This window comes from Dyadobacter frigoris, from assembly GCF_005280585.1.
Classification (GTDB): domain Bacteria; phylum Bacteroidota; class Bacteroidia; order Cytophagales; family Spirosomataceae; genus Dyadobacter; species Dyadobacter frigoris.
This window is the reverse complement of the sequence record NZ_SZVO01000008.1, coordinates 288,357-346,027: the sequence shown is the minus strand read 5'-3', so window position 1 is coordinate 346,027 and position 57,671 is coordinate 288,357. Positions and strand designations below refer to the sequence as shown.

45 protein-coding genes and 1 CRISPR repeat array (2 of these 46 cut by a window edge) are annotated in these 57,671 nt (G+C 39.3%); of the genes, 22 read left to right on the top strand and 23 right to left on the bottom strand.

Going from position 1 to position 57,671, the window contains the following annotated elements:
* The 4 genes from FDK13_RS18665 to FDK13_RS18650 all read right to left on the bottom strand — a co-directional run.
* Positions 1-280, bottom strand: partial view of an efflux RND transporter periplasmic adaptor subunit gene (locus FDK13_RS18665; protein WP_137341526.1) — the start only. It extends 917 nt beyond the left edge of the window; the window shows 280 of its 1,197 coding nt (coding positions 1-280); its start codon is at positions 278-280; its stop codon lies off the left edge, out of view.
* A gap of 60 nt (positions 281-340) precedes the next feature.
* Positions 341-4,675, bottom strand: a complete 4,335-nt coding sequence (locus FDK13_RS18660; protein ID WP_137341525.1) for a CusA/CzcA family heavy metal efflux RND transporter — start codon at positions 4,673-4,675, stop codon at positions 341-343.
* Between the two features lie 230 nt (positions 4,676-4,905).
* Positions 4,906-5,316, bottom strand: coding sequence for a hypothetical protein (locus FDK13_RS18655; RefSeq protein ID WP_137341524.1), 411 nt, complete (start codon positions 5,314-5,316; stop codon positions 4,906-4,908).
* A 159-nt stretch (positions 5,317-5,475) separates the two neighbouring features.
* Positions 5,476-6,141: an NAD(P)-dependent oxidoreductase gene (locus tag FDK13_RS18650; protein ID WP_137341523.1), complete on the bottom strand. Its 666-nt coding sequence runs from the start codon at positions 6,139-6,141 to the stop codon at positions 5,476-5,478.
* A 1,834-nt stretch (positions 6,142-7,975) separates the two neighbouring features.
* On the opposite strand from FDK13_RS18650, the gene FDK13_RS18645 reads away from it, so the two are divergent.
* The 7 genes from FDK13_RS18645 to FDK13_RS18615 all read left to right on the top strand — a co-directional run bounded on the left by FDK13_RS18645 (position 7,976) and on the right by FDK13_RS18615 (position 13,111).
* Positions 7,976-8,491, top strand: coding sequence for a hypothetical protein (locus FDK13_RS18645; protein WP_137341522.1), 516 nt, complete (start codon positions 7,976-7,978; stop codon positions 8,489-8,491).
* A gap of 105 nt (positions 8,492-8,596) precedes the next feature.
* Complete coding sequence (locus FDK13_RS18640; RefSeq protein WP_137341521.1) at positions 8,597-9,175, top strand: Crp/Fnr family transcriptional regulator; 579 nt, start codon at positions 8,597-8,599, stop codon at positions 9,173-9,175.
* Between the two features lie 228 nt (positions 9,176-9,403).
* A complete protein-coding gene (locus FDK13_RS18635; RefSeq protein WP_137341520.1) occupies positions 9,404-10,279 on the top strand; it encodes a pirin family protein in 876 nt (291 codons plus the stop codon).
* Between the two features lie 182 nt (positions 10,280-10,461).
* Complete coding sequence (locus FDK13_RS18630; protein ID WP_137341519.1) at positions 10,462-11,040, top strand: nitroreductase family protein; 579 nt, start codon at positions 10,462-10,464, stop codon at positions 11,038-11,040.
* Positions 11,041-11,047: 7 nt separating this feature from the next.
* Positions 11,048-11,383 (top strand): hypothetical protein, encoded by a 336-nt coding sequence (locus FDK13_RS18625; RefSeq protein WP_137341518.1) that lies wholly within the window; start codon positions 11,048-11,050, stop codon positions 11,381-11,383.
* Positions 11,384-11,455: 72 nt separating this feature from the next.
* Positions 11,456-12,391: a ring-cleaving dioxygenase gene (locus FDK13_RS18620; RefSeq protein WP_137341517.1), complete on the top strand. Its 936-nt coding sequence runs from the start codon at positions 11,456-11,458 to the stop codon at positions 12,389-12,391.
* A 99-nt stretch (positions 12,392-12,490) separates the two neighbouring features.
* Positions 12,491-13,111: an alpha/beta hydrolase gene (locus tag FDK13_RS18615; RefSeq protein WP_137341516.1), complete on the top strand. Its 621-nt coding sequence runs from the start codon at positions 12,491-12,493 to the stop codon at positions 13,109-13,111.
* Between the two features lie 93 nt (positions 13,112-13,204).
* On the opposite strand, the gene FDK13_RS18610 is transcribed toward FDK13_RS18615, so the two are convergent.
* From FDK13_RS18610 to FDK13_RS18600, 3 genes are all read right to left on the bottom strand, one after another.
* The gene (locus tag FDK13_RS18610) at positions 13,205-14,098 is read right to left on the bottom strand and encodes a hypothetical protein (RefSeq protein ID WP_137341515.1); all 894 of its coding nucleotides are present in this window, start codon (positions 14,096-14,098) and stop codon (positions 13,205-13,207) included.
* Between the two features lie 80 nt (positions 14,099-14,178).
* Positions 14,179-16,236: a beta-L-arabinofuranosidase domain-containing protein gene (locus FDK13_RS18605; protein WP_137341514.1), complete on the bottom strand. Its 2,058-nt coding sequence runs from the start codon at positions 16,234-16,236 to the stop codon at positions 14,179-14,181.
* Positions 16,237-16,347: 111 nt separating this feature from the next.
* The gene (locus FDK13_RS18600) at positions 16,348-17,265 is read right to left on the bottom strand and encodes a cation diffusion facilitator family transporter (RefSeq protein ID WP_137341513.1); all 918 of its coding nucleotides are present in this window, start codon (positions 17,263-17,265) and stop codon (positions 16,348-16,350) included.
* Positions 17,266-17,833: 568 nt separating this feature from the next.
* Between FDK13_RS18600 and FDK13_RS18595 the strand changes: the two genes are divergently transcribed.
* Entirely contained in the window at positions 17,834-18,163 is a 330-nt protein-coding gene (locus FDK13_RS18595) for a hypothetical protein (protein ID WP_137341512.1), read from the top strand.
* A 92-nt stretch (positions 18,164-18,255) separates the two neighbouring features.
* On the opposite strand, the gene FDK13_RS18590 is transcribed toward FDK13_RS18595, so the two are convergent.
* From FDK13_RS18590 to FDK13_RS18575, 4 genes are all read right to left on the bottom strand, one after another.
* Positions 18,256-18,939, bottom strand: coding sequence for an SIP domain-containing protein (locus FDK13_RS18590; protein ID WP_137341511.1), 684 nt, complete (start codon positions 18,937-18,939; stop codon positions 18,256-18,258).
* A 192-nt stretch (positions 18,940-19,131) separates the two neighbouring features.
* Positions 19,132-19,992 (bottom strand): helix-turn-helix domain-containing protein, encoded by an 861-nt coding sequence (locus FDK13_RS18585; protein WP_137341510.1) that lies wholly within the window; start codon positions 19,990-19,992, stop codon positions 19,132-19,134.
* Positions 19,993-20,022: 30 nt separating this feature from the next.
* Complete coding sequence (locus tag FDK13_RS18580; protein ID WP_229216099.1) at positions 20,023-22,590, bottom strand: M1 family aminopeptidase; 2,568 nt, start codon at positions 22,588-22,590, stop codon at positions 20,023-20,025.
* A gap of 42 nt (positions 22,591-22,632) precedes the next feature.
* Positions 22,633-23,586: an esterase-like activity of phytase family protein gene (locus tag FDK13_RS18575; protein WP_170982836.1), complete on the bottom strand. Its 954-nt coding sequence runs from the start codon at positions 23,584-23,586 to the stop codon at positions 22,633-22,635.
* 131 nt (positions 23,587-23,717) lie between these two features.
* Here FDK13_RS18575 and FDK13_RS18570 point away from each other — a divergent pair, with 131 nt between their 5' ends.
* The 7 genes from FDK13_RS18570 to FDK13_RS18540 all read left to right on the top strand — a co-directional run bounded on the left by FDK13_RS18570 (position 23,718) and on the right by FDK13_RS18540 (position 32,516).
* Positions 23,718-26,081, top strand: a complete 2,364-nt coding sequence (locus tag FDK13_RS18570) for a S9 family peptidase (RefSeq protein ID WP_137341508.1) — start codon at positions 23,718-23,720, stop codon at positions 26,079-26,081.
* A gap of 94 nt (positions 26,082-26,175) precedes the next feature.
* Complete coding sequence (locus FDK13_RS18565) at positions 26,176-26,937, top strand: NYN domain-containing protein (RefSeq protein WP_137341507.1); 762 nt, start codon at positions 26,176-26,178, stop codon at positions 26,935-26,937.
* 301 nt (positions 26,938-27,238) lie between these two features.
* The gene (locus FDK13_RS18560) at positions 27,239-28,027 is read left to right on the top strand and encodes a 3-keto-disaccharide hydrolase (RefSeq protein ID WP_137341506.1); all 789 of its coding nucleotides are present in this window, start codon (positions 27,239-27,241) and stop codon (positions 28,025-28,027) included.
* Positions 28,028-28,165: 138 nt separating this feature from the next.
* Positions 28,166-29,428, top strand: a complete 1,263-nt coding sequence (locus FDK13_RS18555) for a metal-dependent hydrolase family protein (RefSeq protein ID WP_137341505.1) — start codon at positions 28,166-28,168, stop codon at positions 29,426-29,428.
* A 63-nt stretch (positions 29,429-29,491) separates the two neighbouring features.
* The gene (locus FDK13_RS18550; RefSeq protein ID WP_137341504.1) at positions 29,492-30,373 is read left to right on the top strand and encodes a cyclase family protein; all 882 of its coding nucleotides are present in this window, start codon (positions 29,492-29,494) and stop codon (positions 30,371-30,373) included.
* A 407-nt stretch (positions 30,374-30,780) separates the two neighbouring features.
* Positions 30,781-31,179, top strand: coding sequence for a helix-turn-helix domain-containing protein (locus FDK13_RS18545; RefSeq protein WP_310588145.1), 399 nt, complete (start codon positions 30,781-30,783; stop codon positions 31,177-31,179).
* A 146-nt stretch (positions 31,180-31,325) separates the two neighbouring features.
* Entirely contained in the window at positions 31,326-32,516 is a 1,191-nt protein-coding gene (locus FDK13_RS18540) for an ice-binding family protein (RefSeq protein ID WP_170982835.1), read from the top strand.
* A 122-nt stretch (positions 32,517-32,638) separates the two neighbouring features.
* On the opposite strand, the gene FDK13_RS18535 is transcribed toward FDK13_RS18540, so the two are convergent.
* The gene (locus FDK13_RS18535; protein WP_137341501.1) at positions 32,639-33,922 is read right to left on the bottom strand and encodes a PQQ-dependent sugar dehydrogenase; all 1,284 of its coding nucleotides are present in this window, start codon (positions 33,920-33,922) and stop codon (positions 32,639-32,641) included.
* Between the two features lie 246 nt (positions 33,923-34,168).
* Here FDK13_RS18535 and FDK13_RS18530 point away from each other — a divergent pair, with 246 nt between their 5' ends.
* The 4 genes from FDK13_RS18530 (at position 34,169) to FDK13_RS18515 (ending at position 39,156) form a co-directional block, all read left to right on the top strand.
* A complete protein-coding gene (locus FDK13_RS18530) occupies positions 34,169-34,504 on the top strand; it encodes a hypothetical protein (protein WP_137341500.1) in 336 nt (111 codons plus the stop codon).
* Positions 34,505-34,759: 255 nt separating this feature from the next.
* Entirely contained in the window at positions 34,760-37,393 is a 2,634-nt protein-coding gene (locus FDK13_RS18525; RefSeq protein ID WP_137341499.1) for a glycoside hydrolase family 2 protein, read from the top strand.
* 108 nt (positions 37,394-37,501) lie between these two features.
* Positions 37,502-38,686 (top strand): AGE family epimerase/isomerase, encoded by a 1,185-nt coding sequence (locus FDK13_RS18520; RefSeq protein ID WP_137341498.1) that lies wholly within the window; start codon positions 37,502-37,504, stop codon positions 38,684-38,686.
* Positions 38,687-38,949: 263 nt separating this feature from the next.
* The gene (locus FDK13_RS18515) at positions 38,950-39,156 is read left to right on the top strand and encodes a hypothetical protein (protein WP_137341497.1); all 207 of its coding nucleotides are present in this window, start codon (positions 38,950-38,952) and stop codon (positions 39,154-39,156) included.
* Between the two features lie 235 nt (positions 39,157-39,391).
* Here FDK13_RS18515 and FDK13_RS18510 read toward each other — a convergent pair whose 3' ends face one another.
* From FDK13_RS18510 to FDK13_RS18465, 10 genes are all read right to left on the bottom strand, one after another.
* Positions 39,392-41,170, bottom strand: coding sequence for a DUF885 domain-containing protein (locus tag FDK13_RS18510; RefSeq protein ID WP_137341496.1), 1,779 nt, complete (start codon positions 41,168-41,170; stop codon positions 39,392-39,394).
* Positions 41,171-41,389: 219 nt separating this feature from the next.
* Positions 41,390-42,160 carry a dienelactone hydrolase family protein gene (locus tag FDK13_RS18505; RefSeq protein ID WP_137341495.1) on the bottom strand — a complete coding sequence of 257 codons (771 nt, stop codon included), beginning with the start codon at positions 42,158-42,160 and terminating at the stop codon, positions 41,390-41,392.
* Between the two features lie 34 nt (positions 42,161-42,194).
* Positions 42,195-43,427, bottom strand: coding sequence for a multidrug effflux MFS transporter (locus FDK13_RS18500; protein ID WP_137341494.1), 1,233 nt, complete (start codon positions 43,425-43,427; stop codon positions 42,195-42,197).
* A 137-nt stretch (positions 43,428-43,564) separates the two neighbouring features.
* The gene (locus FDK13_RS18495) at positions 43,565-44,722 is read right to left on the bottom strand and encodes a lycopene cyclase family protein (RefSeq protein WP_137341493.1); all 1,158 of its coding nucleotides are present in this window, start codon (positions 44,720-44,722) and stop codon (positions 43,565-43,567) included.
* 111 nt (positions 44,723-44,833) lie between these two features.
* Positions 44,834-45,319, bottom strand: coding sequence for a hypothetical protein (locus FDK13_RS18490; protein ID WP_137341492.1), 486 nt, complete (start codon positions 45,317-45,319; stop codon positions 44,834-44,836).
* The gene (locus tag FDK13_RS18485) at positions 45,320-45,856 is read right to left on the bottom strand and encodes a hypothetical protein (RefSeq protein WP_137341491.1); all 537 of its coding nucleotides are present in this window, start codon (positions 45,854-45,856) and stop codon (positions 45,320-45,322) included.
* Positions 45,853-48,534 carry a hypothetical protein gene (locus FDK13_RS18480; protein ID WP_229216098.1) on the bottom strand — a complete coding sequence of 894 codons (2,682 nt, stop codon included), beginning with the start codon at positions 48,532-48,534 and terminating at the stop codon, positions 45,853-45,855. The genes FDK13_RS18485 and FDK13_RS18480 overlap by 4 nt, the downstream gene beginning before the upstream one ends.
* Before the next feature lie 103 nt (positions 48,535-48,637).
* Complete coding sequence (locus tag FDK13_RS18475) at positions 48,638-49,423, bottom strand: hypothetical protein (RefSeq protein WP_137341490.1); 786 nt, start codon at positions 49,421-49,423, stop codon at positions 48,638-48,640.
* 95 nt (positions 49,424-49,518) lie between these two features.
* Positions 49,519-50,094 (bottom strand): hypothetical protein, encoded by a 576-nt coding sequence (locus tag FDK13_RS18470; RefSeq protein WP_170982834.1) that lies wholly within the window; start codon positions 50,092-50,094, stop codon positions 49,519-49,521.
* Positions 50,095-50,476: 382 nt separating this feature from the next.
* Positions 50,477-51,844: a Gfo/Idh/MocA family protein gene (locus FDK13_RS18465; RefSeq protein WP_137341489.1), complete on the bottom strand. Its 1,368-nt coding sequence runs from the start codon at positions 51,842-51,844 to the stop codon at positions 50,477-50,479.
* Between the two features lie 153 nt (positions 51,845-51,997).
* Here FDK13_RS18465 and FDK13_RS18460 point away from each other — a divergent pair, with 153 nt between their 5' ends.
* Together FDK13_RS18460 and FDK13_RS18455 are read left to right on the top strand one after the other, a co-directional pair.
* Positions 51,998-52,693 carry a hypothetical protein gene (locus FDK13_RS18460; RefSeq protein ID WP_229216097.1) on the top strand — a complete coding sequence of 232 codons (696 nt, stop codon included), beginning with the start codon at positions 51,998-52,000 and terminating at the stop codon, positions 52,691-52,693.
* Between the two features lie 131 nt (positions 52,694-52,824).
* Positions 52,825-53,451, top strand: a complete 627-nt coding sequence (locus tag FDK13_RS18455; protein WP_137341488.1) for a class I SAM-dependent methyltransferase — start codon at positions 52,825-52,827, stop codon at positions 53,449-53,451.
* 42 nt (positions 53,452-53,493) lie between these two features.
* Here the strand turns inward: FDK13_RS18455 and FDK13_RS18450 are convergent, their stop codons facing one another.
* The gene (locus tag FDK13_RS18450; protein ID WP_137341487.1) at positions 53,494-54,807 is read right to left on the bottom strand and encodes an OmpA family protein; all 1,314 of its coding nucleotides are present in this window, start codon (positions 54,805-54,807) and stop codon (positions 53,494-53,496) included.
* A gap of 95 nt (positions 54,808-54,902) precedes the next feature.
* Here FDK13_RS18450 and FDK13_RS18445 point away from each other — a divergent pair, with 95 nt between their 5' ends.
* A complete protein-coding gene (locus tag FDK13_RS18445; RefSeq protein ID WP_137341486.1) occupies positions 54,903-55,712 on the top strand; it encodes a LuxR C-terminal-related transcriptional regulator in 810 nt (269 codons plus the stop codon).
* A 15-nt stretch (positions 55,713-55,727) separates the two neighbouring features.
* Positions 55,728-57,671: direct repeats of the CRISPR family, unit length 47 nt; unit sequence GTTGTGATTTGCTTTCAAAATTCGATCTTTGATATATCGACAACAAC; it runs 2,548 nt beyond the window's last position.

Below are 57,671 nucleotides of genomic sequence, written 5' to 3'. Positions count from 1 at the left end.
AAGTAGCCTGATTTTCCGGAGGAAGTTCTACAATTCCGTTAGCCTTTACTTCGTCACTAACTGTTTCAGTTTTTACTTGTCCAAGCCGAATTCCAATAGACGAATATTGCTGTTGGTTTAAGGTAATCTGGTCTATTTGAGAAGTATCTACGACTGTTTTCTTCTTTTCAACTTCCGCCTCTTCGGTTTTAGTTTCACAGGAAATTCCTGCAAAACAGATAGAAGAAATTAATCCTGTATACAGAAGTCCTTTACGGGTAATATTTTTTAATGTTTTCATTTTACGCGTGAATAACTGTGGTTTATTTATTGACCAACAATGCCTTATATTAATTTATAATTATTTCCCCTCTCCGGTTATTTCTTCAATTCTGATCAGATTGAAATCATAATCCAGCACATTGATCAGATATTCTTCCTGTAATTGATAAGCTTGCTGAATGGCTGCGAAAAATTCGAGATAGCCTATTTCTCCACCTTTAAAAGTAGACAAAGCTGTCTGTCTTATCAAATCGGCTTGCGGAAGTGCGTGCTCTTCATAATATTTTAAAGTTGCCGCCAGGTTTCGCTGCCGGGTTTCCATCATGTCCAGTTCTGTGCTAAGCTGTTCCTTGGCAGAAGCAAGCTGCGTCTCATTAACCTGCTCCTGAATTTTCGCAGATTGAATTTTCGCTCTTTGTGCTTTGGTGAAAATATGGAAGGACAACCCCGCATGAAGTATATTGTAATTGTACGTTTTTTCAATCGACTGATTAGCAAAACCAATGCGCCAGTCGGGTAAAGTATTGCGCTGTTCCAACCGTGTCTGAATCTGACTGTTGGTAATGTTTTGCTGCAAAATGTTCAGAAACGGATTGAGATCCGTATTTAAATCCGGCGTAATCAAACGAGCTGAAATATTTTTAAAAACCGTATTGGTATCAATAGAAATGGTATCGCGTGTATGAAGCAAAAGCCGCAGCGAAGCATAGTGAATCTGCTGTTCCCGCTGAGAACTTCTCATGCGCTGCAAAAGATTCTGATATCTGCTTTCGGCAGTAACCTGTTCAAGACGATTGGTTTCTCCGGTTTTAAAGCGGACATCCGCAGCATGGGCTGACTGCTGGTAAAGTTCACTTTGCTCACGAAGAAAATTTAGTAACTTCTGATCATAAACCAATTGATAGTAAGCACGTTTCACTTCATTAGCCAGTCGCCATTTATCCGCTCCTAACTGATTTCTTGCACTTTGAACATTTCCTTCTGCAAGCTTTTTCTGAGTTTTGTAAACACTGACCGGCGCAAAGGACTGAATTGCAGTAGCTGTATAATCAATCGGCCTCGCCTGTGTTTGTCCATATTGAACATCGACATCCGTTTTGGCGGGGTTAAAAGAAGCACCAACCAGAGCCTGTTGCCTGTTGATAATCAGTTCGCCGGATTTCACCAATAAGTTCTGGCTTGTGGCTTCCTGAACCGCCTGATCCATAGAAATAATTCGCTGAGCCTGTGTTGGAGTTTTGATAAAAAAGAAACAAACTGCAAGCATTCCAGTGATAATAACGGGACTCAATTTCCTTCTTTTTGCAACCCTTTCTTTTACCAAACTGTACAAAACAGGAAGTACAATTAACGTTAGTAAAGTTGCTGTAATCAAACCGCCTATAACAACGGTTGCCAAAGGCCGCTGCACCTCCGCTCCTGCCGAAGTTGATAATGCCATTGGCAAAAATCCTAATGAAGCAACGCCCGCTGTCATAATCACAGGACGGAAACGTGCTTTTACACCGGCAATAATCCGTTCACGAAGAGAGCCAATTCCTTCTTTTTCAAGCTGATCAAAATAACTGATCAGTACAATTCCATTTAAAACTGCCACTCCAAAAAGGGCGATAAAACCAACACCCGCAGAAATACTGAACGGCATATCCCGAACCCACAAAGCCCAGATTCCACCGATAGCAGAAAGTGGAACGGCCGTGAAAATAATCAGTGCTTCGGTTAACCTTTTGAAGGTAAAATAGAGCAGCACAAAAATCAGCAGCAGAGAAATCGGGACTGCAATTGAAAGTCGCTGACGTGCCTGCTGAAGATTTTCGAACTGACCTCCGTAGGAATAATAATAACCCGGCGTCAGTACTACGCCTTTTTCAATTTTTGCTCTGATATCATTTACAACACTTTCAACATCACGGTTTAAAACATTGATTCCTATTGTAATTCTACGTTTAGTATTGTCACGGGAAATCTGTGCAGGTGCTTCTTCGTAGGTGATATCAGCAAGTTCGCCAAGCGGAACGGAAGCGCCGTTTGGAACCGTAACATATAAATTTCTGATATCTTTCAAATCCGTCCGATGCAAAGTATCGAGACGAATAACGAGATCAAATCGCCGTTCTCCTTCAAAAACAACACCGGCAGTTTCTCCCGCAAAAGAAGTTTTTATAAGCTGATTAATAGACGAAACATCCAAACCATATTGGGCAAGGCGATCCCGATGATAAGACGCTTTAATTTGAGGCAAACCAACAATCGGTTCAACACGGCAACTGGCAACACCAGCAATTGGCTGAATTAATGCGGCACAATCATTAGCATGTTCAAATAACTTGTTCAGATCATCACCATAAATTTTTACAACAACATCGGAACGCGCGCCGGTAATCATTTCATTGGAACGCATCTGGATCGGCTGGGTAAATTCTGCCATTACTCCCGGTACTTCTCTTTCCAGAACCTTATTCATTTTCTCAGAAAGTTCCTCGCGGGTATGCGCAGAAGTCCATTCCGAACGATCTTTCAGATTGATCATTTGATCCGTCATTTCTACCGGCATTGGATCTGTTGGCACTTCTGACGCGCCAATCCGGCCAACAATCTGACGGATTTCAGGAAAATTTTTCAATAAAGCACGTTCAGCTTTTAGCGATGCCTGAATAGTTTCTGTTAATGAAGTCCCGGTTGGCATCCGCAAATCGATGGCAATATCACCTTCATCAAGCTGCGGAATAAATTCGCCTCCCAAAGCACCAAAAAGTATCACACTTCCTACTAGTAAAGCCAGCGAAGCACCAACGATGGCTTTTCTATAAGACAAAGCGCCCTGAATCAATGGCTGGTAAAAGCTATATAATTTGTTGACAAGACGATCCGAGAAATTCTTTTCATTATTGATTTTTGAAGAAAGAAATAATGAAGAAGCCATCGGAACATAGGTGAATGAAAGAATCAGCGCACCCAAAATCGCGAAACTTACCGCCAGTGCCATTGGTTGAAACATTTTCCCTTCAATACCGGAAAGTGAGAGAATCGGAAGATAAACGATGAGGATAATGACTTGTCCGAAAACCGCAGAAGTAAGAATTTTTGAAGCATTAACCTGAACGGTATCATCCATTTGCTTTTGAGAAAGCTTATCTCCCGTTTTGAAATGCGTTTGTAAATAATGCATTACACCTTCCACAACGATCACGGAACCATCCACCAAAAGCCCAAAATCAATTGCACCCAGACTCATTAAATTCGCCGAAACACCAAAAGTGTGCATCATTCCAAACGTAAAGAGCATAGAAAGCGGAATTACGGAAGCCACGATAAGGCCAGCTCTTAAACTTCCGAGAAGAAGTACTAAAACGAAAACAACGATAAGTCCGCCTTCAAGCAGGTTGTTGCGAACGGTTTTGATCGCCTTATCAATTAGTTTTGCCCTGTCAATAAACGATTCGATTTTGACACCTTCCGGCAAAGATGTCTGTATCCTCGTCATTCTTTCCTTGATCGCTTTTACAGTCCGGTCGGCATCCGCGCCCTTCAGCATCAACACCACAGCACCAACCGCCTCACTTTTCCCGTCACGCGTCATGGCACCATAACGTACCGCATGACCAAACTGGACAGTCGCCACATTGCTGACTTTTAAGGGAACGCCATTGATAGTTTTGATAACAATATTACCGATATCATCCAGACTTTTAACTGTTCCTTCACCTCGAATAAAGTAAGACTGGCTATCTTTTTCAAGATAACTCCCACCTGTATTGCTGTTATTTTTTTCTACCGCTGTAAATACATCTCCAATGGCAACACCCGCAGCCCGGAGTTTTTCAGGATTGATACTCACCTCATATTCTTTAACATAACCACCAAAACTGCTAACTTCAACTACGCCCGGAATTCCGGTAAGTTGTCGTTTTACAATCCAGTCCTGCATGGTCCGGAGCTCGGAAAGATCGTAGCGATTTTCGTAACCTGGCTGAGGGACAAGTGTATATTGGTAGATCTCACCAAGTCCTGTTGTTATCGGTGCCAAATAAGGAGATCCAAATTCCTTGGGAATATCCTGAGCGGCCAGAGAAATTTGCTCGCCCACGAGCTGCCGGGCTTTGAGAATATCCATTTTGTCATTAAAAACAACCGTGATGACAGATAATCCCAACCTGGAAACAGAACGAATTTCCTGCACGCCCTGCACATTCGTAAGACTGAGCTCTATCGGCGCCGTAATATATTGCTCCACTTCCTGTGCGGCAAGTGCGGGCGTTTGTGTCAAAACCACAACCTGGTTGGTGGTAATATCGGGAACGGCATCAATCGGAAGTTTTGAAAGCGCGTAAATTCCCCAACTGATGAGGCCCAAAATCATCAGGCCAACAATCAATTTGTTCCGTATACTAAAACGGATTATTGAATCAAACATAAAAATTGGTATTAATCACTGATGGTGACAAATAATGAATACCAACGGAACCGCGCTTCAAATTGAGCGGTTTCAATAATTTACTATCTTGAAGATTAGTCATCTTACTGACCTTTCTCTTTTGATATAAACTATTTCAACAACTTATTAAAAGCTGATTTCTATGGCAGCCAGTGGCCGTCAGCAAACAGTAAAATAAAAAATCAGGAAATACAAGAATGGAAGTTGGATCAGCCGAAGTTGGGCGGGTTTAATAGTGAAGAATGGTGTTGAAATGAATAAAGATTATTCCACCAAAAGGCATTTTTTTCCTGAAATTCAGTAATCAACGGTTCTGAAAAGGCAATAAAATGAAAATCAGTAATAACGTAGGAATGAAGCGAATGTCCGCTTAAAGAAGGAAGTGATTCATGCTGGTGTTTTTCAGAATCAGGTGCGTTTTGCGCATGTTGTGAAGCTGTTGCATAATGCATTTGCATAAAACCCCAAAAAGAAATCTGTCCCCGACTCTCCTGTTTGTGTTTTTCATAATGCTTCATAAGCTGCGGAAGGCGGCTCAATTCCTCCCAGCATTCCATTGAAGGTAGAAAGCTGCCAAGCAAAATGTGAAAACTTAATAAACAGGCGAAGATACGTATCAAGGTAACTATGAGATTATACTTGTCTTACGAATATTCAAAGATATATTTTTTTGTCCCAAGTCAATTCTCAGCCCAAATAAATACAACAAGTACTTCTTATATTCAAAAAAAACGGGATTATTTATTGCATTAAAACAATCCCGTTCTCGCTTTCAATTATTAAATATTGTATAAAAATGGTGCTTTCCTGACATAGGTTTTATCAGAAAGCTGCTCTTCCAGAAAAACAGCGATATTCTTTGTACTGATTTTAGAACCAAGACAATCCTCAGAATTTACTCCCACAGGAAAACTTTGATCAGTATATTCAATCATTGGGAGACGAACCAAAGTCCAGTCAACATCGCTTTTAATCAACATATCATATGATTTGGCTCTATCCTTATGAATTGTCGGAAAAGTGCTCTTCATCCATTCTGTCGCCGCTTTTGTCTGATCACTTTTTTTGTCAAAAGGTGTATCAATATTGATTCCGGCTACGAGAATGTAACGACGAATGCCGTATTCTCTCATTGCTTTCAGGATATTTCCGGTGGCTATACTGGCCACCATTGGCTCGCCAGGCCGTTGCCCTATCGTACTTATTACTACCTGACATCCAGAAAGTAGTGCGTGAATATCTTCAAAATTCACAGCGTCCCCTTTAACTATTTCAACAAACGAATTGGTTAAATTTAATGAGAATTGATCAGAAGGTTCATCAGGTACGGGAAGATTTCTTAAAAGGATTTTTAAACCATATCCTTTTTCTATTAAATGGTTGACAAGATATTTTCCTGTTTTCCCACCACCGCCAAGCACGGCTATTTTTATATTTTGATTCATTTCGTTTTTGTAAAATATGAAATACAATATCTTTCCTGTGATTTTCGAATTGAAAAACACAGGGTTTTTGAAGAAGTCTTAGGACTTACTTCTATTGGTTTCGATATTTTACAAAGACATTAGAATGAGACAAAAGTAATGGTTTTTGTTATTTAAAAAATTATTATGATTGGGTTATTTGCCGTCAAATTTTTGTCGTCAATTATTGCGGTGCTCCGCACCTTAGTACCTGGTTATTTCTTATCAATTTTCTACAAATATTTCGGTGCTCTGCACCTGTGTCAGTACCATAAACATGACCGACATTGTAGCCACGGATTTCAATCCACGGAAAAATTAGCCAGCACAAATTGCAATAAAAATGCCGTAGGCACGGCCGACATTGTAGCCGTGGATTTCAATCCACGGAAAAATTAGCCAGCACAAATTGGAAAAAAATGCCGTAGGCATGACCGACATTGTAACCGTGGATTTCAATCCACGGAAAAATTAGCCAGCACCAATTGGAAAAAAATGCCGTAGGTATGACCGACATTGTAACCGTGGATTTCAATCCACGGAAAAATTAGCCAGCACAAATTGGAAAAAAATGCCGTAGGCACGGCCGACATTGTAGCCGTGGATTTCAATCCACGGAAAAATTAGCCAGCACCAATTGAAAAAAAATGCCGTAGGCATGACCGACATTGTAACCGTGGATTTCAATCCACGGAAAAATTAGCCAGCACCAATTGGAAAAAAATGCCGTACGCACGGCCGACATTGTAACCGTGGATTTCAATCCACGGAAAAATTAGCCAGCACCAATTGAAAAAAAATGCCGTAGGCATGACCGACATTGTAACCGTGGATTTCAATCCACGGAAAAATTAGCCAGCACCAATTGAAAAAAAATGCCGTAGGCATGGCCGACATTGTAGCCACGGATTTCAATCCACGGAAAAATTAGCCAGCACAAATTGCAAWAAAAATGCCGTAGGCATGGCCGACATTGTAGCCGTGGATTTCAATCCACGGAAAAATTAGCCAGCACAAATTGGAAAAAAATGCCGTAGGCACGGCCGACATTGTAGCCACGGATTTCAATCCACGGAAAAATTAGCCAGCACCAATTGGAAAAAAAATGCCGTAGGCATGACCGACATTGTAGCCGTGGATTTCAATCCACGGAAAAATTAGCCAGCACCAATTGAAAAAAAATGCCGTAGGCATGGCCGACATTGTAGCCGTGGATTTCAATCCACGGAAAAATTAGCCAGCACGTATTGGAAAAAAATGCCGTAGGCATGACCGACATTGTAACCGTGGATTTCAATCCACGGAAAAATTAGCCAGCACCAATTGAAAAAAAATGCCGTAGGCATGACCGACATTGTAACCGTGGATTTCAATCCACGGAAAAATTAGCCAGCACCAATTGAAAAAAAATGCCGTAGGCATGGCCGACATTGTAGCCACGGATTTCAATCCACGGAAAAATTAGTCAGCACCAATTGGAAAAAAATGCCGTAGGCATGACCGATATATTATTCAAATAAAAGCAGGAGGAGAAGGATATAAATCAGTCGCCACATTATTTCTCATCAATTGACTAAAATATTCTGACGTTCTTCACCTCTTGGTTTATTAAATTATCATTAGCATTTTAAATTTAGTTCTTTTAATCCATGGATAACAGGAACCCAAAGCCCACCATTGGAAGTTACCAATTCAACTTGTTTGTCTTTGTAAAAACTTCCAAATAAAGCATCAGGGTTGCACAATAGTGATAGGCCAGTTACTTTTGAATCGTAAACTGGAAGAAAGAAATTGTTATAGAAAAAATATATAGATTATGAGTCGCTATTTAAAAGGTTTTGAAAGTAATGCAACAAATGCAGAACTTATTGAAGTGTTAGATCAGGCAGTTGGCATTTTGTATAATAAAAGTGCAGGTGCTGAGTCAAACGGGAAAATTTCGAATGGCCCGGTTGGATACGAATTATATGAAATGCCTGATGGTGTTGTAACCAAAACATTTGAAATTTTAACCTGCAAAGCAGCAGTCGGTAATCCGGCGGAAGATCTGGCTGAAAAATTATATGATGCTTTTTATGCCTGGCTAGTTGAAAAACAGGATGGTGAGGCATTAATCGAAGATTTCGAAGGGCCGAAAGACAAAGTTCCGGTTTCCTATATTGTTACTAACGAACCTTATTTCGTTGAACCTTTTAAAAATCTAGGGGTCAATTTTGATTTGAAAGCAGACATTGATCACAGGACTCCAGAATTGTTTGGTGAAGAATTTGCTAAGGAAATTGTCTGGACTTACACTTTTGAGGTGAGGATTTGCGCGCCAAGAAAAGGTTAAGCAAGCTCTTGATATTATTCCCTCAGAGAAGTCAGGACAAATTCCTTTTGACTTCTCTGTTTTTCTTCTTAAAATCAGTTTTTAAGCCATTTTCAAAATTCCGCAATGTTCGACCGCATCAATACATACATGATTAACCATGCAAACCTGACGGCCGAAGAATTATCCTATTTCAATTCAATCCTTCAATTTAAAACCTTTCCCAAAAAAACGATTTTACTCCATGAAGGAGAAATCTGCAATTTCGAAGCGTTCATTAATAAAGGCTGCATCAGGATGTACTATATTGATGAAAACGGTTTTGAAGTAACGTTGCAATTTGCTATTGAAGATTGGTGGGTTAGTGATATTGCCAGCTTTCATGATCAGAAACCAAGTAATATGTTCATCGAAACCCTGGAAGAATGTGAGCTTTTGATACTTTCACCGCAGTCTAAAGAATCCCTACTTTCCCACGTTCCGCAGCTGGAAAGAATGTTCCGGATTTTGGTACAGAGAAACCTTTCCAGTTTACAGGGACGACTTTTCAAAACCATCGCCACCAGCGCACAAGATAAATATCTGGATTTCATTAAACGCTATCCAACTATTCCGCAGCGCGTTCCCCAACATTATATTGCTTCCTACCTGGGTATTTCCGCCGAATTTCTGAGTAAGGTCAGAACCAAACTTGCCAAAAAATAAATTTCATTTTTTCTTTCTTCTTGTCCCAGTTCAATGTTTCCGCATTCCGGCAGCTGTTTCTTTGTATTGTTAATTTATTAAAGCAAAACAAAATAACCGGACTTGCAGAGAGTGACAATTTAACAAATCAAAAATATTTCAGATTTTGATTTTCTTGTCCTAGTTCAATGCCGGCCGCTCGCAAAATAGCGAAATTTGTATCATTAAATCGGTAAACGACTATAAATCATGGAAAGAAAAGATTTTATCCGTAAGGGCCTGATGGGAACTGGAATGTTCGTTGCGTCGGCTTCTGTTGGAAATGTTATCAAAAACGATATTGACGAATTGAAAGAACTGGACGTGATTGGTTTCAATCATTTGCCAAATACAGAATCAAAAGTGAAAGCGAACACAGTACTTCATAAAGCAGATACCCGCGGACATGCAAACCACGGCTGGCTTGACAGTCACCACAGTTTCAGTTTTGCGAATTATTACAATCCTGACCGTATGCATTTTGGTGTGCTGCGTGTTTTGAACGACGATCGTGTTGATGGCGGAAAAGGTTTTGGAAGACATCCGCATGATAATATGGAAATTATTTCAATCCCTTTGGAAGGCGATTTGGAACATAAAGACAGCATGGATAATGTGGCTGTGATCAAACATGGCGACATACAGGCAATGAGTGCCGGAACAGGGATTTTCCATAGCGAATACAACAAAAATGAAGATCAGGACGCCCGGTTCTTACAGATATGGTTGTTCCCAAAAACTAAAAATGTTACGCCTAGATACGATCAGTTAACACTGAATGTGGAAGACAGACATAACAATTTACAACAGGTTTTGTCGCCAAATGCAGACGATGCAGGTGTATCAATTAACCAGGACGCATGGTTTCACATGGGAAAATTTGATAAAGATTTCACCACAGAATATAAACTAAAAAATCCTGCCAACGGAGTTTATGCATTTGTATTAAAAGGCGATATCACCATCGAAGACAACGACTTAAATCAACGCGACGGACTTGGAATCTGGGACACAACCAGCATCTCAATCAAAGCAAATTCGCAGGATGCCGAAGTGCTTTTAATGGAAGTACCAATGTCTGTTTAGCGATTAGCTGTTAGCGTTTGGCTATTAGCTAAAAGGATCGATCCTGAGACCTTGTTAGTTCAAGAAGCCAAGTAAGTAAAGCGCTAACAACTGACAATCAACATAATAAAATTAATTCAATCCAGCCTAAAAACCGGAAGTACCGAACTAACTACTAACGCCTAACAGCCAATAGCTAAAAAATGAGTCATATTAAAATTGCAAACACTGAGCACGATGTGCTTGATTTGATTAAAAACAGATGGAGTCCGCGTTCTTTTTCCGATAAAGTAATTCCGGAGAACGATTTACATACAATTCTGGAAGCTGCCGGATGGGCGGCAAGTGCCAATAACGAACAGCCATGGCAGTATTACTATGCTTCAAAAGGTAACGACGGATTTGTACAAATCACAGAAAGTTTATTTGGTGGAAACAAACCATGGGCTCAACATGCTGATGTTTTGATCGTAGCTGTTGCCAGAAAAACATTTGAAGCAAACCAAACTGAAAATGGTGCAGCTATGCATGATCTGGGAATGGCCAATGCACATTTGCTTTTGCAGGCATCGGCATTGAATATTTACAGTCACATGATGGGTGGTTTTGACAGAGTGAAAATTTCAGAAACCCTGAATTTGACTGAAAATCAATTACCTGTTGCGATTATCGCATTGGGTTATCTGGACGAAGCTGAGAAACTGGAAGAACCATTTAAAACCAGAGAACTTACGCCACGTGTTCGTAAACCTTTAAGTGAATTTGTTTTTTCTAAAAACTGATAAGATCATGGAACCTGTGAAAGTAAATATTCTGGCAGTTGGACGACATGAAGAAATTCTTGAAACAGTCTTGCGTATCATTAATAAAAGTGAAAACTGGACAGCTCATGGCGCTTTGACAGATGAAAAAGCAATAGCATTATTTGAAGAACAAAAATTTGATATCGTTCTTTTATGCGGCGGTATTGAAGAGGAATGCGAAGCGGTGCTTCGTGTCACTTTCACAGAAAAAGATCCTGAAATTATTATCATTCAGCATTACGGTGGCGGAAGCGGATTATTGAGTAACGAAATTATTCATGCGCTTTCAAAACGTAATTCATTACCAAATTCAATTTCCTGATTTTTCTTGTCCCAGTTCAATGTCCAGGGCTTTAAATCTTCGGAAATTTGTATAACAAAAAACAAAACAATCATGGAAAATCAAATCTTAGGTCTGCACCATATCACTGCCATAGCAGGAAACGCAAAACGTAATCACGACTTTTATACCAAAGTTCTTGGCCTGAGATTAGTAAAAAAAACCGTCAATTTTGACGATCCCGGAACTTATCATTTTTATTACGGTGACGAAGTTGGATCAGCCGGTACAATTCTGACATTTTTCCCTTGGGAAGGTACAGCACAAGGTCGTACCGGAACAGGTTTGGCAACAGATATTGGTTATTCCGTACCAAAAGGAAGTCTGGATTTTTGGGCTGATCGTTTTACCGAATTCAAGGTAAAACAAGGAAATAAAGATGAGAAATTCGGCGAATTATATCTTCCTTTCCAGGATCCCGACGGATTGAAAATCAACCTGATTGAATCAAAAATTGAGGATACAAGAAAACCATGGGAAACTGCCGATGTAAAAGCGGATGTTGCTACCAAAGGATTTCATAGCATCGTTTTGACGCTAAAAAATATAAAGCCAACCGCTGAAATTTTGACCGATATTTTCGGATATAAACTTTTGGAACAGGAAGGAAATCGTTACCGGTTTATCACGGATGCTGTTGAAAATGCAGCGATTGTTGATCTGATAGAATCACCAAATGAAGAACGTGGTTATAATGCCGGTGGTACTAATCACCACGTTGCCTTTCGTGTGAAAAATGATCAGGTTTTGATGGAATTCCGTGAAAAAATTGCGAGCAAAGGTTTGAATATCACACCAAAAATTGACCGTGATTACTTCTTTTCTCTTTATTTCAGAGAACCAGGTGGGGTTTTATTTGAACTTGCATCTGAAAATCCAGGCTTTGCAATTGACGAAACGATTGAAAACCTGGGCAGTAGTTTAAGGTTGCCAAAACAGTACGAAAGTTCACGTGCTGAAATTGAAAAAATATTGCCAAAACTGGTTTAAGTTCTTTGGAAGGGATATGATTTATAGTCATTTATCTCATATCCCTTCCTCTTTAAAACTTGCAATATTTTCAAAAATCAATTTAGATTTAAAATTATTATGCATACCAAAAAAGTAATAACAGCCGGAAAAGTTATTGATAAAACGGACAAAGTTTTGATCATGATTCATGGCCGGGGAGGAAGCGCACAGGATATTCTATCGCTGGCTGCACATCTGAATACTAATGATTACGCGCTTCTTGCTCCCCAGGCCACCAACAATACCTGGTATCCAACTTCATTTTTGGCAGCACCCGCAATTAATGAGCCCTGGCTTTCTTCCGCTGTTGACGTGATCGATGATGTTGTTGCTGACGTTATTGCCAAAGGAATTTTGAAAGAGAATATTTTCTTTCTTGGATTTTCACAAGGTGCTTGTTTGACGCTTGAATATGTTGCCCGAAATGCAACTAAATACGGTGGAGTTGTTGCCTTTACAGGCGGACTTATCGGTGATAAAATTTATACGGAAAACTACTCCGGAGATTTTGGAGGAACACCCATTTTTATAGGAACCAGCAATCCAGATCCACATGTCCCGGTTTCAAGAGTTCAAGAAACCACCGCTGTTTTGGAATCCATGCATGCTGAGGTTTATGAAAAAATATATCCGAATATGGGACATACCATCAGTCACGATGAAATAGAAAAAGCTAATACATTGATTTTCAATAAGTAACATTCCGTTTATTCCGACCAACGACCACTATATACTTTGTATATTGGTCGCTGGCTTTTTTCTGCAAAATGTATCCCCAATTACTTTGCGGTTTTATTCCAGATCATGCTTACCACCTTCATCATGACCTACAAAAAGCATGTAGCGAAGAGAAATCCCGAATGCCCATCCGCTTCCATCTGCTTTAATCGTCGCCGTTTGGGTTTGTACTTTGTTTACGTAGTAGTCAAGATTTGTTGATAGCGAGTTTCCCAGTCCCCAACGTTTTCTTGCATAAAAACTAAGATCAAACGCTTTGGCAACTTTGATAACGTATTCAGCAGTAGCATCTGCAAAACCGGTTATTTTTGTGTTCGTCCTGGTATCACTGCTCAAATATAATGTATCATTGGTTAACCTTGTACGTCTTATATAACCTTCAAACTCCATAAAATCCTTCTGTTTTCCGGAATTAGGCACGATACCTGCGCCAGCGCCAATCCAGAATGCAGAACGGCGGACAGAAGAATTTGATTTCCCAAACAAAATCCTCCGTTTTGCCCGGATGGCAATGTTATTTTTATCATTATCCATCTTATATTCCAATGGATTGGCATTGTTGATAATGAGCGTGTTATGGATAGGCGACCGTGCATATTCCAATTCAAGTCCCCACTTTTCCTGATTCACCCAGCCAATGGAAGCACTATATCCGGAGCGGCTGGCGGATTTTGTATCAACCAATCCCTGAAGAGTATTTGTCAGCGTACTTTTATCTGTACCAATAAATCCATCAAAGCCTATATACCAGCGGTTACGGATTTTTTCTGTTGAATATTTGGCAAAAATTGCTTTCTCTCTGTTTGTCTTAAACGTATTGATCTGAGGAGTTACCAGATCATAAAAGGGTTTTACCGGAGCTGTTACCGGATTATAATAATCTTCATTTTGTGCAAAAACAGCGTTGGCACAAAGCGCTAAAACAAGAAGGGTATAAATTGACTTCATAAAAAAACAAGTTCTGACTTCAATTAGCTTTACGCTAAGTAAGTCAGAACCGTTGCAGTGTACAAAAATATGATATTAAGTTATTTAACAACAGGAAAAGCTACAATTCTAACTTTGGTAAATCCATAAGGAACCAGTGTAATCTTCTCCGTTTTTTCATCAACCTCTCCGCGGTAAATCCCGGTTCTGTCCGTTACCGGTTGTCTCGCCAAGCCATCTACCACTTTCCAATTCGGAATTTTCTTCCCGGAAGCAGTAATTTCAATCGGTGCGTGAGCCAGATTCCAGACAAATTTTTCTGATATCGGTTTTACCACAACCGTCAGATTACTTTTTGGATCTTTTACAATGCTTTCCAAAAGTCCATAGTTCCAATCTGATTTTGGATAAACGCTGAAATAATCGCCTTCATTTTTCTCATTTCCCTTTTCCCATTTTTCTTCCAGTTTGAGCGCATAAACTAACGGGCCGCGTTCGATCGTTCTCGAATTTTTGCCCCAGTTTGAAGTCGTCATTTCCATCGGGAATTCCAGCGTCAGCTTATCATCGTTTTTCCAGATACGGTTTAAGGTAATAACCTGACCACCTTTTTCTCTTTTTAATTCCTTACCATTGAGTGTCAAAACAGCTTCTTTGCACCAGGTTGGGATTCTTAACTGTAACGGAAAACTAACGTCCTCTTTCGTGGTAAATTCAAAATTAATTTTGTCATCAAAAGGGAAATTGGTTATTTCTTTGATACTGATTTCCGTATTTGTTTTACCGACTTTCGAAGTAATTTCATTAGGACTGTATTCCAAAGCGGCCAATCCGTTTGCGGAAGTACCATACCAGAGATGACTTGCGAACTTCGTCCAGCCCTGATGCATATTGGCCAGACAGCATGTGTAACCACTTTTCATCCCAAGCACATTGTTCATTTCCCTCTCAAAAGGCAAAGAAAAATCAAAAACACCTCTGCTGATCTGCACCTGATTGGCAACCTGAAAATATTGTTTGGCGTTATAATCGTCCGTCGTCTGGGTTGGTAATGCGTTAAAAGTCATCCGTTCCAGTGCATCCATGTATTGGATATCCCCTGTTATCCCGATTATCTCTTCGAGTGAAAACATAGCTTCGGTTATCGCACATAGTTCAACACCCTGTGTTGGTGCATTTCCGTGAATATCCTCGTCGCCTGAAAAAACACCCATTGGCAAACCATGAAGTGTCATTAAATCATTAAATCCGGTTTTTAACTGATTCAGATACTTAGGATTTTTTGTCCGCTGATAATTCATCGAAGGCGATTTCAAACCCATCGCTACATTCACCGCGTGGCGGCGCATCCAATGTTCATCATTTTGCTGGGTTGCAGCATTGATCGCCCAGGTTCTTCCGCCAAACCATTCACTCCATTGATAGGATTGGGATTCGATCAGGTTTGCAAGCTCAATTAACGATTTGTCATGATTGATGCTGTAAAGCCACTGTGCAATCATGATATTGTCAGCGCCCCTGGATTCCGCCCATTCTGACCATTTATTGATTGGACAGGTTTTAAGTGATTGAAGCTGATATTTAAAAAAACGGTTCATAAAAGGAATTACACGCGGATCATTTGACGCCAGATAATATTGACGTATTACTTTCAGCATCACCATTTTCGGCCACCAGTCCTCTCCTGCCGAGCAATTTCCGGGTGTTATCACTGTTTTATTTTCACGCTCTTCTTTTGTTATCGGCCCAAAATAACCTGATGGTCGCTGACGATCAATCGTCCAGTTGATGTATTGTAAAACTTTATCCTTTACAACTTTATCGTCCAAAAGATACGCCAACGGAACTGCACCGTCTAGCCAGTACGGCGTTTCCTCCCAGCCATCTCCCTTTCCGCCAAGCCAGCCATTGTCATTTTTCACTTTGGCATAAACTTCATCCAGATGTCCGGTTGTACCATCACGCATAATTTCCAATTGATCACGCAGCCAACCTTTTGGTTTTATGGCATTTAACGGAAGTTGATGATAAGGTTGGGATTCTAAAAAAGAAGTGGCAGACTTAACTTTCTGAGCACTAACCTGTGTAGAAGTGAAATATAAAGAGGCGATTAACAAAGAGAATTTAGCAGCCTTTTGAGCCGAAATATATAGTGACATGAATTTAGACTTTTCAATATTTATCAAAATCCGGATTTTTCAATTTGATTAAACCTGATTTAGATTAAAGGATCAAAAGTCTGTTTTTTACTACGCAAAAGTTAAATCAGATTACAGAATCCATTTTCTTTCCGTTGTAAAAGAAATAGTCAGCCACATCGTATAATTTCCTTTAATCCGGTCGTAAACTTCCTGACGGATCACATCGAGTTCAGCTACTTTCATGTCCGACATCGATTTTGGTAAAAGGAAATCAATTTCTACAGTATAACTGCTTCCCGTTTTTGCGACCCTCACTAACGATTCCAGAAAACCATACTGCAAAGTTATTTCATCAACATTTGTATGCATGAGATCTTCAACCTCGTCGTCAGGAGCAAATTGAAGTAATTCTCTGATATTTTTTTTAAAAGTTTTGGCAGGAATTCTCAGAAAGACTAACGAAATAATAACGACCATCGCCGGATCAATGTAAGGGACCAGATATTCATATTCGGTTTTAGTAAGAAAAAAAGCCAGAGACAATCCAGCCAAAACACCAAAACTCAAAAGTGCGTCGAGCTGCCATTCTGTCGACTCAATACGGACATATTCCGAGCCGAGTTTTACCGCGTTGGCTTTGAAATACAGCCAAAGAATAAAACAACCGATGATTGAAAAAATCAAATACGGCAATGCCAGATCCATTTCAACAATTTTGCCTCCATTGATCAAATCGATAACGGACGTTGTCAGCGAATAAAGACAAAGAAAAATGATAACCGAAGTTTGAACTGTGATAGCAAAAGGTTCAAATTGAGATCGCCCAAACGGCAAATTATCATCGTCCGGTTTTCTGATAAAATTATTAACAAACAAAGAAACACCTGAAAGACTGATGCCAATCATGGAAAAAAGTGCATCGAAAATAATTGCTTTTGAGTCAACAACGATCCCTATAATAATGGCCCAAACCGTAAAAACGGAACCAAGCCAGATTGATAGTTTGATCAACTTTCTTTCCTCTATGCGCTTCTTTCGGGGATTCATAAATTTTTGAGATAATTAATATCTTTTAGATTACAAAGGTATGGGGTTCTTTTAAATTTTGGGGCACTGTGCAAATTTGGTAATATGGATTAGTAGTGATGATCAAATTTCTGTTCTATGATATTCGGGTCTGTGGTATGTGTCCTAACCTCGATCCTACTTTTCTTTTTCAATCAAATATTGAAAAGGAATGCGTCTATGCAGATACACCAAGGAATTAGTCACAATATATTACTTCAACTGTCAAAAGTATATTTGTTCGAATCACCAATTTAAATCTGCCCTTTTTACAAAACTTATATTCTTTGTTTGACTATAAGTTGTCAAGTTACTTAACAAAACTTATATTCACTTTATAAAGCCTAACTAATGAGTAAATCAAGAAAGGAAAAATTAATTAAAGAAATTGAAAACAATATTGAGAGGTTAGAAATGCTACTAATAGATACCACTGATGAAACCATGATGAAGAATATCAGGATTTGATTAAAGAGATACAACTAGCTAAACAAGCCGTAATAATTCTAAAAACTATGTAGGACCAAACTAAACAACAATCACTACTATCATGAATAATATCACCGAAAAAATAATATCTCAAAAAAGTCTAAAATCAGAAATCAGAGAAAAACTAGACGAGATTCACTCTATGATGAATGAAATTTCTCATAGTAAGCTGACGATCATGGATATAGAATATGATCTTTCGGAATGGATCACGTTAACGGATTATTCAAAAAAATATAATCTTTCGATTAGCCGTGTTCAGCAATGGATAATTAGAGGCATAGTTCCGTCTGACTGTGTGATCGTTGTGCCAGAGCTTAATTATCTGAAACTTCTTAAAAACAAGATGTATTATACAAAGACCAATAAAAAATTGAATTTGGGCAATTAACAAAAAATGCCCTTCAAGCTTCACTCAAAGGGCATTTCCATCAAAATAGATTTAGCAACAAGGCGTCAGATTTTAAGTTAAAGAAAGAATACTCACGACCAAAAACCCTGCACCCTAACCGTATCACAATCACTTTTCTTCAATTCCTTTCTCAAATGTCCACAACTGGGGATATGTCCTGCCACATAAACGGTTGCATGATTAAAATCCTTTTTTCTGGCCCAGTTTGTTAAAGCATGAAAACCTCCCTGATCCGTCTGCGCGACGGGCTGAATATTCCAGTTAAAATATTCCATAAATTCGGCACGGTGGTTTTCTTCTTCAATCGCAATCGCTCCCGTTATATTTTTCGATCCGGCCAATTGCTGCAAAGCAAGATAGTGCCCGATCGTCGTCATATCGCCCAGTGCAATCATATCACCTCCTTCAACAGGTCTGTGCATGGTTGCCCCAACGCCAACATATGTGATCTTGTCTCCCGTGTTCAGTGATCTCACCCAATCACTTCCGGGCCCCTCCTGCATTGCATTAATATAAAGTGTACAAGTTCTTGTTTCTACATCCCAACCGGCAGGGGTATAATCGCGGTATAGTCCAGGTGCGACTTTGACTTTCATATGTTGAACGCGATCCCAACCAGACATATCCAGCACAGGAAAGTGTACATCAAGTTCGAAAAATGTTGCAGGATTCCAGGCTCTGATGGCCAGTATCGTCCCTTCTTTGGCTAGTGCATTTTCGAATAAATTAAGAGCAGTTTGTTTGAGAATATTCATGATTATGGCTATTTGGTGTTAATAATTAAATCCTGGCGGTCAACTATAAACGGGTAGACGAATCAACTTTTGTTTTACTTTAATCTGAACAAAAAAATATTCAGAATAGATTAACCGCCCTAGTCAACCGACGATACAAAACAACGCATGAAATGGGGAAACGGAAAGAGAGAAAGAGCGGGAAAAGCTGGACTATTTGCGGTATTCTTTTCGAAAAGCTGCGGGATAGCTCCCTGTCACCTTCTGAAATAAGCGTGAAAAATAAGTCGGATCAGAATATCCAATTTTGAAAGCAATTTCTTTAATATTTAGATCTGTATAATACAGAAGCCTTTTTGCTTCCATCATTATCTCACGCTGAATCCAGTAACTTACGGAAAAACCAGTAATATTTTTTACAACTTCGTTTAAATAGGACGGTGTAATATTTAAAGCCTCAGCGTACTCCGCAGGACTTTTCAGGGTTTTGAAATTTTTCAAAACCATTTTTTTTAAAATGTTACTGATAATTACGGGCCGGGAATTTCCTTGCCAATGTTGTTGCTTATGCTGCTGAAAAATACTGGCGAAAGTGCCTGCACAAACCTGAATCATGGAACGAAGTGCCAATTGCTGAAAAGGCAAATCTTCCTGATTTTGGAGCATTTCGTATAATAATTCGATAGATTTATCCAGAATCCCGGCTGTCTTAATGCTTAATGGAACAGGTTCCGGATGTGCCATATAATCTTCAAAAATGGCTCTATAAGTGTCGTCAAGTGAGGCCAGATCTGTGGCAATAAACCAGCCTACTGCATCAAAAGCTGTTTTTGAATGGTGAACCTGACCTGGCAGAATGCAAAAAATAACGCACCCTTCAAAGCTGACTTCCTGGAAATCGACCATCATTTTACTGCTCCCGCTTTGTTGGAAAATGAAGATATAATGATCATCCCGGTGCGCCCCATATCCCGCTACCTCAGACGATTTATTTGCATCAATCCTGTGAATGTCCAGACCAAGGTTTGTCCGGTCACTTAAGGAATGAAGCGGAATGACAGGATTCTGAGGCATTTTTTTAATTATAAAAACGATGCAAAATAATTATTTTTTCAATTTCACAGCTCTGTCCAGCATATCCGTTGACTGTAAAATCTTGTTTTTCAAATAATATGGATAATCAGGATTTGCTTTTAAAAATGAACTGGCAATATTGGCTGATTCCAGATCCGAATGACCGGAAAAAGTAGCGCTCAACCACCTTTGCGGGAAGAAAATATCACCCGTTAGCTGAACTTCCTGCAACAGATCCAACGACGGTTTTAAATACTTGTTCGCGTTTTTAGCACGTAACGGATGGTGCAAATAACCTAATGCCTCCAAAACCCAGGCTTCATGCTCTCTGTTTTCAGGTCTTTTCAACGACTCGAAAAAAGCATCCCGCACATTTTGATCCGGGCTTAAAGCCGGTATTACAAATTTCATCCGGGACTTGCGATCCGGATTTTTGGTATCATTTAATTGCTTCTCAAAAATCGCTTTTCCGTCACCTTTCTGTTTCAATATTAGTTCATAAGCCAAGGTAATTTTATCATCTTCGGACAGAATCAGATCTTTCACTTTCAACTTTTCATTCCATAAAGATTCCACTTTGCTCAATCCGTCATCTGTCATGGCGATATTTTTAAAAACCCGGAAATAGGAATTTTTCATGCCCTTATCCGTAGTTGTTTCCAGTAGCGTCCATAAAACTTTTTCTATCTTTTCCTGATATTGACTTCTTTGTGATTCAGTCAGGAAAGTCCACCAGGTCGTTTGCAGATTCCCCAGCAAATTATCTGAAATAAGTGCGTTATTTTCTTTTGGTAAAATATCGATCAGGATACTTATAAAATGTTCTGGCGCAGCTCCATCTCCACGTAGAAATCCTTCCCAGATATTAACCAGCATGGCTCCGCGGAAAACAGGATCAATTAACATCGTGTCCTTCGCTGAATTGTAGTTTTTCAGAAAATAGTCTTCGGACACCGAATCCATTTTAAAATATCCATACCCTTGTCCATTTGAATTTGGAAAAACCATGGCAGGCAAATCTGGCTTTCTGACGTTCTGGGGCTTGTTATTCAGATTAATACGAATGCTTCCCTGAGCAAACATTTCTTTCCAGATCGTAACCACCGGCTGTTGCCAGATCCGGCCAGAAAGTGAATCTTTTTTCTGTTGGATCTGGATTTCATCTTTATTTCCTACGAATTCATACTCCGGCATCCCCGGCGTTTTTACCCAGACATTGCTCCAAGTCGTAATATCCTCGGGACTCTTATTATCAATAATACCAATCAGATCATCCCATTTAGCATTGCTGAATGAAAAAGATTTCAAATATTCACGCAAGCTTTCCCGCATTAAGTTTTCACCTATTTTCTTTTCCAGTTGGCGCATCACAATCGGCGCTTTCTGGTAAATAATTCCACCGTAAAGTGTTCCTGCATTTTTAAGATTTCCGAGTTTTTGAAGGATCGGATTTGTACCGCTGCTCCTGTCCACTTCATATGCACCGGGATAATGTGCGAGCAGAAAACGCAGGTCATGATTGATTTCAGGAAAGCTTGGATGTACGATTTTGGCGGCCATGAAATTGGCAAAAACTTCTTTAAGCCAAACATCGTTAAACCAGTCCATCGTAACCAGATCGCCAAACCACATATGCGCGGATTCATGCGCTATTACGCTTGCACGAGCCAGTTTTCTGTTTATAGGAGCATTTTCATCCAGAAAAAGAGAAGACTCGTTATAAAAGATAGAACCCGGATGCTCCATTCCGCCATATTGAAATGATGGTATCAGGACAAAATCAAATTTACCAAACGGATATTTTATGGCCGTGTAATCTTCCAGCCAGGTCAACGATTTTGCGTGTAGATTGAAAACTTCATCACTATTGCGTTTCACTTTCACACTATCCGTTTCACGATAATACATTGTCATCGCCCGATTATCAACTATTTTTTCAGTCTTGAAAAATTTGCCGACAGCAAAGGCAAACAGATAAGAACTGATCGGTTTTGTTTTTTCAAAGTGATAAATATTCTGATCTCCTGTAGAAGTTTTTTCTTTCAAAATACCATTTGAAACAGCTTCCCAATGTTTCGGTGTTTTTAAAGTCAGGCTATAAGAAGCTTTTAAATTGGGCTGGTCAAAAAGTGGAAAACAAGTTGAAGCACGGTCGGGGACAAAAAGTGTATATAAATATTCTTCGTTTCTATTCAGGGAAAGATCTCCGGCCGTAAATATAATTTCGATCTCATTTTTTCCTTTAACAAGCTGATCCGTTTTTATAACTATATGCTCATTAATAAAATCGTAAGAAATCTCCTTTCCCGCAGATTTTACAGCATGTACATGAGCACTATCTGTACTAAAATCCATTACGAGTGCAGAATCCAGAGATTTCAGATTGAACGTTATAAGTTGTTTTCCTTCAATGGCCTGAATTTTCTGTGAAGGAATTTCCAGTTCAATAGCATAGTGAATACTGTCAATTGTTTTCTTTCGATATTCATTCAAAGCAAATGAAACACCTTTCCCGGGTGTTTCATTTTTTGCATTTTTACAATTCAGGTTGGTCAGCATAATACTGATGAAAAACAGAATTAAATAGCGGATTTGCATTGGATCAATATCTTTAAAACGGAGAATATTCTAACAGGAGTATTACTTTTCCTTTAACAAAATCAATTGAGTTCTTTGGTTATTATTTAATCCCGGATTATCATCGGTCACCAAAAGTATCTGTCTTTTTCCAGTTTCAACCGGCCACCAGGACATACCTTCCAGGTTGTCCACAACAAAAGGGAAATTGTCGTTAAAATCAAAAGCGGGAGCAGAATCTTTCTTTAAAGTCGATCCTTCAACGGTAACCTGCCAAAGTTTTGCTTTGATCTTTTTGGAAGCTTTTTCATCAAAACATCTTTCCAAAACCAATAACTGATTTTCATTAACCGCCAGGATTTCAGAAATTCCACCTCTTTTTTCGGTTACACTCAAAGGACAACCACTTCTGTCGATAATATAACTGTATGGAATTGCCTCGCCATAACCAGAATTTTTTCTATTAAATTTCCAAAAATGAATGGTATCATTTCCAACTTCCGTTTCACCCTGCCAACCCGATTCCGGTGCAATCCAGACCGTTCCGCTATCCGTAACTGCAATCGCTTCAATTCCCTTATTATCCGCTGGTAGATGCATGGGTGGAATTAAATAGGCAGGAGGAAAGGAATCATAGTAACCGACATAAGTGGTGGTGTCATTAGTATCCTTATTCGGTTTGTATTCATTTTCAACGGCATATAAAAAAGTAGAATACCGCGGATCAAACCGGATTGCTTCAAACCAGTATCCTGTTTTTTTAGCAATCGCAATATCCTGTCTTTTTTCAAAATCACGGATATTATAAATACTGTCGAAGATAAAATAATTGCCCCGGTCACTGGCCAGATGCCATTGATTTTTGGAAGAAATATACTCAATTCCCGAAATGCCGTGCAATGCGCCTATAGGTTTTTTAGCCAGAATTGTATAATCAGACAACTCGAATTTAATCGATTGCGCTTTTAAGGAATGAATACAAAAACAAGAAAAAAGGACCAGAATTAACTTCTTCATCTTAAAAACGCTTTTATTGAGGAGCAGACAAAAATAGTACAGATACGTCAGATATTGCGGAATTATCAGCAAGAGTTTAATAAATCTTCTAAATTGCATGTCATGACAAGTAAACTACCAACCTGCTATTTATGAAACACTTTTTGCAAGCAACAACACTCCTGTTATTCATTACATTAATACCCGCAAAAGCACAAAAACCGGGTGCACTTACCGTAGAAAAAATCATGCGTGAACCCAGGATCTGGCTTGGCACCTCCCCGTCCGATATTTTCTGGTCAACCGATTCCAAGACCATTTATTTTAATTGGAATCCTGATAAAAATGTATCAGATTCTCTTTATAGTTATTCGTTGGCAGATAAAAAAATCGTAAAAGTATCACTTTCAGACCGTAAAAAACTTTCGGCAAAAGACGGAGAATTCAACCGTGATCATTCATTGAAGACCTATGAAAAAGACGACGATATTTTTGTGGTGAGCTATAAAGATTTTACTATTCGTCAGCTTACCAATACAGTTGAAAAAGAATCTGATCCGGTATTTAGCGGAAACGAAAAAAGCGTAGTTTTTGAGCGGGATAACAATTTGTTCAGTTTTGATCTTGAATCAGGATTAGTTACTCAGCACACTGATTTTAAAACCGGAAACAAAAAAGCAGATGCGAAACCCAGTTCCGAAGAAAAAGTTTTGAAAGAGGACCAACTGGCAATGTTTCAAATTTTGAAAGAGCGGAAAGCAAAAAAAGATGCTGGTAAAAAAATAGATAAAGCTGAAAAACCGACCTATCCGAAAGAAATTTATTTTGGAGAAAAACGCATTCAAAATCAGAAAATCAGTCCGGATAACCGGTTTGTCACCTATCAACTGGCTCAGCCTGATAAATCCGCCAAAACGACTATTGTTCCAAATTACGTAACAGAATCTGGTTTTACCGAAGATATTTCCGGTCGTACCAAAGTAGGCGCTCCGGCTTCCGGTTATGAATTCTGGGTTTATGACATCAAAAAAGATACAACGCGTAAATTAGGTGTCGAAAATATTCCGGGTATCCGTGACAAACCGGATTATCTGAAAGATTATCCAAAACAGGATACCGTAAAAAAAGTCAAAGATCGCGCTGTGATCGTGCACAGCCCATTTTGGTCCGAAAATGGAAAAAGTGCTGTGGTTGTAGTAAGATCAATGGATAATAAGGATCGCTGGATTATGGCATTTAATCCGGATTCTTTGTCGCTTCGTTTACTGGACAGACAACGTGATGAAGCGTGGATTGGAGGTCCGGGAGTAGGTGGTTATGCCATGAGTTCAGGCGAAATCGGCTGGATTGACTACCAAACGATTTACTTCCAAAGCGAAGCGACCGGATATTCTCATTTGTATGCTCTCAATGTAATTTCAGGCAAAAAAACACAGTTAACAAGCGGCAAATTCGAGATTCAGAAAGTCCAGCTTTCAAAAGATAAAAAGACTTTTTACCTGACTACAAATGAAGTAAATCCCGGCGAACAGCAATTTTATAGCATGCCAGTAACTGGTGGAAAACGAACTCAGATTACCCAGGCCATGGGTGCTAATGAGGTAACTTTATCTCCCGACGAAACAACACTGGCTGTACGTTATTCATCAAGCAACAAACCCTGGGAGCTTTTTCTGATGGAAAATAAACCATTGGAAAAACCGGAACAAATCACAAAATCGACATCCGCAGAATTCCAGTCTTATCCATGGCGGGAAGCGAAATTGATCACTTTTAAGGCGACTGACGGAGCTGAGGTTTATGCCCGGGTTTATGAGCCTAGAAAGTCAAATGGACGTGCTGTGATTTTTGTTCACGGTGCGGGTTATTTACAAAACGCGCATAAGTGGTGGAGCAGTTATTTCCGTGAATATATGTTTCATAACCTGCTGACAGATCAGGGGTATACAGTTTTGGACCTGGATTATCGTGGAAGCGCAGGTTATGGTCGCGACTGGCGTACAGGAATATACCGTTTTATGGGTGGAAAAGACTTGACTGATAATGTGGACGGCGCAAAATATTTAGTAAAAAAGTATGGCATTGACAGCAATAAAATCGGCGTTTACGGTGGCTCGTATGGCGGTTTCATTACGCTGATGGGACTTTTCACAACACCTGATGTTTTCAAAGCAGGTGCAGCCTTGCGGCCCGTTACTGACTGGGCAGCTTACAATCACGGATATACAGCAAATATTTTGAATGAACCACAATCCGACAGCATCGCTTATCATAAAAGCTCCCCTATTTATCATGCAGCCGGTTTGAAAAACAACTTATTGATCTGTCACGGAATGGTGGATGTAAATGTTCATTATCAGGACGTTGTAAGATTATCCCAGCGACTGATCGAACTTGGCAAAAATAATTGGGAACTAGCATCTTATCCTATGGAAGATCATGGTTTCGTTGAAGCTTCTTCCTGGACAGACGAATATAAAAGGATTCTGAAATTGTTTAGTGAAAAGCTAAAATAGAAGTATAGGGCAAGGGAAAATCACTACTCCTTTGCCCTATACGTAATCTTTCCGGCCCCTTGCCACTTCCCCACTTTCCGCTATCTTTACGCACATGGAAACTACCAGAGAATTAAGACTTGCGGTGTTGATTGATGCGGATAATGTGCCATACTCGAATGTAAAAGGTATGTTGGAAGAAATTGCGATTTATGGCACACCAACTTTCAAACGAATTTACGGCGACTGGACCAAACCTACTCTCTCCGGCTGGAAAACTGTTTTACTTGAAAATGCCATTACGCCCATTCAACAATACAGCTATACATCTGGCAAAAACTCTTCCGATTCTGCATTGATTATTGATGCGATGGATATTCTTTACACAGGAAATGTAGATGGATTTTGCATTGTTTCCAGCGATAGCGATTTTACCAGATTAGCCACCAGGCTCCGGGAAGCGGGTATGAAAGTTTTTGGAATTGGCGAGAAGAAAACGCCGTCTGCCTTTATCGCTGCCTGTAATAAATTCATTTACATTGAAATCCTCAAAAAGGAGATTAAAGCTGAAACGCCTACGCCTGAAACCTCAAAATCGGAAGTGACCAATAAGGACGAAACCGCCCCTGTTTCTAAAATTGATAAAGGGCTGATCAAGTTAATTTCCGAAAGTATAAATGATATTGCGGACGAAGACGGCTGGATTTTCCTGGGCGTTTTAGGCAATATGATCCTTAAAAAAAGACCGGAATTTGATCCTAGAAATTACGGACATAAAAAATTACTTGATTTGATCCGATCAATAAAAACGATTCAGGTTGAAGAGCGGCATACCGGGAAGAATAATGCTTCGCATTTTTATGTAAAGGTGAAGTAAATCGCGGTTTTAATCGATCAAACGTTAACGGGGCCCCTTCAACGGGTTAAAACCCGTTGCTACAATGTCGGCCAGGCCTACGGCCCTTTTACGTAAAAAAGCACTATTTGACAATCAAAATTATTATTCTCAAGAGAATTTCGACCCTTCAAAGAGCCGTAGGTTCGAACTGCATTGTAGCGCCGGGTTTCAACCCGGCGGAAACGCAAACGCAAAACGGAAAACCCGACGAGTAATTAGAAAACATATTTGCTTTATATTAAATGTAAAATCAATTGTTTTCACCTCATCCATCTTAAAGATGCAAAAACATATTATTGTCAAAAACATAAATCGTATACTTGCAATTGCCCTTATCAATGCAGGCCTCTTCACATCAGCCTACGCACAAGTTGGCGTTGGCACAAAACCAGAAAAAGGTGCCGAAGTTTTCATAGATGGCTCACGTAAAATGCTGGATGAAAAATGGACATACTGGAAAGGCCCGCGTTTGAAAGCTGAATTGCCAATAAAATGGACCGTCGTTAACGACCCAACGGATAAAGGAACAGTCATCAATTGCTATGATGCTTCGGCGGCAGGAGGATTGTACGGTTCGGCTGACATTGTAACAAAAAAAGAATTCCGTGATTTTCGTGCGCATGTTGAGTTTTTCATTACCAAAGAAGGTGGTAACAGTGGCGTTTATCTACAAAATCGCTATGAAATTCAGGTGCTTGACGGAGATACTACTTCTCATGGAATGGCGGCGATTATTAACGAAACAAAATCTCCATATTACGCATACAACGGCGTTGGAAAGTGGAATGCGTATGATATCCAGTTCCGGGCGGCACGTTTCAAAGATGGAAAACTAGTTGAAAAACCTTTGGTAACATTATATTTCAATGGAAAAAAAGTACATACCAATCATTCGATAACCCAGGTTTGGGGCGGACCTAATTCCGGAATTGATGGTGGAAATGACGGTGGAAAAGGAATTACTGATATACCTGGCGGATTAAAATTGCAATCTGAAGGACACAATGTTTATTACCGAAACATCTGGATCAAGCCAGAGGTGATAAAAGAAGCAAATACCGATTTCTGATGTCTTAGTTATACATCCTATCTATGTGGTTCTCTTTTTTATCTCTGCGGCCCTCTGTGTAACCTAAAAATTCACAGATTTAATCAGAGAACCACAGAGAAACAGCCTATTTAAAGTTGGTTTCGCTATTTTTGTTTTATGAGAACCAACTTCCTTCTTTCTGTCTTTTTCTTGTCAAATTTGACAACCAGTCTGTTCGCTCAAAAAACATATTTGCTTCGTCCCGATCGGGTTTTTGACGGACAAGAGGTTCATGAAAACTGGACAGTTCTGATCAAAAACGAAAAAATTGCTGCTGTCGGCCCAGCAAGTCTGTTAACAGCAGATTCCCAAAATGCCGAGATTATAGACTTAAAAGGATGCACCTTACTTCCCGGATTTATCGAAGGCCATTCCCATCTTTTTCTGCATCCCTACAATGAAACACCCTGGGACGATCAGGTGCTAAAAGAATCAAGATCTTACAGAACTGCACGTGCAACACTACATGCAAAAAAAACCTTAATGGCAGGATTCACAACTGTTCGCGATTTGGGAACAGAAGGTGCAGAATATGATGATTTTGGACTAAAACAAGCCATTAATCAGGGAGTTATTCCGGGCCCGCGCATGATCATTGCAACTAAAGCTTTGATAGCCACAGGAAGCTACGGACCGAAAGGCTTTAGCGCCGACATTACCCTTCCGCAAGGAGCCGAGGAAGCTGACGGTCAGGATCTTATCAAAGCGGTCAGAAGCCAGATCGGAAAAGGTGCGGACGTCATCAAAATTTACGCGGATTACCGCTGGGGATTAAACGGAGAAACGAGACCTACATTTTCAGTCGAAGAAATCAAACTGATTGTAGAAACTGCAAAAAGCAGTGGCAGACCGGTTGTAGCCCACGCAAGCAGCGCAGAAGGAATGAAAAGGGCAATTTCAGGAGGCGTTGAAACAATAGAACATGGCGATGGCGGGACACCGGAAATTTTTAAAATGATGCATGAACACGGTGTGGCGCTATGCCCTACCTTAGCCGCCGGAGATGCCACGAGCCAATACAGAGGCTGGAAAAAAGGTATCGATCAGGAACCGGAAAAAATCAAAAATAAAAGAATCACTTTTAAAAATGCGCTTGATGCCGGCGTCACAATTTGTGCGGGCGGAGATGTCGGTGTTTTCTCTCATGGTGATAATGCGCGCGAATTGGAAATGATGGCAGAATATGGAATGAAGCCGATTGATGTGCTGCGTTCAGTAACATCAGTTAACGCGAAAATTTTTCATCAGGATAATCTTGGACAGATTAAACCCGGATTTCTGGCAGATTTGGTTGTTGTGGAAGGAAAACCGGAAGTAAATATCAAGGCAATCCGCAATGTGAAACTAGTGATGAAAAATGGCATTATTTTCAAAGATTGACAAGACAAAATCTAATCAAAATAAACATTTATACAGGTTCGGCAGAACCGGAATTTTCAACCTATGGACAAAAGAGTTGTATTTGATTTTGAGATTGAATTTGCCAATGGCGGCGGTATTCAGGGACAGGATTTTCGTCTTGATATTCAAGAAGATACTATTTCTGATAAAGAACTAGCCGATTTTATTGTCGATGATCTGCGTTTGCTCATGGTAGGAAAAGTAAATATTCTCAATAAAAAGTATATTGAAGAAAAACACAAACGAACCAGCACCCCTGTTTTTTCCGATCCTGGCTTCATTGACCTGAGTCACATAATTTTTGACGGACTTATCACATATAAAGGTCTGCCTGCTCCCATTATCTGCGATTACCTGAGCAGGGAAAAATCAAAAGCCAATTACGAAGAAGGTACTGAATTTCAAATCGGAAAAATTGAAATGGTGACCAATACCGGTACCTATATAGATTGTCCGTTCCACCGTTTTGAAGATGGAAAAGATCTTTCGGAAGTTGAAATTGATGCATTTGCAAACCTGGATGCTATTACCGTTTTCGTCCCTGATGTACTTTCAATTGGTGCTGAATATTTCAAAAATCTGGAATTGAGAAATAAAGCAGTTATGGTCAGAACCGACTGGTCGAAACATTGGAATACTGATCAATACTTTGAGGATCATCCATTTCTAACCGAAGATGCTGCGGAATATCTGCGAGATGGTAACGTAAAACTTGTAGGTATTGACAGCCATAATATTGATGATACAAGAGGAAAAAGTCGTCCGGTACATACCACGCTTTTAGGCTCAGAAATCCTGATTGTTGAACATTTATGCAATCTGGATAAGCTTCCCCATACAAATTATCAGTTTAGTGCGGTGCCTCCTAAATTTAAAGGAGCAGGAACATTCCCTGTAAGAGCTTATGCTACACTACTCAACTGAATCGTTTATTGCCAAAACATAATTTTTTGAAAGTCAATATCCCATTAATCCCGTTTCGGGATTAATGGGATATTGACTTTCAGTATAATTCATTGATATTTTTAGATAATTAAAATATTCGTTAGCAATTTTCTAGCGAAACCTTGATCGTTTGGTGCAAAAGGCGTGCCTGAAATCAATGGCATAATACTTGCACTATCCAGAATATTACTCAACAGAAAATTTCATTATTATAAGTGCATGAATTGAAATTGTACATCAAATACATGGTCAGCACTCGCTGCAAAATGACTGTGCAGCAAAAACTAAATCAACTGGGATTGCACAACTTTACAGTTAATTTAGGTGAGGTAGAAATAAAGGAGAGCATGACTCCCCAACAACGCGATAGACTAAAAATCTTGCTGATGAAATCCGGATTGGAACTGATAGATGACAGGAAAGCTGTGCTTATAGAAAGAATTAAAAACATCATTGTGGAATTGGTACACTATTCCGCAGAAACCCTTAAAATTAAGAATTCGGAGTACATCAGCGAAAGGTTGAATCATGATTACACTTATCTGGCGAATATCTTCTCTGAATCAGAAGGAACAACGATAGAGCACTATGTTATTTCACATAAAGTGGAACGGGTAAAGGAATATCTTCTTTATGACGAATTAAATCTTACAGAAATTTCTTATAAGCTGAATTACAGCAGTGTAGCTCATTTATCCAGCCAGTTCAAAAAAGTTACAGGTCTATCCCCAACAGTCTACAAGCAGCTACAAATCAATCAAAGAAAGCCGCTCGAAAATGTGTGAATCATGTAAATAAAAGCTGAAATTTTATAAGAAAATTATTTCATAATAGCTCGTAATTTGAATAAGTAAAACTAATTCATCTTCATTATAAAAATATTATGACAAGAATTGCTATAATTATTCGATGCGCAGCACTAATTTTGTGCATGGCCGGAAAAATTTCCGCGCAGGCCCCAACAATTCCCAATGCATTGGGATTCGCGGTATTTACTGGAAGCGGTGCTATAACAAACAGTGGAACAACCACAGTACAAGGCAGTGTAGGCACACACACGGGAAGTGTGACTGGTTCTCCTATAATTTCTACGGGACTATCACATATTAATGATCAAGCCTCCATAGACGCGGAAACTGACCTTATTAATGTTCTTGCGTCTTTCAGTGCAACTGGTGGTACCTGTCAAACGCTTGGCACTCCCTTCGGAAGCGGTGCTACTTTGACTCCGGGAAATTATTGTCTTGGATCTGCTGGCGTTTTGACCGGGGATCTTACGCTCGACGGCGGAGGTGATGCCAGTTCTATTTTTGTTTTTAACATTGGCGGTGAACTTACAGCGACCGATGCCAATATTATATTGACCGGCCAGGCATCTTGGAGTAACGTCTATTTTATTGTTGATGGCGCATTTAATCTAAACCAAACTTCAACACCGGCAACCTCAATATTTAGAGGTACTGCAATCACAAGAGGCGCGATCAGTCTGTCATCAGGATCGATCGTTCAGGGTCGGCTTTTGTCGGCTGCCGGAGCCATTAATCTGCAAGGCAACACGGTTTATGCAGCAGAAACACCACTTCCGGTAACTTTGACCAGCTTCACAGCTAAAATAGGAGAAATGCAAACTATATTGCTGAAATGGACAACAACTGCCGAGACAAACAGTGATCGTTTTGAAATACAACGCAGTAATAATGGTAAAGTTTGGAATCAACTTGCAACAATAACGGCCAAAGGAGAAAGTACAGTACTTTCATCATATCAGTATACTGATGCAAAACCGGAAAATGGAACAAACCTGTATCGCCTGAAAATGATCGACAAGGATGAGACTTTTGCATACAGCCGAATCCAGAGTACAGAATTTAAAATGCTCGCGAAAACTGAATTATATCCAAACCCGGCGGTTGATTATTTGACACTTAGTGTTGATGATATAAGTCTGATACAAAGAATTCAGATCAGTAACATTCTGGGTGCTAATGTATACGATATAAGAAAAGTTTCTTCGGATTTATCTTCTAATCTGGATGTTAAAAACCTGCCTGCGGGAATGTATATTGTGAGGGTTACCAATAATACAGGAAAAATTGCATCGACCAAAATCTTAAAACAATAATTACCAGCAAAAAAATTTATGACCTGCACAAAATCAAGCTGTTTACTAGTCGAAACTATTCAAAAAAGAAGGTATATCACCAGCAAAAACAGTCGCTGTTGATATACCTTCTCAACTCAAACTCACTTTCTCTTATAGTCAATCTTAAAGATTGTACCGTTTAAATCATCCGTAACATAGAGCGCTCCATCCGGCCCCTGCGCAAGTCCGCAAGGTCTGTGCTGGATCGGTCCTGTTGGAGCTGCCAGATCAACACCTGCGAAATTATCTGCAAAAATTTCCCATTTTCCGGCTTTGCCATTTACAAAAGGTACAAAAGCAACCATATAACCTTTGTGAAGCGGCACCGACTGATTGTGAAAGGCAATGAAAGCACCGTTTTTATATCTTGCCGGAAACATATTTCCTGTATAAAACATTAGTGCATTGGGACCTAAGTGAGCTGGAAAGGCCGCTATCGGCGTTAACGCTTTTTCTCCGCCGGTTTTCTTTCCATCACCACCGTATTCAGGAGAAAGGATTTTTTTGTTTTGAATATGATCATAGTAAATATAAGGCCAGCCCGCATCAGCCCCTTCACTTAATTGAAATAAAGTTTCGGCCGGCAATTCTGCACTTTGCTTGGCAGTATAGTATTGCGGATAAAAATCATCAAATTTTCCTCTTCCGTGCTGGGTAGCAAACAAGGTGTTTGTTTTGGAATCCCAATCAATACCAACGGCATTTTTCAAACCGGTTGTAAACCGTTTTCCATCCGAAAATGTCTGGTTTAATTGATCAGCCTTAAATTTCCATATTCCTCCCGCCGAGTCCAGAACAGTACAAGGTGACATTCCTTTTCCGGTTCCTTTTACACGACAATCGTCGCTATACGAACCTACGGTAACATAAATATTCCCGTTTTTGTCCAGTGCAATCGGTTTTGCATTATCACGACCTTTATCAACGAGTCCGTCCAATAATTTCTCAGGATGTTCAGTATCTATGATTTCTTCCTTTTCATTTAATTTATACCGATAAACACCAGTATTGGAAGAAGAATACAAATATCCACCTTGTATCCGAATTCCTGTTCCCGGATAATTTCCAAACATTTTCTTTTCGTCAATAACACCATCCTTATTGGTATCACGCAAAATATAAATGCCTTTTCCGTCTTTCAACTTGGACAATTTCACGTAAATATCTCCACTTTTCCCAACCGCGATGTGACGCGCCGGGCCAAGTTCAGATGCAAGAATTGTAGCTGAAAATCCGGCAGGAAGCTTAATGTCTTTTGCTATTTCGTTAGTCTTTTTTTCTTCACTTTTTTTAAGAGGTTCAGGGATGCCCTTGTAAGCTAGTAGTGCTCCAATTCCTGCAAAACCAGCAAACATTACGGCAGTTTTTAAAAATCTTCTTTGCATGCGATTCACCAATAGGTCGATAATAGTTTAACTTTATAAAAATGTTTGAGCCAATCAGCCCGACATAAAATAATAAAGCAGTAAAATAGCGTTTTAATACTCAGACATTCAGCAGCAAATTTAAAAATTAAAGAAATTTTGATTTTTTTTGGAATGATTTTTTGAGAAATCAGTTTATTGTAGGGCAGTATTATTTTTGACACAACGACTTAATAAAACTTCAAGCTAACCTTAAAAACAATTGATATGATAATTGACGACGATTTCCCACTTGATGATGAGGATGATGATTTGCCAGGATACCCTCTTTATCCTGCGTCTGACGATGTTTATAGCCGTGGGCTGATTGAGGATGATATTGATCCGGAAGATATAAGCAAAATTAAAGAGGAATTGGGACTGGATTCTGACGAGTGGAACGAAAAAAGCTTTGAGGAAGATCTGGTTGGTGACGATCTGGATGTTCCCGGTTCTGACCTTGATGATGACGAAGAAATTGACGGTAACGAAGACGAAGAAAACAATTATTACAGTTTGGGTGGTGACAACCACAATGACCTTGAAGAAAATCAAGGAGATTAAAATCTCGTTACTCTCGCTCGTATAGAAATTATTATCCCGGCCTTTGGTCGGGATATTTTTTTCCAGACAAAATCAGACATATAACCCTAATCAACAAAAAAACGGTTACGTACCCAGAATAGCTATTTCATAAATTAATTTAATAATAAGATGATTCTTGTTCAATATTTTAATTAAACTAATAATATTTCTTTTTTATGTATTTTTGTTAGAATATATTTGTTGTAATAGTAATTTTTATAATATAATATTCTAATGAAATTCCTTTTTACCACTTTCCTTCTTTCGCTGCAATTCCTCTGCATAAGTACTTATGCACAAAATAAATATGAGTTAAATTCCGGCTGGAAATGCAGTCCGATAGCAAAAGTAAAAGAAGATGGTTCGGCCATATCAATTCCCTCCTATTCTCTGAGCTCATGGATTCCGGCTGTTGTTCCGGGTACTGTCCTCACTACAATGCTCGAAAACAAACAGATCCCTGATCCTTTTTTCGGCATGAACAACGAAAAAATACCAGATATCTTCAAAACCGGCCCTGACTATTACACGTATTGGTTTGTAAAAGATTTTAATGAAACTGTAAAAGCCGGAGAACAGGTTTGGCTTCATTTCCGCGGCGTCAATTACAGTTTTGATATATACCTGAATGGCAAAAAGTTAAATAAAAAAAGACACAGCGGAATGTTTTTGCGCCAGTCTTACAACATTACTTCCTCTCTTTTAAAAACCGGATCAAACAGACTGGCAGTCATTGTTTTTCCACCTGATGCCCTTGGAAATGCAAATGGCGGACAAGGCGGAGATGGTACGATTGCCAAGAACGTAGCACATCAGTATGTTGCAGGCTGGGACTGGATTCAGCCTATTCGTGACCGTAATACAGGAATCTGGGATAAGGTTTTGATTGAAAAAACAGGGAAAATCAATATTAAAAATCCGCATATCATTACGCTGGTTCCCGGCCAAAGAAAACCGGATGGAGCCCAGAAACCTGCCACTATAAAAACTACCGCAGAACTTGAAAATCCTACGGACGCACCGCTTAAAGGCGTTTTACAATATGTTTTAGACGGAAAGAAAATTTCAAAAGAAGTTACGCTTAAACCAAAAAGCACAACAGAAATAGCATTACCTGACCTTAAGCTCGAAAATCCAAAACTCTGGTGGCCGTCTGGTTATGGAGCGCAGTATTTATATAATCTAAAGATGCAGTTTCTGGTTAACGGAACCGTTTCTGATGAAGAAAATATAAATGTTGGTATACGTGAAATCCAGGCTGACTGGAATTCGATTACCCGGAGTAAACAAATATCTGTGAACGGCCAGCGTGTTTTTATCAAAGGAGGAAACTGGATTATTTCTGATGCAATGCTTCGGTTTACGGACGCCCGTTATGATGCAGAAGTTCGGTTTCACAGAGACATGAATTTAAATTTGTTGAGAATTTGGGGAGGTGCTTTAACAGAACGTCCTGAATTTTATCAGGCTTGCGACAAATATGGAATTCTGGTCATGCAGGATTTCTGGGGCTCCGGCGACTGCAACGGACGCTGGCTGGATCCTATGAAAAAAGACGATCAATGGGTGCGGCGGAATTATCCGGATGACCACGGATTATTCCTGGAATCAGCCGCAGATCAGATCAAGATGATCCGTAATTATCCTTCACTGGCGATATGGTGCGGAGGAAACGAAATTACATTACCAGTAGATATTATGCTTCCACTTCGTGATACCATTCTTCCAAAACTGGATGGTACGCGCTGGTTCATCGACTATTCCAACTCGGATGATATGTCGTTCAATTCCCTTGGTGGAAACGGCGACGGGCCTTATGGAATTCAGCCTTTGAAACGGTTTTTTGAATATAAAACCTGGCCTTTTAATTCAGAAATCGGTTCGGTAGGTGTAGGTGACTATGAATCTTTGGAAAGATTTTTACCAAAAGAAAACATGATAGCTCCTGTTTATTCTGAAAAAACGGGAAAAGAAACGGTGGATTCTGTTTGGAATTATCACAAATATATTGGTTATGAGAGCTATGTTGGGCCTTACGGAAAAGTAAAAGATCTGCGCGACTTCGGAAAAAAAGCGCAGTTGATAAATTACGATCAGTACCGCTCTTTAATGGAAGGTTTCAGTGCCCATATGTGGGATTGGTACACGGGTGTGATCATCTGGAAAACGCAAAATCCATGGACAGCACTTCGCGGACAAATGTATGATTACTACCTGGATCCTAATGCTTGTTTGTATGGATTACATAATGGAAGCGCGCCTTTGCATGTTATGTACAACCAGGCTGACAGCACCGTTATGATCACAAATAACACATTCAAACATCAGTACGACATGATGTTGAATATCACTGCGGTTGATATGAACGGAAAAGAAAAAAGCCTTGGACAGGTTTTCGTTGAAATTGGCCCGTCGACTGCGCGTGTGATTTTGTCAATCAAAAATGAAATACGTGAGCTTTCAAAAAAAGAGGGAATGTTCCTTTCCTTACGTTTGTCAACTGTTAAAAAAGAAATATTAAGCGACAACCTGTATTGGCTGCCAGACGCAGAAGGAGCATACAGCGGACTCAATAAAATGCCAAAAGCGGATATTGATGTTCAGGTGCGCCAATCCGAAAAAGGGAAAGTGGAAGTAACATTATCGAATCCAGCGAAAAATCCGGTTGCTTTTTTCAACCGACTGGCGCTTGTTGACCCAAAAACAAAAAAACGTATTCTTCCGGTTTTTTACGATGATAATTACGTATCTGTTTTACCAGGAGAAAAGAAAACAGTGGTGATGGATTATTCGCAGACTGCGGGAGAATTGCCCTTGGTATCCATTGATGGCTGGAATGTGACAGAGCAGTTTATCCCTCTAAAATAGAAATATGGAATTTGATAAAAGCGCGCTTCCTTTATGTAGGTGCCATGAAATAAACGGAGTAAGTAAGTTTACAAATCTTGATTCTTTTGCTAGGAAACAAGATTTATCATGGCTGACTTTGCACCGGAAACTTTCAAAAAGGAATTAATTAACATCCTGGATTACTGGGAAAAATATGCAGTTGACCGTAAAAATGGTGGTTTTTATGGCAGAGTAAATTATGAGAATGAAGGAATTGCGGATGCACCGAAAGCGGTTGTGATCACAAGCCGGATATTGTGGACTTATTCAATGGCCAAAAGGCTGCTGAATAATCCTAAATATCTGACACTTGCCGACCGCGCTTTTCAGGATCTTTCGATTCATTTTATTGATGCAAAAGAAGGAGGTGTATTTTGGTCGACGGAGGCAAGCGGGAAACCGCTTGAAATGAAAAAGCAGGTTTACGGCAATGCTTTCGCCATGTATGGACTGAGCGAGTATTACCGGGCGACGAATTTCCCACCGGCGCTGGAACGGGCCAAAGAGATTTTTTACGTTTTGGAAAAACATGCTTTCGATCCGGTGAATGGTGGTTATAGAGAAGCATTTGCAAGAGACTGGTCAGAAACGGATGATTATATTTTGAGTAAAAGTCCGTATATCAAAAGCATGAATACGCATTTGCACCTTGTGGAGGCCTATACAAACTTGTACAGGATCTGGCCTGATAAAACACTGAAAAAGCAAACGGCAGCAATGCTGGAAGCGATTCTGGATCATATTGTGAACAATGAAACGAGCCGGATGGAGCTTTTCTTTACTGAAAAGTGGGAATCAAAAGATAAAGTGATTTCATACGGCCACGATATTGAAGCATCCTGGCTGCTTTATGAAACAGCCGAAGTGCTAAAAGATGAAAAATTATTAAAAAAAACCAGGGATCGTTGCATCAAAATGGCCATAGCAGTGAGTACTGGTTTAAGTCCGGATGGTGCGCTCAATTATGAGTATGATCCTGAAACAAAACATACAAAAACAGAAAGAAGCTGGTGGGTTGCTGCCGAACAACTGGTTGGATTTTACAACGCATACCAATTGACAAAAAATGCGGATTTCAAAGTTAAAGCTGAAAGAAGCTGGGCCTATATTGACAGTAAATTCATTGACAGAGAAAGAGGTGAATGGTTTGGAGCAGTGAAGGAAGATGGCACTCAGGTACGAGGTGATAAGGTAAATTTTTGGAAATGTCCTTACCATAACGCCCGCGCATGTGCTGAAATGTGGAAACGTTTGGAAAAAAATAAGAAGTAACTGTAATTAATTTTAATTCTTATGTAACAATTAAAAGAATCTTTAAATCATTTTACAATCCTGTTTAATAATATTCTGTTAATAAAGTAAATTTAGATTAGAGTAGAAGTTCGGATTATAGTTTGTCACCAAAAAGATGACAAACTACTGAGGAAGCTAAATTTAGCTCCGAAAAAATATTTCATATTTTCTAGTCAGTTTATAGATTTCTTGCGTATCCCAGTAATAAAACCTAACTAAATAATATAAATATCTCCGCTACTATGGCAAAGGTTAATCTTGACGTACCCGACAAAGTTCATTTGAAAGCAAAACAACTTCAACTTGAACTGGAAGAAAATGACCAACGAATTACCCTTCAGGAGCTTTACAAAGAACTGGTTATAATCGGTTTGGAAGCGATGAAGAAAAAAATGAGTAACGGACATATGTTGTCCGACTCAAAAGGTTACACTGCTATTGCCAGTTAACTCGTCACTGAGTTTTTTCAGAAATTTCTTTTCTGATTTTGCCAAGCCATGTTTTAAACTTAATGCCGGTTAATCAGGAAGTGTCAGGCAACTTCCCCTGGAAATCTATGATTGAATTTTTACATTGAAACAAGTAAAGTCACCCCTTCGTTACTATCCTTAAAATAAAAGAAAGCGTCAAAGCATACAGAAATTGTAACACTTTGACGCTTTTTAATGCATTCAGATAATCGTTTTATTTGGTTTCCTTTCCTCCTGCCTTGATCCAGACATTGATTTTGTCTTCCAGAATATTTAATGGAACGCAACCCGATTCCAGCACTTTGTTATGGAATTTTTTGATGTCAAAATTAATTCCGGCCTGTTCTGCTTTTGTGCGCAACTCCCGGATTTTAAGTTGACCAATTTTATAAGACAAAGCCTGCCCTGCCGCTGTCATATATCTTTCCACTTCTGCCACAATACTTTCTTCCGTTTCAGCCTCATGATCCATCGAATACTGAATAGCCTGTTCGCGCGTCCAGCCCTTGGAATGAATGCCGGTGTCTACAACCAGACGAATGGCACGGTGCATTTCCGCACTTAGCATACCGAAGTATTGATACGGATCCGTATATAACCCCAGCTCCTTACCAAGCGATTCGCTATACAATGCCCAGCCTTCGCCATACGCACTGTACCACAAGTTTTTCCGGAATGAAGGAAGTGCTTTATTTTCCTGCTGCAGAGAACCCTGGTAGTGATGACCCGGAATTGCCTCATGTAAAAACAAACTTTCATCTGAAAGGACATTGTACGTTTTTGCATCCGGAATAGGAACGTAGAAAATACCAGGTCGGGAACCGTCCGGTGAGCCAGGATTATATTCCGCTGATGCCGATGCCTCTCTGAACGCTTCGGTGCGACGAACTTCAAAAGCTGCTTTTGGTGTCAGATCAAATAACTTTTTCAGATTCGGTTTCATCGTCTCATGAATCGTATTGAAATGAGTGATAATTTCTTCCGGTTTCGTATAGGGCATCAGTTTTTTATTTGACCTGACATCATTAAAAAACGCCTTCAGATTCCCCTTGAATCCTACCTGATCCTTAACTTTTAACATTTCTTTGGAAATGCGTTCCACCTCACTTAAACCAAGTTTATGAATTCCGTCAGATGTCATCGACGTCGTCGTATAATATTTGATGTACGTATCATACAATGCTTTTCCGTTTGGAAGATCCGCATATCCGCTTGTTTTGCGGCCCGCCGGCAAATATTCTTTTTCAAAAAACACATGAAGACGGTTAAAAGCCGGTATCACTTTTTCCTCTACCATTGCCTTATAACTTTTGGTCAGCCTGCCTTTGTCATCTGCTGAAAAAGACTCGGGAAATTTGGCAACCGGTGTATAAAACAAATGCTGTTCAGTGGGACCATGATCCAGGTCTGCCAACTGAGGGATTACTTTTTTGATCAAAGGAATCGGCAAAACATAACCCTTTTTGATACCTTCTCTCATATTCACAATCGCAGTATCGCTCCATGCAACAAACCCGTCAACTCTTTTAAGCCAGTTGTCGTAATCGTCCGTTGTTTTAAAAGGCTGTACACTGCTTCCGCCAGCCATTGTAGCAATGGTCAAATGTGTTGAAGAAAACTGGTTAATTGGCATTAAATGCGTGGGAAACGCCAATAATTCCAGATTGATATTACATTCCCAATTCAACAGATCCCAACTGGTTTTTTCTTCCTCGGCAAGTTCCGGGCGATTGTATTTGGCAAGTTCTTTTTTATATTTTTGATAAAAATCAACCTGCTGCTGCCTGACTTCCTTCGTAAGATCATTTGGAAATAGATCATTGTATCGTTTATCTCCGATTTGCGTAGCTTCAAAAGGATAAAGCGGCAATCTTTCTTCGAAATAATTTTCAAACAATTCGCCAACCGGTGGCAGCAGATCTTCGGAAGCTTTTTGCTGGCAGGCAGACAAAACAACGCTAAGCACAAATGTCAGAAACAGGCTTTTATTCATGTGCAAAAATTTAAGATTATGGGTTAAAAAGAAATTCCGGTGCTACCCGAAAATTCCCTGCCCAAGATTAGGAAAAGAGTCGGGAAAATCTAATTTTATTTCTTTCCAAACACAATTTGAAGAAGAATTAATAAGATTCTAATTTCAGATTAAAACAAAAAAAGAGCTCTATAAGAGCCCTTCTATCAATAAGGTGAGAAACTGACATTCAATCACTAATTAAAATATTTCGTCAAAAAACACCTGCATCGCTTTCCATGAGCGCTTTGCGGCTTTTTCGTTGTAGGCAGCGCCTTTTGAGTTATCTGTTCCTGCGTCGGGATCGGTGAAGCTATGGACAGAATTCGCATAATAATTCATTTCCCAGTCAGCGTTTGCTTTTCTCATTTCATTCTGGAAAGCAGCAACTTCTTTGGCAGGAACGTAATTATCATCCGCGCCGTGCAGAATCAATAATTTGGGCTTGATAGCGGAAACAGTACGTAAAGAATCTTTTGCCAAACCACCGTGAAAAGAAACAATTCCTTTAACAGGGAAATTTTCTCTCGCAGCTTCAACAGCACCCGTTCCACCAAAACAGTAGCCAATTACAGCAATATTCGCAGGATCTGCTCCGGCTTTAATCAATTGGTCTAATGCCAGTTTGATACGTTTTTGATATTCAGTAATATTTTTTTTGTAATATCCGGCAAGTTCACCGGCACCTTTCATATCCGTCGGCCTTTTGTCTACACCGTAAATGTCAGCTACAAAAGCGTAATAACCCATTGCTGATAATTCTTCGGCACTCGTTTTTGCATGGGCATCAATTCCCATCCAGGCCGGTAAAACCAACACACCCGCTTTCTTTTTTGAAGTTGTTTTTGGTTTTGCAGCAAAGCCGCTCAATTTCTGTGCTCCATCAGTATAATTGACAGGTTGAAGCTGCGCGAAAGACATTGTTGTCATGAACAATAAGATTACTGCAAAGTAAATTTTCGAAATTTTCATAGGTTCTGTTTAGTCATTAGGTTAATAAAAAAGATCAGAGAAGAACGGAAACCTCACTCTCCACATCGCTATTACGTGCAGAATTGTTTACGGTTGCGTTCCCAACAAATAAAATAACGAGGCTTACCAAAGAACATGCTGCCATCATAGCTACCATGGGAATAGCAGTATTGTTGTGCAAAACACTGACAATGATAGAAATAATAGCACCGGCACCCATCCGCCAGCTACCCATCAAAGCCGAAGCACTGCCCGTATGTTTTTTAAACGGAGCCAAAGAGAGTGCGGAAGTATTTGGTCCGGTCAATCCTTGTCCGGTCAGGAAAATAAACATCATACCAATCAGCGTATACAAATTGTACCAATTGTTATAAACGCCCAAAACCAGCAACGTGCCCACAACACTTTGGTAAAGCAAAGTAGTTTTGATAATCTGCTCGCTGTTGTATTTTTTCAAAAGGAAATGATTTAACTGGGTAGAACCAATCATAGCAACAGCGAGAAATGCAAAAATCCACCCATATTGCTGTTCCGACACTTTATAAATATTCATGAAAACATCCGACGAACCAGCGATATAAGCAAAAGGCGCAGCAGTCGCAAGTCCGCCTGCCATGGTATAAATCAAAAACTGAGGCTGTTTGATAACCGTGAAATAGCTGTTCAATACAGCCCGCGGTTTTAAGGAAACGGTACTATCAGGCATTTTTCCGGTTGGCAGGAAAAAATAAATCCCACCCAAAATCAGTAGTGTAATGAAGGCAAGAATAATAAAAACCCAGTTCCAGCCAAAAGCGGCAGTTACATAACCACCCACCGTTGGCGCAATCATTGGAGAGACTGCAATGACCAGCGTGATCATCGAGAAAACTTCGGCTCTTTTATCTTTCGTAAAAAGATCGCTCACAAGTGCCTGCGAAGAAACCAGCCCTACACAACCGCCAATAGCCTGAAAAAACCGCATAACAACCAATGCTTCAACCGAAGATGTAAGCGCGCAGCCGATGGAAGCCATGATGTAAATAGCCAGACCGGCATACAACGGCGTTTTTCTGCCAAATCTATCAAGCAAAGGACCATAAAGTACCTGCCCGATACAAATTCCGATAAGGTAACCGGTAAGAGATAATTGTACTTTATCAATAGTGGTATTCAAATCCGTGGCAATTCTCGGAAAGCCAGGCAAATACATGTCTATTGAAAATGGACTGATGGTTGCTAATGACCCCAGAATAAGGATCATGAAAGAATATTGTTTACGACTCATGCACTTTTAACGGAACTTACATTTAATAAACCATTTGAAAGTTGTGTAAGTTCCGAAAATCTTAGAATAATCTTATTTTACAATATTACCACGAAATGATATAAAACAGTTTTATAACTGATTGTTGTCAAAACAACTCATCTGGTAATTACCTTCAAAAAAGGACCTATAAAATACTTCGCTTTAAGGCTGGCCATTATTTTCAAATCATCCGGAATTGTACTTTCTCCATCAAGAAATGCTAAAATAGTTTTCGCTTTGACACGGTTGAAAAGATCGGTAAAAATCTGGTCACCTTTATAAATTTCATTATCCAAAACATTCAAAATGGTTGCATCCAGCACTTTGTGTTTGTTACTGATGTTTTCCTTTTCAAAAAACGGATGATTATTTTCTTTAAAGGAATCCAGAATTTTTGAGATCGTTTTTTGAGTATTCAAAAACGTATAACCGGTAGAGGCGCGTGTATCCCCACCTACGCTCCCAATATTAATTACGTTTCCCGATCTTCTTTCAAAAGAAAAATCTGTCATCGGAATCGCGCCAAATTCTTCTTCGATGATTTCAAAATCATCAATTCGCAATATTTCGGAAAGGTATATTTTGATTTTGGAATTGTACTCCTCAGGTTTCAGGAGCGATTTTGAAAATAACGTGTATTCAACAAATATTTCATTTTGATTAAAAGGCAGCGTATAGAAAAACGTAGTTCCATTTTCCTGCGTCGTCCTGAAATCCATAAAGTACATTTCCGCGGGATCTGTTTTAAACTGATTGGTACGGATCGTTATCCCTTTGAAATGCTGAATGAAATATTGGTTTTCAGGCTTTAACTCTGGTTTTTTATAAATAGAGTTGAAAATATATTTTGATTCAAATACAGATTCAGAGGTTTTCACAGCCGCTTTATTACCATGATTTCCAATGGAAATAATATCCTGAAAAACAAAATCGACCTGATCAAACTGACGGATATATGCCAGAACGTGTTTATAAAAGTCAATACTCCTGATCATTTTATAGATATAAGAGCCCGTGTCCAGTTTTAATTTTTCTTCCTTATTGGAGAAAAATAAAAAGTCCTTCCAGCGTTTATAAACGACATCTTCAAACTCGTTTTCGATCCCTTCCTTTTGCCAGAAACACCAGGTCCGGTCATTTTTGTCTTTACTATCCTTATCTATAATTAATATTCTTTCCGCAACCCAGACTTTCTCTTTCAAAGCACGGTAAACCAGACTCAGTCCGGCCATTCCTCCTCCGCAAATAATGATGTCGTAGTTTTTTGTCTGCATTAACACGTTTTAAAATCTCCTGAATATAAAAGTACGTCATTGCGTTGGAACGGAGGTAATGCCAGCTAGCCAATTTTAGGAAGTAAATATTGATAAAGAATAGTATAACAGCTACAAAACAACTGAAATTGTGTACATGATCGTTGTAGAATAGCTTTTTGCAGGTAATAAAACAGACAGCCCCTGAATCTGGTATTGGATAGGAATATCTTCCTTACCTAACAAAATCCCCAGTGCAGCTGTAAAAAGCTGAGTGGAACTTGTTGTTACCAGCTGATAACTTCCACCTCCCAACAGAATAGCCAAGCCTGTTCCCGCTCCGGATCTGCGCGCATAAATTTTCAGATTCGAATCCCAGTTCGCTCCTGTTACCTGCTGGATATTTATCGAGCAAAGAACAGTTCCGGTTAATTTTAACAGCGTCTGATTGGCCGGACTTGTCTCAAATCCCGCGTAATCTTTCCCTGCCTTTGTTATAATATTGGCAGAAGATAATGGTGAAACAGTCCAGGACGTAGCACTGGTAATTGTTATGCCCTGAGCCTTGGTTACGAAATTAACCGCAAAGATCAATAAAATTAGTAGTCTGATTTTCATTTAGTTATCAACTATGGTGTAACGTACAGTTAAGACAGACGTACCGCTTCTAATATCCGCATAGGTTTGGACTTCCAGTGAATATTTCAATTTAAATCCATCAGATCCATAGGCTATACCCGTGAATGCTCCCTTAATATTATCTATAAAACTTGTGGCTGTATTTGTCAGATATACATTGCCCGTTACAATGCTATTTCCTCCGGTAAATCCCTGACCGCTTCCGGTATATGGTGAAATATCCAATCTTAGCCGAATACCCGGCGGCAGTGTTCCGCTCACATCACCTTTGATACTCCTGGAAAATCCCGACGCAATAGCCGAGGTAAAAATCAGCCAGGTACCTAAATTTGAACTCGTTGTATTTATAGAATTTCCCGCTTCGGAAGGTGCCGTTGACGATAAGGTAAAATCAGTTGAACCGTTACCAAGCAGATCCAAAAGCGCTACCGACGGCATCGTGATGCCCACTGTGACATTCTGTGCCCTTGAGCAGCAAAATTTTGTAAGAAGCAAAAGTATTAACAGATATCTCATTTTTTAGTAGACAGTTCAAAACTCTTTTCTGAAAAGTGAATTCTTTTCTCGTTAGGCCTTATATTGAAAACTACGTCCATCGTTTTATCACATTCAATATTGAGTTGCTTTTGGTCGTTGTCGATCACAAATCTATCCTGACTTCCGGTAATAATGGCCGTGAGCGTCCAATTTCCCGGTTTCATCTCCTTAAATGAAAATTCATCTTTTTCGTTTAATTCTGTAAGAAAGCTTTCCGATTCATGAGACAGCTTAATAAGGACAGTAGGTTTTTGACTCAACATCCCGGACAAACCATTCCTGGATGGTTTTAAAAAATCAACTTTCCCTCTGATGTTCCCCGTTCTTGTTAGTGGAATTTCTATATCCTTCGTACTGTCCGCTTTCACGTCAAGAAACATCGGCATTTTCTGGTTAGGAACGACACCTTCATTTTTGGATTCGTTTTGTGAAATACTCAGGTAGTATCTGTCCGGTGCCAATCCTTCAAACCAGAACATTCCCGTGCTGTCTGTCAGAAATTTGTGGCTTCCTAACTGTATAAGATTTCCCTCTTTGGAAAATCCGGATCCGGTTAGTTTCCCTCTCACAGTTCCTATATTTTTCCTCCTGGCCAAAGCTAAATTTAACTTAATCGCATATTTCAGGGAAAAGAATAATGTATTCTGATTTATTACCGGTGAATTTGGGATGAAAGAGCGGCCACCTGTAAATGTTATCCTATGTCTTTTTAAATCTAAAATAACGGCTGCGTCCATAAAACTTCTGCGGACATAAAGCTCGTCCGGAGCATAGTTATTTCGATACATAAAATTGGCAAATAAAGATCTTCCAAGATTAACTCTTACATTTCCACCATAAAAAAATAAATCCTGTACAATATCAGCTTTCGAGAATTTACTGGTATGCTGATATTCAAGATAACCACCTACCCAAACACCTGAAAAAACCCTGAAATTAGGCTGGATGATATTTGAAAAGGATTCTCTTTTTCCCAAAGTATCAGAAATTAATAAATTTCTGGCTTTTCCATAACGGATCTGATAGAACAGGGAAAACTTTTCCATTGACAAACTGTAAGATAAATTTCCGAAATTTTCCGAAAAATGGTATGTGGAAGGTTTTTGTTTGTCTTCTCTTTCAAGAATAGAGTAAAAAACGAAAAGCCGGTTTTTAAGATTTAATTGATACGACATAAAAGCCATATAATTTTTATCCTTTGGAGAAATGCTATAAACATTTGCGTCCAGACTCGGATTGACATTGGAAAAATTGGCACTTAATCCCAAATTTAGTTTTTGGGTAATGTTAAAGTTTGCATTGCCATTAGCCAGAATACTGTTGTTGTAAAAGCCATAGAAATTTTTCCCTGTATATATAAAGTTACCAGATAAACCAACCCATTTTTTTATCAGCTGATAACGCAAAAAAGCGCCATAATCCGTTTTTCCTCTGGCATTACCTGTCGCCAGTTCCGCCTCCGCAGACATTTCCTTTAATCTGATTTGCCCTGAAAAACCTACCAGGTTAGACCAGAATTCATTACCCCGAAAAACAATATTTTTAGAGTCATAGTTAATTGCAACATTGGCGACAGTGTTAAATTTAAAAACTACCCTCCCACCAAAGGATTCTTTCTGGTTAAAATAAAAACGCGCTTTTTGATAGAACAACAGATAATCAAATTTCCGGAATTGCTGTTCAATCCTGACTCCACGGCCAAATCTGGCAAATTCCATCAGATTATTTAATTGAAGCACATGATCGCCTACGGTTATATTAGTCGATTTTTTATATTGATATCCAAATGTATACTGATCGTAATTTCCAATACTTGGGAACCTGAACTGGTTTGGGCCACGTATAATAAAATCAACAAAATGTTTTGCCTTTTGATCAACAAAACCTTTTCCTGTAAGCGAATACTGATAGGCAACAAAATTTCTGTCACCATATCGATAGGATAAATATCCCCCGCCTGCTTCTATCGGAAAACGAAAATATGGATCTATTTTTTTTAACCTCGAAGAAAAAACCGGGACTGAGGTAGCCTGAAAAACCGAATTTTCTACCCCTTTCAGATGAATAGTGAGATCCGAAGAAACCTGCCAGGCATTGGTTTCTGTATGAGGAATTATTTGTGATACTGTGATTTTTATTTTTTCATTGGGCTCAACACTCAGGCTATCTCCATGAGCCATAATTACTCCACGAGTGGTCGTTGGGGTAATATATTCCTTTACATTTCCCACATTTTGGATCAGATATTCAATTTTCAGACTATCGCCTTCTTTAATATATTCCGGTTTGGAAAGAATAAATACTTCAACTTTATGTATTTCCTGAATGGTGACGAAAATTTTCGTCGCAGCAAGTTGCGTATTAGCTGTTTCAATATTCAGTATTACCGGAAAGTCTCCTGCGGGACAATCCGACGGAACACCAATCACAAAGAAATACCGCAGGGTTGTTTGTCCGGGTGCTCTTTCCGGCTTGCGTTGCGAAAGCAGATTCCATTTGGCTGGTAAAATTAATTCCTCCTGAAGATTCTCCGGAAATTCCCTGGCCAATTTTAAGTCAAAAAATAATGTAAAATGTTTCCCTGGAATCACTTTTCCGGGAGAATTTGACAACGTGATAAGGGGCTGCGATTGACAAACTCCTTCCAAATGTATCAAAAATGTAAATATGAAGATAAGTCGGACCAATACGATTTGTCATGAATCACAGATTTTTTTCTTACACAGACTGTGTAAGAAAAAAATCTGAAATAGTATGTACTTAATCTACCTTTAAAGATATATTGGAACCATATAAATCTTTTCCGGTATCAGCGATGATAACGCATTCGTATTTTCCCGGCATCAATGCGTCCAATGGAATTTCAAATACATTGCAATAACCAGGATACATCATCCTGCTGTTAGCGTCGGTCGTTTTTAGCTTATTACCCTGACCGTCATACACTTCCAACACAACGTTAGTTCGTATACCGAATTCACTATTATTCTTCAATTGTACTTTAAGAAGTATATTTTTGGGAGCGACTTTATCAAAAACAATATTCTCAAATGATAATTTAGGGCCTTCGGGGACACCTACATCCAGAATGATTTGTATTGCATACCTGACTTTAGAGTTTACCTGAACTCCTCCCTGCAATTCATTACGGACAGGATCGGCTACTTCAACCATCACAACTTCCCAATATGTTCCGGGAGCGGATCTCTCTTTTTCAAGTTCAATCGTGTACCTTACTACATATTCTTCTCTGCCCGCAAGCATTTTCTCATCCACATTAGTATGAAGTCCATTTCCTAATGATCGCTGATGGCTGTTGGATTCCGGATAATTTGTAGCTTCTCCACAAGCAGGTACCAGATCCTGACGGTATACCAATATACGCGAATCCTTATTCCCGTCATTTCTGACCAGAATTTCTCCCTGAACCTTCGTGGCGGCGTCGGGTATACTGTGTAAATGTGTCAATCCATTAACAATTACAACAGATGCGTAAATAGACTTTGGGAGAACTAATAAAAAGAATAATCTTAATATTAATTTCATTATAACGATAGATACATTTTAAACGAACCAAAATGATATTGGGATTTCAGTTCGTTTAAAAATCAATGTGAGAAATATTGTTATTTTTTCGCGGATTAATTGTCAACCAAAGTATACGTGACAGTCACAGCAGTACTTCCTGAACGCAATGCACCGTAATTGGCATTGTCCAGAACGGTATCAAATGAATACGTCAACTGATGACCATTATTTGCTCCGTTTAGCGTATAAGCACTACCAATTGCAGTAATCAAAGGCTGGTCGGCAGTAGAAAGCGTTATACCAGCATTAGGAGTTCCTTTTGCACCAACCGTACCTGCCGATGCAATCGCTGCAACCAGGTGAATATCCAGTCCCGTAATAACCGGAGCAGCTTTCACATCAACACGTTTTGGAGTCGTTGAGGTTTGAATGGAGGAATAATTCAACCATGTTGTGATATTGTCTTGCGGAGCGTCAAGTTTATTACCGGCTTCGGTAGGGGCAACAAAAGTAGCTGTAAAATCTTTGGTACTGCTGGACTCTAAATCCAGTAATGCTACTTGCGGTACAACGACAGTGATAATGTGGCTATCAATACGTCCATCTACCTGAGCAAATACAGAAGCACATGTTCCCACAGATAAAATCATCGCACAAAGAGATGCGGTACGAGTAAATTTTCTTTTCATAATCAAGTGAATAGTTAAAAATTGTGATAGGGAGAATTGATCCAACTACTTCTACATAATAACTTTTAAATATAATTATATTTATTTATAAAAAGCAAATAATTATATTGTATTTATTTTTATCTATTAACATAAAGTACTAATTATCAAATTAGTATACTTTCGAAATATCAGAATACAAAAAGAAAAACAACTAACATATTGATTAAAAGGTATTTTTTAATCAATATGTCAAACCTGGACATCAATTAGAAATATTTCTACGTATAAAAGAAGTTACATTTGAATTTATCAGAATTTCGTTGGCTATTCCGCACAAAAAAGCAGCATTATTAAGAAAAATATTCTTAATAATGCTGCACTGAATCAGTCTTATTTTTTCCTAAACCCTGTCGTGATGCGGATGTTTGTAAGGATCACGGTAAGGGCGTGTCAACAAAGCATTTGCTTCGCGATCTCCTATAATTTCCCGTTTCTTAGGATCATAAACAATTGGCCTGCCGGTTTTCATGGATAAATTAGCCATGATACAGCTGGCCGTAGAAATATGTCCTTCCTGAATATCAGCAATCGGGCGGCTGCTATTATCTATTGCACTGATAAAATCAAGCATATGCAAACGGGTTGCCGGAGCTGCATTTAATTCAATTTTATCTTCTTTAAGATCTTCCGGATATTTTTCCTTTTCAAATACACAATCTCCATGGATTTTTTCACCCTTTCCTTCCGGGGTAAAATCATAAGACATTGTACTGGCTCTCAGTGTACCTTTTTCACCAAAAAGAGTGAAAGACCAGGGATAATCCGGATCCGCGGGCGTTCCCCAGGATCTGTGCTGCCAGACGCAATTCAGCTCATCATATTCAAAAATGGCGGATTGAGTATCCGCAATATTGGATTTCCCTTCTTTCTGAACGTAAATTCCTCCTGTCGAGCTGATTTTATTTGGCCAGCCCAGCTTTAACATCCAACGGACAGTATCAAACATATGGATACACATATCACCCATAATTCCGTTCCCATATTCCATAAAAGTCCGCCACCAACGTACGTGCGGTGAGCCGTCATAAGGCCGCAACGGCGCCGGGCCAGTCCACATTTCATAGTCCAGAAAATCCGGAACGGCCTGTACCGGAGGATTTCCATTGGCTTTCATGTGGTAATAACAGCACATTTCCACATGTGAAATTTTCCCAAGCAAACCTGCGTCAACGATCTTTTTCTTGGCTTCAATTAAATGAGGTGTACTTTTCCGCTGCGTCCCAACCTGTACCACTTTATTATATTTCCGCGCAGCTGCAACCATCGCCTCTCCTTCCATTACATCCACACTGATCGGCTTTTGCACATAAACGTGGGCACCGGCTTTCACAGCATCGATCATTTGAAGGGAATGCCAGTGATCCGGTGTTCCGACTAACACAATATCAAGCTCGTTTTCAGATAACATTTTTTGATAATTACCATACAATCGTGGCGTTTTGCCTGATTTCTGACGCTGGGTTACCAATTTCGCAGCTTCGGACAGCTGATTTTTATCGACGTCACAAAGTGCAATCACTTCCACCGGAGCTACCTGCATCAGCCGGAACAAATCACTTTTGCCGTACCATCCTGTCCCGATCAGCCCCACACGAAAAGGTTTTGCCGGATTAATTAAATCCATCCCGCGTGCACCAAAAGTACTGAGTGCAAGTGAGGCCGTAGCTCCGTAGAGGAATTGCCGGCGATTGATATTAAAATGGTTCATTTGAGATAAGTTTTCAGGCAGGTTACGCCGGTTTAGTAAATTACATTCTATTAATAAAGCCGGATGACTTTGTAAAATACTTCGACAGCCTGAATGATTTTTTAAAGTACCGAAGATTTAGTATTCATGTGGTATCACTAATTATCTAAAAAAATGTACATTTATCCGATAATTCATTCAACCCCCGATATTTTCTTCAAGAATATGTATTCCAAAAACATCCTGTATCTAACAATTGTAATTGCCCTGCTTTCGGGCTTTGCAGTGATCAAAAAAATTGGCGAATTTGATATGACTTCCGATATTGGAAATCCCAAACTAGTGGGTACTTCCAGTTACGATAAAAATACCAAAGTTTATACGCTAAAAGGTTCCGGATATAACATCTGGTTTGAAAGAGACGAATTTCAGTTTCTTTACAAGGAGCTTCGGGGAGATTTCACAATGACGGCAGATTTTGAATTTGTTGGAAGTGGTAAGGATCCGCACAGAAAAGTTGGCTGGATGGTGAGAGAATCACTTTACGACAATGCTTCGCACGTGAGCGCGGTATTACACGGAGACGGACTGACGGTGCTGCAATGGCGTGTTGCCAAAGGCGACAAAATGCGTGATCCCGAAGACGAAATTTTCAGTAAAGAAAAAGATACACAGACCGTTCAGCTTCAACGAAAAGGTAAGACTTACACGATGTGGACCGCTAAAAAAGGGGAAGAATTGAAAATTGTAGGGACACACAAAATGGATAATCTTCCTGATAAGATCATTGCCGGTATTTTTATATGCTCCCACAATCCGGAGGTTCTGGAAGAAGCCAAAGTTAAAAATCTGCGCATTGTCAAGAATTAATGATTAGGTTTTTAATCAATTTTGACAGCTGCATACAACTTTAAATACGTTTTTTGACTCTTTATTTAAAGTTGCTGAAAAAGGAATGGTCTTTTACCAGTCAGAATTGATTCTCACTTTAATTTAAGTTCATGGATGCAGAGCAAATCATAAAAAGAACCTTCACAAAAAATTATATCCCGGTATACAAACCGGCCAAGCTTCTAAGACCTGAAAACCTTCCGGATGTAATATCAGCATGGAAAGGTCTTGAATTAATTATAGAAGATATTCTGGACGGATTTGATCTGGAACGGATATCATGTATAGAATTTGGTGTTGGATTTGGTTTTTCAACCGCTGCTTTTTCTAATTATTTTGAAAAAGTAACCGGTGTTGACACATTTGAAGCTAAATCGCTTACTGGTGAAAAAGGAGACCATTACGAGGAAACAAAAGCTATTCTTTCTGCTTATAAGAATATACAATTGTTCAAATCGGATTATAGAGATTGGATAAAAAAGGATCAATCCCGGTACAGTTTTGCCCATATTGATATAGTCCACCAATACGAAGAAACATACGAATGTGGATTATGGGCAGCCCGTCATTCCGACTGCACCGTTTTTCACGATACTGAGAGTTTTCCCGAAGTAAGGCAGGCAACGATCGATATTGCCATTCAAACCGGTCAAAGTTTATATAATTATCCGCACCTTAACGGCTTGGGAATTCTGGTTGATAAAGTGGGGATTCTGGAAAGAAATCCTTTTAAATAATGAAACCCGTTAGCTGGAAATCTTCGGCCAACGGGTTTTTTATTATTTCTTCACCAATTCAACTCTTCGGTTACTGGCCCTCCCTTCGGGCGTTTCATTGCTTGCAATGGGTTTGGTTTCTCCAAAACCTTTGGTTGTAATTCTGGATTCATCTACTCCTAACTCAACCAGTTTTGCTTTTACAGCGTCTGATCTTTGCTGTGATAATTTAAGGTTATAGGCATCGTCACCTTCACTATCTGTGTGTCCGCCAATTTCAAATTTCAAGTCCGGGTGGTCCTTTAATATTCCAATTATTTTATTGATCTCACCCATACTTTCCGGTTTTAGCGTCGCTTTGTTATAGTCAAAATTAATTCCGCGGGCTACATAAGTTGCCTTCGTCGTCGATGTCAGCTGTTTGTAAGGATCCTTTCCTCCGCCTGCTATCTGTACATTCCGAATAAAAAGCTGTCTTCCATCAGGTTCTGCCGTATTTCCTTCGCTGTAAATTTTAATAGAAGCTGCTTTTCCGGAAGCAATCGGAGCATTTACAATTCTTTGGTTGTTGAGGTATATTTTCATTCCTCTTTCCGTAGCGGCGATGGAAACATGCACCCATTTGTCATAAATTTCCGCTTCTCCAAAATCATCTACACCCTTGTATTTCCCTCTGAATTCTTTAAATGTCACTGCTCCTGAACTTTCGATGTGAATTCCATTCTCGTAATCACCCAGCTGTTTCGCGTCCATATCCTTATCATCTGAGTGAAAGACAATTTCCAAAGCCCCCTCACTCCCCTCGCCCCGGTATTGCCCCCACTTTTTCCCTTTATTTGAACGAAACAAATAATCAAATTCGACCGAAAACCGTTGTGTCAGATAGTTATACTTTTTCATTCTGGGGTACATCCCGGTGTAAAATCCATCCAGAAATCCGGTAACTGTTTCTCCATTTATCTTTGTTATTTCCACTACACCACCCGTCGGAACCCATAGTGACGGAATTTCTTCTGTTGTTTCTCCAACAAAATTATCTTCGAAAATAACAGAGTCGCCCGGAACAAAATCGAAGTTCAGATATGCTTTAATTGGCAGTTCGGTACCTGGCCCGCCCGCAGCAGTTTCAGCAGAAGATGACTTTGTTTCAGTTGTTGATGAAGTGTTTTGTTTGTCCGGATTTGTTTCTGTTTTTGTATCCGCTTTCTTTCCAGTAACGGCGTCTTCTGCTTTATCCAGACTTTTATTTATCGCTTCATCGGTCTTCTGATTGGCTCTCTGGTTGACTTTATTTCTGACTCTGTTCAAAATATCCTGAGAATAGGACGTCGAACAAAAAAGCGTTAATGATATGCAAAGAAGTAGTAATTTTTTCACGTTGAAATTGTTTAATTTTAAATCAAAAGTAAGAGAAACGCCATCCTGAATAAATAGCACTTTTGTGCCATATCTTAACTTAATATCAGCTGTTTATGAAACCTGCATCACTACGCAACGAAATCATTGGCGCTTATAAAAAATTAAAAAGTTTTTACGACCAGTTGCCACGGGATCCTGATCTGGATTTGTACCTGAACCAGTTCTCATTTGGAGAAGTAATTGAAAAAATATATGCGGTCGGCCCCTATTGCTGGTTTATTTCAGATATGCGAAAAGCCGTTTTTGTAAAGACAGGAGGTGCTTTAAAACAAATGACGGGTTATGGCGAAGATGAAATGTTAGGTAAATCTTTTATCAATGCTGCCCGCTTTACCAGTCCCGAATTTTTATATACGATTGTTCAGGCAGCGGAATATTTCTGGGGCTATTTTTACATGCAACCGCTGGAAAACCGGCTGCATGTAAAATCTTCATACACGTATAAATTTATCCGGAAAGACGGCAGCACTTTTCACGCATTACAGCAGAGCTCCACCATTTTTATCGACAAACAAGGCAACGGCGTTTACCAGTTTGACCTGATCACAGATATCACCCATCTCGATCCAATACCGCAGCTAAGGTTTTTCATACTGGACACAGCCGATTCTAATCATATGAAGAATATTCCTATTCAGCCAGGAATCAATAAAAATCCTGCTATCCTACCCATTACAGCTGCGGAAAAAAGAGTTTTGGAATTAATCGCCCTGGGAAAAAGTATTAAAATGATTGCCGATCAGCTCAAAATCAGCGAAAATACGGTTAAACATCATCGGACAAATATGTTTGCAAAATGTAATGTGAAGAACATGGCTGAACTGACGGCGAAGGCTGTTGGGGAAGGTTGGTTTTTGAAGTAGTGGTAAAACTTATGACGTATCACTTACTTTCAAAATTCGATCTTTGATATATCGACAACAACAAAAGCCCTGCCGTCCCGGTCCCCCCTGCAGTTGTGATTTGCTTTCAAAATTCGATCTTTGATATATCGACAACAACCCTCTGGTAGATGTTCGCTCAGTATCCATAGTTGTGATTTGCTTTCAAAATTCGATCTTTGATATATCGACAACAACACTTTTGTTGTTCTACAACAGATTGAGGAGTTGTGATTTGCTTTCAAAATTCGATCTTTGATATATCGACAACAACCATTTCTTTCAGGATCATCGTAATGGCATTGTTGTGATTTGCTTTCAAAATTCGATCTTTGATATATCGACAACAACGCCTTAATATCCTTATTGGCCTTGCTGTTGTTGTGATTTGCTTTCAAAATTCGATCTTTGATATATCGACAACAACCGCGAAAAATAGAGCACTGAACTTTTTCAGTTGTGATTTGCTTTCAAAATTCGATCTTTGATATATCGACAACAACGCAATGCTTGATTTGACAAACGCAGCTCCGTTGTGATTTGCTTTCAAAATTCGATCTTTGATATATCGACAACAACATCAATTAGCTGTAACCAGACGTTGGAATGTTGTGATTTGCTTTCAAAATTCGATCTTTGATATATCGACAACAACCTGTATATTGTAGATGTGTTTTCCATTTGTGTTGTGATTTGCTTTCAAAATTCGATCTTTGATATATCGACAACAACGCATTAACTCCATCTGTAACAGCAGTAGTGTTGTGATTTGCTTTCAAAATTCGATCTTTGATATATCGACAACAACGTCGTTAATGATCAAAATGCCGTCGGATCTGTTGTGATTTGCTTTCAAAATTCGATCTTTGATATATCGACAACAACCGGAAGGAGTAGCTATTGGTTTGCTTCCAGTTGTGATTTGCTTTCAAAATTCGATCTTTGATATATCGACAACAACTCGCAGATGTTCCGGATCTACCTGCTGATAGTTGTGATTTGCTTTCAAAATTCGATCTTTGATATATCGACAACAACTAAGATCTCCACCTAACTTTGGGTTTCCGGTTGTGATTTGCTTTCAAAATTCGATCTTTGATATATCGACAACAACATTTTTCACTTTTAACAATTTATCATGCCGGTTGTGATTTGCTTTCAAAATTCGATCTTTGATATATCGACAACAACCAACCAACTATATTTAACTGACAAAGCAGGGTTGTGATTTGCTTTCAAAATTCGATCTTTGATATATCGACAACAACTTATTTAAATCTTCTTGTTTAGTGTTACCGTTGTGATTTGCTTTCAAAATTCGATCTTTGATATATCGACAACAACGATGTTATAGATTCTTTAGTTTTCATAATAGTTGTGATTTGCTTTCAAAATTCGATCTTTGATATATCGACAACAACGCAGGAGTCGTGCCTACCGACAACGGAGCGTTGTGATTTGCTTTCAAAATTCGATCTTTGATATATCGACAACAACATTCCAATTAACATTTAGCACGTCGCATAAGTTGTGATTTGCTTTCAAAATTCGATCTTTGATATATCGACAACAACTCTTTTCATCGGAGGGAGTTCATTGTTAAAGTTGTGATTTGCTTTCAAAATTCGATCTTTGATATATCGACAACAACTATACACGCAGCAGGATCATTTAAGGACGTGTTGTGATTTGCTTTCAAAATTCGATCTTTGATATATCGACAACAACTTAGTAGTTTTCATAAGTTTAGAATTTATAGTTGTGATTTGCTTTCAAAATTCGATCTTTGATATATCGACAACAACCATTAATGGTAGCTACATCCGTTGTCGTAGTTGTGATTTGCTTTCAAAATTCGATCTTTGATATATCGACAACAACTCCAAAATAGTTTTTTCATTTATAGTGCTTGTTGTGATTTGCTTTCAAAATTCGATCTTT

What these genes read in the sequence shown, in the direction of transcription:
- FDK13_RS18490 (WP_137341492.1), bottom strand. Translation starts at nt 45,319, where the DNA reads ATGAAAATCAGACTACTAATTTTATTGATCTTTGCGGTTAATTTCGTA.
- FDK13_RS18455 (WP_137341488.1), top strand. Translation starts at nt 52,825, where the DNA reads ATGGATGCAGAGCAAATCATAAAAAGAACCTTCACAAAAAATTATATC.
- FDK13_RS18445 (WP_137341486.1), top strand. Translation starts at nt 54,903, where the DNA reads ATGAAACCTGCATCACTACGCAACGAAATCATTGGCGCTTATAAAAAA.
- FDK13_RS18475 (WP_137341490.1), bottom strand. Translation starts at nt 49,423, where the DNA reads ATGAAATTAATATTAAGATTATTCTTTTTATTAGTTCTCCCAAAGTCT.
- FDK13_RS18600 (WP_137341513.1), bottom strand. Translation starts at nt 17,265, where the DNA reads ATGAATCCCCGAAAGAAGCGCATAGAGGAAAGAAAGTTGATCAAACTA.
- FDK13_RS18580 (WP_229216099.1), bottom strand. Translation starts at nt 22,590, where the DNA reads ATGCAAATCCGCTATTTAATTCTGTTTTTCATCAGTATTATGCTGACC.
- FDK13_RS18585 (WP_137341510.1), bottom strand. Translation starts at nt 19,992, where the DNA reads ATGCCTCAGAATCCTGTCATTCCGCTTCATTCCTTAAGTGACCGGACA.
- FDK13_RS18645 (WP_137341522.1), top strand. Translation starts at nt 7,976, where the DNA reads ATGAGTCGCTATTTAAAAGGTTTTGAAAGTAATGCAACAAATGCAGAA.
- FDK13_RS18620 (WP_137341517.1), top strand. Translation starts at nt 11,456, where the DNA reads ATGGAAAATCAAATCTTAGGTCTGCACCATATCACTGCCATAGCAGGA.
- FDK13_RS18495 (WP_137341493.1), bottom strand. Translation starts at nt 44,722, where the DNA reads ATGCAGACAAAAAACTACGACATCATTATTTGCGGAGGAGGAATGGCC.
- FDK13_RS18595 (WP_137341512.1), top strand. Translation starts at nt 17,834, where the DNA reads ATGAATAATATCACCGAAAAAATAATATCTCAAAAAAGTCTAAAATCA.
- FDK13_RS18575 (WP_170982836.1), bottom strand. Translation starts at nt 23,586, where the DNA reads ATGAAGAAGTTAATTCTGGTCCTTTTTTCTTGTTTTTGTATTCATTCC.
- FDK13_RS18515 (WP_137341497.1), top strand. Translation starts at nt 38,950, where the DNA reads ATGGCAAAGGTTAATCTTGACGTACCCGACAAAGTTCATTTGAAAGCA.
- FDK13_RS18590 (WP_137341511.1), bottom strand. Translation starts at nt 18,939, where the DNA reads ATGAATATTCTCAAACAAACTGCTCTTAATTTATTCGAAAATGCACTA.
- FDK13_RS18570 (WP_137341508.1), top strand. Translation starts at nt 23,718, where the DNA reads ATGAAACACTTTTTGCAAGCAACAACACTCCTGTTATTCATTACATTA.
- FDK13_RS18640 (WP_137341521.1), top strand. Translation starts at nt 8,597, where the DNA reads ATGTTCGACCGCATCAATACATACATGATTAACCATGCAAACCTGACG.
- FDK13_RS18560 (WP_137341506.1), top strand. Translation starts at nt 27,239, where the DNA reads ATGCAAAAACATATTATTGTCAAAAACATAAATCGTATACTTGCAATT.
- FDK13_RS18660 (WP_137341525.1), bottom strand. Translation starts at nt 4,675, where the DNA reads ATGTTTGATTCAATAATCCGTTTTAGTATACGGAACAAATTGATTGTT.
- FDK13_RS18605 (WP_137341514.1), bottom strand. Translation starts at nt 16,236, where the DNA reads ATGTCACTATATATTTCGGCTCAAAAGGCTGCTAAATTCTCTTTGTTA.
- FDK13_RS18535 (WP_137341501.1), bottom strand. Translation starts at nt 33,922, where the DNA reads ATGCAAAGAAGATTTTTAAAAACTGCCGTAATGTTTGCTGGTTTTGCA.
- FDK13_RS18545 (WP_310588145.1), top strand. Translation starts at nt 30,781, where the DNA reads ATGAAATCCGGATTGGAACTGATAGATGACAGGAAAGCTGTGCTTATA.
- FDK13_RS18460 (WP_229216097.1), top strand. Translation starts at nt 51,998, where the DNA reads ATGTACATTTATCCGATAATTCATTCAACCCCCGATATTTTCTTCAAG.
- FDK13_RS18525 (WP_137341499.1), top strand. Translation starts at nt 34,760, where the DNA reads ATGAAATTCCTTTTTACCACTTTCCTTCTTTCGCTGCAATTCCTCTGC.
- FDK13_RS18500 (WP_137341494.1), bottom strand. Translation starts at nt 43,427, where the DNA reads ATGAGTCGTAAACAATATTCTTTCATGATCCTTATTCTGGGGTCATTA.
- FDK13_RS18630 (WP_137341519.1), top strand. Translation starts at nt 10,462, where the DNA reads ATGAGTCATATTAAAATTGCAAACACTGAGCACGATGTGCTTGATTTG.
- FDK13_RS18555 (WP_137341505.1), top strand. Translation starts at nt 28,166, where the DNA reads ATGAGAACCAACTTCCTTCTTTCTGTCTTTTTCTTGTCAAATTTGACA.
- FDK13_RS18505 (WP_137341495.1), bottom strand. Translation starts at nt 42,160, where the DNA reads ATGAAAATTTCGAAAATTTACTTTGCAGTAATCTTATTGTTCATGACA.
- FDK13_RS18615 (WP_137341516.1), top strand. Translation starts at nt 12,491, where the DNA reads ATGCATACCAAAAAAGTAATAACAGCCGGAAAAGTTATTGATAAAACG.
- FDK13_RS18485 (WP_137341491.1), bottom strand. Translation starts at nt 45,856, where the DNA reads ATGAGATATCTGTTAATACTTTTGCTTCTTACAAAATTTTGCTGCTCA.
- FDK13_RS18610 (WP_137341515.1), bottom strand. Translation starts at nt 14,098, where the DNA reads ATGAAGTCAATTTATACCCTTCTTGTTTTAGCGCTTTGTGCCAACGCT.
- FDK13_RS18635 (WP_137341520.1), top strand. Translation starts at nt 9,404, where the DNA reads ATGGAAAGAAAAGATTTTATCCGTAAGGGCCTGATGGGAACTGGAATG.
- FDK13_RS18530 (WP_137341500.1), top strand. Translation starts at nt 34,169, where the DNA reads ATGATAATTGACGACGATTTCCCACTTGATGATGAGGATGATGATTTG.
- FDK13_RS18650 (WP_137341523.1), bottom strand. Translation starts at nt 6,141, where the DNA reads ATGAATCAAAATATAAAAATAGCCGTGCTTGGCGGTGGTGGGAAAACA.
- FDK13_RS18540 (WP_170982835.1), top strand. Translation starts at nt 31,326, where the DNA reads ATGGCCGGAAAAATTTCCGCGCAGGCCCCAACAATTCCCAATGCATTG.
- FDK13_RS18520 (WP_137341498.1), top strand. Translation starts at nt 37,502, where the DNA reads ATGGCTGACTTTGCACCGGAAACTTTCAAAAAGGAATTAATTAACATC.
- FDK13_RS18510 (WP_137341496.1), bottom strand. Translation starts at nt 41,170, where the DNA reads ATGAATAAAAGCCTGTTTCTGACATTTGTGCTTAGCGTTGTTTTGTCT.
- FDK13_RS18470 (WP_170982834.1), bottom strand. Translation starts at nt 50,094, where the DNA reads ATGAAAAGAAAATTTACTCGTACCGCATCTCTTTGTGCGATGATTTTA.
- FDK13_RS18465 (WP_137341489.1), bottom strand. Translation starts at nt 51,844, where the DNA reads ATGAACCATTTTAATATCAATCGCCGGCAATTCCTCTACGGAGCTACG.
- FDK13_RS18625 (WP_137341518.1), top strand. Translation starts at nt 11,048, where the DNA reads ATGGAACCTGTGAAAGTAAATATTCTGGCAGTTGGACGACATGAAGAA.
- FDK13_RS18550 (WP_137341504.1), top strand. Translation starts at nt 29,492, where the DNA reads ATGGACAAAAGAGTTGTATTTGATTTTGAGATTGAATTTGCCAATGGC.
- FDK13_RS18565 (WP_137341507.1), top strand. Translation starts at nt 26,176, where the DNA reads ATGGAAACTACCAGAGAATTAAGACTTGCGGTGTTGATTGATGCGGAT.